This window comes from Amaricoccus solimangrovi (assembly GCF_006385685.1).
GTDB lineage: Bacteria > Pseudomonadota > Alphaproteobacteria > Rhodobacterales > Rhodobacteraceae > Amaricoccus > Amaricoccus solimangrovi.
Map to the genome: position 1 here is coordinate 1 of NZ_VFRP01000019.1, position 57,067 is coordinate 57,067.

The following is a 57,067-nucleotide window of genomic DNA, read 5'->3' on the forward strand; positions in this document are numbered from 1 at the left end:
TCGCCCATCGCCATGGAAGAGAAGCTCCGCTTCGCCATCCGCGAGGGCGGACGCACCGTCGGCGCCGGCGTCGTCTCCAAGATCATCGAGTAATCGGGCCTCTTCCCGATCACCGGAAAAGCGAACCGCGGGCGCCCGGCGCCCGCGGTTTCTTGTTGCCGAACCGCCGCGGCCCGCCGCCAAATCCGCGCGCGGGCTGGACAGCGGCCGAAGGATTGGCGAAACCCGCCGATGCGCCGGGACGCGCCGCCCCGGAGCGTCGACTTCCGAGCCCTTCCTTCCCAGTCCCTCCAAGGACGGCGATCCCATGAGCGATCTGACAGCGGGCCACCGGATCTACGCGATCGGTGACATCCACGGCCATCTCTCCCTGCTCGACGCGATGATCGCGCGCATCCGCGCCGACCTCGACCGACGCCCGCATCCGGCGCCGGTCGTGATCTTCCTCGGCGACTTCTGCGACCGCGGCCCCGACACGCGGGGCGTCTACCGCCGGCTGATCGAACTCCAGCGCACGGGCTTTCCGTTCCGTTTCCTGCTCGGCAACCACGATTCCTACATCCCCGCCTATCTGCGCGATCCCGAGTGGTACGACCGCACCTACCACTGGCTCAATCCGGCCATGGGCGGGGACAAGACGCTCGCCTCCTACGGGGTGACGGATGCGAGCGACCTCGATCCCGCCGCGACCCGCGCCGCCTTCGCCCGCGCCCTGCCCGCCGCGCATCTGCGGTTCATCGAGACCTGCGAGCTCTGGATCCGGATCGGCGGCTATGTCTTCGCCCACGCCGGCATCCGCCCCGGGGTGCCGATGGCGCGGCAGGACCGCGACGACCTGATCTGGATCCGCCAGGGCTTCCTCGACTATCGCAAGCCCTTCGGCTTCAAGGTCGTGCACGGCCATACCATCGTGCCCCAGGTGGAGCACCACCCGAACCGGATCGCCGTCGACACCGGCGCCTTCCGGACCGGGAACCTGTCCTGCGTCGTGCTCGAAGGCGCGGACGTCTCGCTGCTCCGCGCCGACGGCCCGTTCCCCTGGCCGGAAGGCTCCGGACTGCCCGCGCCGAGCGGCCTCGCGGCGCTCCGCAACAACCTCCGGACCTTCTGGCCCTCCCGCTGAGACGGCAAATTGCTCTTCGCGGTGGGTGCGACAGAATGTCGCACCCACCGATTCTCCGTGTCCTTTCCGCGCCCGCGGGCGCACAAATCGCTCCACATAACGCCCTCGCCATACGCAACTAAACGTTTTCGTTTAAGTTGCACATGCAAGAAGAGAGGGCGATCGGGGAGCATTTATACTATGAATTCTCATTCCCTCTTCGTCGGGGATGGCGACCTCGCCGCCGCCCCCGAAACGGCCGCGCGCGCGCCGGCCGCGAGCGGCCCGGACGCTCCGGCCGGGCAGCGCCAGACCGCGCCGGCGGATGCCCGCGGCTCCCGGGATCGGGATCCGAGGCTCTACCGTTTCGGCTTCGTGGCGCTTCACCGGGAGGATTTTCCGCCGGAAGGAGAGGCTCAGTCGCTGCCGCGACACCTGGGCTGGCGCCGTCGCCTCATGGGGCCGATAGCGCTCTGGACCCATCCCGAGACAACGCTCAGGGTGGTCGGGACCGGCGGCGTCCGCTTCGTCTTCCTCGGCGAGGTGATCCCGGAGACCGATCCCGCGCTCGGCGACCCGTTCTCGCCCGAGCGCCTCGCCGCGGTCGTCGAGGGCGGAGACCCGGCGCTGTACGACTTCCTCGACACGCTCGCGGGCCGTTTCGCCCTGATGGTGGTCGAGGAGGAGCGGGTCCGGGTCTTTCACGATCCGATGGGCGCGCGGAGTGTCTTCTACTGGAGCGAAGGCCCCTTCGCCGTCGCCTCCCATGCCAGGCTGCTCGCCCGCTGCGTCGGCGCGCCGCCCGATCCCGTGATCCACGCCCTGCGGCGCGACCCCCGGTTCCGGCGGCGCAAGACCAAATGCCTGCCCGGCGACCTGACCCTGGCGCTCGGCGTCCAGGCGCTGACACCGAACAACGGCTTCGATTCCGCGACGCGGAGCACCGCCCGGTACTGGCCGCGCCAGCCGCGCCGGCCGGGGACGCTGGAAGATTTCCATCGCGCGCTCGAGCACTCGATGGCCGCCCTGGGCCGCTATGCCGGGGCGGGTCACAGGCCGCTCATCGGAGCGACCGACGGAGTGGATTCCCGGCTGCTGATCGCGGCCTTCCTCAAGCTCGGCATACGCTTCGAGACCGCCACCTGGCAGATGTCCAAGCTCGCGGAACCCAAGCGCCGCATCATCCGCGCCCTGGCTCGTCAAGCGGGGGAGCCGCATCTGGAGACGCGGGCCACGCAGGCGGATGACCGGACGCGTGCCGTGGCGCGCTCCAACGGCGGCGGCTACAAGCCCGTCTATCAGTCGACATTCGACATGCGCGGCGCCTACGGCGACCGGCCGGAAATGCTCTTCATCCGCGGACATGGCGCCGAGGTCATGCGCGGCTTCTTCAACATCTGGCCCACGCGCATGAAGGCGCCCACGGCGGCGGAGATGGCGCGGCTCTACTGGAGTCCGGCGGGGAACGAAGTCCCGCCGGATCTGCCGGAGATGTTCGAGGGATACATCCGGCGGGCGAACTGGGCCGCGGTCGCCGAGATGGGCTTCGATCCGAACGATATCTTTTACTGGGAGCACCGGATGGGAATGTGGAGCGCGGGGCTCAACAACGAGTTCGACGTCGCCATGCGATCGGTGCCCGGGTTCAACAGCCGGCAACTCTTCGCCGCCGCGCTCGGATTGCCGCCGGAGACAAGGCTGACAAAGAAACTGTTCCTCGACGCGGTCGAAAGGTTCGAGCCGCGGCTGAGCGGCATTCCGCTCGGCAAGATGGTCGCCGCGCCCGAGGCGCGGCAGGCAGCCGCGGCCTCGTCCGGGCGCGAGGGCGTGCTCGCGTCGATCCGGCGGGCAACGGCGGGGGCGCGGAAGGCGGCGCGGCGCGGCGCGCGAACGGGGCGGCGCGTCCCGACCTAGCGGGCGCGTCGAAACCTCTTGCGGATCCCGCGCAATCCCCATATCAGAGCCTCCGCGTACCGGCCCTTAGGGGTGTAGCTCAGTTGGTAGAGCATCGGTCTCCAAAACCGAGGGTCGTAGGTTCGAGTCCTATCGCCCCTGCCAGTACGCCAGACGCTTTCCCGTCGGCACGATCACATCCGCCGCGCCCGGCTCGCGGCGGCGGCGGCGAGCGCGAAGCCCGTCGCGATCGCGAGGCTGATCCGCTCGGCCCCGTCCGGCGCGGCGTGGAACACGATCGCCGTCAGCGCCGCGCCGAAGGTCATGCCGAGCAGGCGGGCCATCGCGAGCATGCCTCCCGCCGCGCCCGCCCGAGTCCGGGGCGCCGAGGCGAGCAGCGTCCGGTTGTTCGGCGCCTGGAAGAAGCCGAAACCGAAGCCGCAGAGCGCCATGCGCCAGGCGATGTCGAAGGCGGTCGCCTCCGCCGGCAGCAACGCGATGAGCCCGAGCCCGAGCGCGACCAGCAGCATCCCGCCGAGACCGAGATTGCCCGCCGAGACCCGGTCGGACAGGTGTCCCGCGATCGGCGCGGAGAGGCCGAGCGCGACCGGCCAGGGGGTCATCAGCAGTCCGGTCCGCACCTGGTCGAAGCCGAGCGCGTCCTCGAAATGGAAGGGGAGCGCCACGAAGGCGATGATGAAGGCGACGAAGGCGCAGACCGAGGCGGTGACGGAGAGCGCGAAGACCGGGATCCGCAGCAGGTCGAGCGGGATCATCGGGGCCTCCGCCGCGCGGCTCCACCGCGAGAGCAGGACGCCGGAGCCGAGCGCGGCCGCGAGCGCGGCCCAGCCGAGCGGCCCGCCATCGCGTGCGAGCGCGTCCGCGCCGATGAAGAAGAGGCCGAACATCGCCGCGCCGAGCAGCGCGCCCGGCAGGTCGAGCGGCCGGTCCCCGGTCTCCGCGCGCGGCAGGGCGCGGAGGCCGAGCCAGAGGTTGACGAGCCCCGCCGGGACGTTGACCGCGAAGAGCCAGGGCCAGGAGCCCACCGCGAGGATCGCCGCCGCGAGCGAGGGCGCCACGGCGGCGGCCACCGCGACGACCAGCCCGTTCAGCCCCACGCCGCGCCCGAGTTGCGCGTGCGGATAGGTGTGGCGCACGAGGGCGCCGTTCATGCTCATGATCGCCGAGCCGCCGAGCCCCTGCAGCACGCGGGCGGCCACCAGCGTCTCGAGGCTGCCCGAGAGCGCGCAGCAGAGCGAGCCGAGCGTGAAGACGACCACCCCCCAGAGATAGACCCGCCGGTAGCCGAGCCTTTCGCCGAGGGCGGCGAGCGGCAGCAGCGTGACGACGATGGCAAGTTGATAGGCGTTGACGATCCAGACGGCGGCCGAGGGCGTGGCGCCGAGTTCGCGCGTGATGCTCGGCAGCGCCACGTTCACCACCGTGCCGTCGAGCACGGCCATCGTGATGCCGATCGCGATGGCGAGCATCGCGAAATAGCGGCGCGGGACGGGCAGGCCGTCCGGATGGATCGGGGAAGTCGGCGCGGTGGACATGGGCGCGATGCTTGGCCGGGCCCCGGGCCGAAGGCAAGGACTTGCAAATGACGACCGGCTGACTTAGGTGCGGGCAACCGAGAAAGAGACCGCCATGGCCCGGACCAACCCCCTCCAGTTCATCCAGCAGGTGCGCGCCGAGACGGCGAAGATCACCTGGCCGACGCGCCGCGAGACGATGCTCACCACGGTGATGGTGATGATCATGGCCGGCCTCTTCGCGGCGTTCTTCTTCCTGGTCGATCTGATCATCCGCTTCGGGCTCGAGGCGGTGCTCCAGATGGCCTCTTGAATTCCGCGCCCCCCGGCGGTATGGGGGCGCCCTCTCGAGACTGACGGGGCGCACGTCGATTCGGTCGTGCGCCGTTTCGTTTTGTCCGGGAGATGTCCGAAGGGTCCGATACCCGGCGGGCGAATGTGCGAGCGGCGCTGTCCGCTCCCTGATTGAGGTGACGGACGACATGGCCCAGCGCTGGTATTCGGTGAGCGTGCTCTCGAATTTCGAAAAGAAGGTCGCCGAGGCGATCCGCGAAGCCGTGGAGCAGCAGAATCTCGGCGAGGAGATCACCGAGGTCATGGTGCCGACCGAGGAAGTGATCGAGATCCGGCGCGGCAAGAAGGTGCAGACCGAGAAGCGCTTCATGCCCGGCTACGTGCTCGTGCGCATGGAACTCAACGACCGCTCCTATCACCTGATCAACTCGATCAACCGCGTGACCGGCTTCCTCGGCCCGCAGGGCAAGCCCTCGCCGATGAAGGACGAGGAAGTGGCCCGGATCCTGAACCAGGTCGTCGAGGGCCAGGAGCGTCCGCGCTCGATCATCACCTTCCAGACCGGCGAGCAGGTCAACGTGACCGACGGCCCGTTCGAGGGCTTCGCCGGCCTCGTCGAGGAAGTGGACCAGTCGAACAACCGGCTCAAGGTCTCCGTCTCGATCTTCGGCCGGGCCACCCCGGTCGAGCTTGAATTCACGCAGGTCTCGAAAGCGTCCTGACGTGCATCCCAGGTGGGAGGCGAGACCGGCGCGCCGGTCGGACCGCACCACCCCTAGAAACGCCCGAGGGTCGCGACCCGGAGGCATGGCAAGGAGGCCATCATGGCCAAGAAGGTAGCTGGCAGCCTGAAGCTGCAGGTGCCCGCCGGCAAGGCGAACCCGTCCCCGCCCGTGGGTCCGGCGCTCGGTCAGCGCGGCATCAACATCATGGAATTCTGCAAGGCGTTCAACGCGCGCACGCAGGAGATGGAAGTCGGCGTCCCGACCCCGGTGATCATCACCTACTACACCGACAAGTCCTTCACGATGGAGATCAAGACGGCGCCGGCGTCGTACTATCTCAAGAAGGCCGCCGGTCTGAAGTCCGCGTCCAAGACGCCGGGCAAGGCGACCGCGGGCACGGTGACGGTGGCCCAGCTGCGCGAGATCGCCGAGGCCAAGATGAAGGACCTCAACGCGAACGACGTCGAATCCGCGATGAACATCATCGCCGGTTCCGCGCGCTCGATGGGCATCGAGGTGAAGGGCTGAGTCATGGCAAAGATCGCTAAGCGCACCAAGGCCGCCCGCGAAGCCTTCGCCGGCAAGGAGAACCTCGCCGTCGCCGAGGCCGTCGCCCTCGTCAAGGCGAACGCGACCGCGAAGTTCGACGAGACGCTCGAGATCGCGCTGAACCTCGGCGTCGATCCCCGCCACGCCGACCAGATGGTCCGGGGCGTCGTCAACCTGCCCAACGGCACCGGCAAGACCGTGCGAGTCGCCGTCTTCGCCCGCGGCGCCAAGGCCGACGAGGCGCGGGAAGCCGGGGCCGACGTCGTCGGCGCCGAGGACCTGATGGAAACGATCCAGGGCGGCACGATCGAGTTCGACCGCTGCGTCGCGACCCCGGACATGATGCCGATCGTCGGCCGGCTCGGAAAGATCCTCGGCCCGCGCAACCTGATGCCGAACCCGAAGGTCGGCACGGTGACGATGGACGTGGCCCAGGCGGTGAAGAACGCCAAGGGCGGCGAGGTGCAGTTCCGCGTCGAGAAGGCGGGCGTCGTGCATGGCGGCGTCGGCAAGGCCTCGTTCGACGAGGCGAAGCTCGTCGAGAACGTGAAGGCCTTCGTGGCGGCGGTGAACCGGGCGAAGCCCGCGGGCGCCAAGGGCACCTACCTCAAGAAGATCTCGCTCTCCTCGACCATGGGTCCGGGCGTGAGCGTCGACGTCGCGAACGCGGTCGCCGAGTAACCTTGAATGCGCCGGGGATCGCCCGGCGACGAATTTCCGCCCGGGGGAAACCCCGGCGGAATACGGGGCGGCCCGGGATCGGTCCGCTCTTCTGTCCGAGACGGTGGGCTGCCCCCGGATGCGAATCCAGTGGCGCTAAGTCCTGCCCGAGATGGGAAACGATCAGGATCGAAGCGGGGCCGATGGGCCCCGGGGCGGTTTTGGCGGGACCCTGACACGGACCCGAGACGCCGGGGCTCCCGCCTCGGCGAAACTGAGCCGGCGGGGGACTCCCTCGCCATGAACTTGGAGCAACACTGTGGATAGAGCCCAGAAAGAAGCTGTGGTCGGTGAACTCGGCCAGATCTTCGCGGACTCTGGTGTCGTCGTGGTCGCGCACTACGAAGGCCTCACGGTTGCCGAGATGACCGATTTCCGCCTGCGCATGAAGAGCGCCGGCGGAGCGGTCCGTGTCGCCAAGAACAAGCTCGCCAAGATCGCCCTGAAAGGGACCCCCGCCGAGAAGATGGGGGATCTTCTGAAGGGCATGACGGTGCTCGCCTATTCCGAGGACCCGGTCGCCGCCGCGAAAGTGGTGGAGGCCTATACCAAGGACAACAAGAAGCTTGTTGTCCTTGGGGGTGCCATGGGGGCGACGCCGCTCGACGAGGCCGGTGTGAAAGCCGTGGCCCAGATGCCGTCGCGCGAGGAGCTCATCGCTTCCGTCGTGGCCTGCATCGGTGCCCCGGCCGGCAACCTGGTCGCGGCCATTGGCGCGCCCGCGAGCGACATCGCAGGAATCCTCAAGACGCTCGAAGAGCGTGAGGCGGCCTGAGCGAAGCAACCCTGGGGCCGGAGAGGCGCGAAACCGCCGATACCGGACAGAACGAACCTGATTGGAAACGGATAAAATGGCTGATCTGAAGAAACTCGCCGAAGAGATCGTGGGCCTGACCCTTCTCGAGGCCGCCGAGCTGAAGAACATCCTCAAGGACGAATACGGCATCGAGCCCGCCGCCGGTGGCGCGGTCATGATGGCCGGCCCGGCCGCCGGTGGCGAAGCCGCCGCCGCCGCCGAGGAGCAGACCGAGTTCGACGTCATCCTGAAGTCGGCCGGCGCGCAGAAGATCAACGTGATCAAGGAAGTCCGCGCGATCACCGGTCTCGGCCTGAAGGAAGCCAAGGACCTCGTCGAGGCCGGCGGCAAGGCCGTGAAGGAAGGCGTGTCCAAGGCGGAGGCCGAGGACATCAAGAAGAAGCTGACCGACGCCGGCGCCGAAGTCGAGTTGAAGTAATCCCGCTTCGCGCCTATATGGTGCGAGCGAGATCATGAAAATGGGGGCTGGACCCGCGGGGACGCGGGCCCGGTCCCCTATCGGTTTCAAAACGAGGTCAATGACTTAACCCCCTTCAGCGACCGATGCCTCTTTCCGGTGGCCCGATTCGCGGGCCCCCTGACAGATGCATCCACATCCGGGTGCGCGGCTTTGGGACTCCGCGCAAGCATGGGATTGGATCGTCGGGCAGAGCGAGCGCCCCGTTCCCCGCCGGGACCGCTCGCGGCAGAGGGTACGAGAGAGCATGGCTCAGACGCATTCCGGTCACAAGCGCATTCGGAAATTCTACGGGCACATCCGCGAAGTCGCGCAGATGCCCAATCTGATCGAGATCCAGAAGTCGAGCTACGACCTGTTCCTGCAGTCGGGTGACCAGGACATTCCCCAGGATGGCGAGGGCCTGAAGGGCGTGTTCCAGTCGGTCTTCCCGATCCGCGACTTCAACGACACCGCCGTCCTCGAATTCGTGAAATACGAGCTCGAGGCCCCGAAATACGACGTGCAGGAATGCATGCAGCGCGACATGACCTACGCCGCGCCGCTGAAGGTCACGCTGCGCCTCATCGTCTTCGAGGTGGACGAGGAAACCGGCGCGCGCTCCGTGAAGGACATCAAGGAGCAGGACGTCTACATGGGCGACATGCCGCTCATGACCCAGACCGGCACCTTCGTGGTGAACGGCACCGAGCGCGTCATCGTCTCCCAGATGCACCGCTCCCCGGGCGTGTTCTTCGACCACGACCGCGGCAAGACCCATTCCTCGGGCAAGCTGCTCTTCACCAGCCGCATCATCCCCTACCGCGGCTCCTGGCTCGACTTCGAGTTCGACGCGAAGGACATCGTCTTCGCGCGCATCGACCGCCGCCGGAAGCTGCCGGTGACGACGCTGCTCTACGCGCTCGGCCTCGACCAGGAAGGCATCTGCGACGCCTATTACGACACGGTCACCTACCGCCGCGAAGGCGACATGTGGGCGACCCGCTTCTTCCCGGAGCGGCTGCGCGGCACCAAGCCGACGCATGATCTGATCGACGCGGCGACCGGCGAGACCGTCGCCCCGGCCGGCAAGAAGATCACGCCGCGCATGGTCAAGGAATGGCAGGAATCGGGCGAGATCAGCGAGATCCTCGTCCCGTTCGAGACCGTGATCGGCCGCTTCTCCGCCAAGGACATCATTGACGAGTCCAACGGCCGGATCTGGGCCGAGGCCGGGGACGAGCTGACCTGGGACATCGATGCGAAGACCGGCGACCTCGTCGGCGGTACGCTCAAGACGCTGCTCGACAACGGCGTGACGGAGATCCCCACGCTCGACATCGATAACGTCAGCGTCGGCGCCTACATCCGCAACACGATGGCGGTCGACAAGAACATGAACCGCGACCAGGCGCTGATGGACATCTATCGCGTCATGCGTCCGGGCGAGCCGCCGACCGTGGAGGCGGCGAGCGTGCTCTTCGACGGCCTCTTCTTCGACGCGGAGCGCTACGACCTCTCGGCCGTCGGCCGGGTGAAGATGAACATGCGCCTCGACCTCGACGCGGCCGACACCGTGCGCACGCTGCGCAACGAGGACATCATCGCCGTCATCAAGGCGCTGGTGGAACTGCGCGACGGCAAGGGCGAGATCGACGACATCGACCATCTCGGCAACCGCCGGGTGCGCTCGGTCGGCGAACTGATGGAGAACCAGTACCGCGTCGGCCTGCTCCGCATGGAGCGCGCGATCCGCGAGCGCATGTCCTCCGTCGAGATCGACACGGTCATGCCGCAGGATCTGATCAACGCCAAGCCGGCGGCGGCCGCGGTGCGCGAGTTCTTCGGCTCGTCGCAGCTCAGCCAGTTCATGGACCAGACCAACCCGCTCTCCGAGGTCACGCACAAGCGGCGCCTCTCGGCGCTCGGGCCGGGCGGCCTGACGCGCGAGCGCGCGGGCTTCGAGGTCCGCGACGTGCACCCGACCCACTACGGCCGGATGTGCCCGATCGAGACGCCGGAAGGTCCGAACATCGGCCTCATCAACTCGCTCGCCTCGTTCGCGCGGGTGAACAAGTACGGCTTCATCGAGACCCCGTACCGCCGCGTGGTGGACGGCCAGGTCACCGACGAGGTCCAGTACATGTCCGCGACCGAGGAGATGCGGCACACGGTGGCCCAGGCCAACGCCGATCTCGACGGCGAGGGCCGCTTCGTCAACGACCTCGTCTCGACCCGCAAGGCCGGCGACTTCATGCTGAACCCGCCGGCGAACGTCGACCTGATCGACGTCTCGCCGAAGCAGCTCGTCTCGGTCGCGGCCTCGCTGATCCCGTTCCTCGAGAACGACGACGCGAACCGCGCGCTGATGGGCTCGAACATGCAGCGTCAGGCGGTGCCGCTCCTGCGCGCCGAGGCGCCCTATGTCGGCACCGGCATCGAGGAGATCGTGGCGCGCGACTCGGGCGCGGCGATCACCGCGCGGCGCGGCGGCGTGATCGACCAGGTCGATGCGATGCGCATCGTGGTGCGCGTCACCGACGACCTGCAGCCGGGCGACCCGGGCGTGGACATCTACAAGCTGCGCAAGTTCCAGCGCTCGAACCAGAACACCTGCATCAACCAGCGCCCGCTGGTGAAGGTCGGTGATCAGGTCCGCAAGGGCGAATTCATCGCGGACGGTCCCTCGACCGACCTCGGCGAACTCGCGCTCGGCAAGAACGTCCTCGTCGCCTTCATGCCGTGGAACGGCTACAACTACGAGGACTCGATCCTGATCTCCGAGCGGATCGTGAAGGAGGACGTCTTCACCTCGATCCACATCGAGGAGTTCGAGGTCTCCGCGCGCGACACCAAGCTCGGGCCGGAGGAGATCACCCGCGACATCCCGAACGTCGGCGAGGAGGCGCTGCGCAACCTCGACGAGGCGGGCATCGTCTACATCGGCGCCGAAGTCGGCCCGGGCGACATCCTCGTCGGAAAGATCACGCCGAAGGGCGAGAGCCCGATGACGCCGGAGGAAAAGCTCCTCCGCGCCATCTTCGGCGAGAAGGCCTCGGACGTGCGCGACACCTCGCTCCGGCTGCCGCCGGGCAACTACGGCACGATCGTCGAGGTCCGCGTCTTCAACCGCCACGGCGTCGACAAGGACGAGCGTGCGCTGCAGATCGAGCGTGAACTCGTCGAGCGCCTCTCGCGCGACCGCGACGACGAGCTCGCGATCCTCGAGCGCAACATCTACGCGCGCCTCAAGACCCTCATCCTCGGCAAAACCGCGGTGAAGGGTCCGAAGGGGATCAAGGCCGGCACCGAGATCACCGAGGAACTGCTCGGCACGCTCTCGCGCGGCCAGTGGTGGCAGCTCGCCCTCGGCGACGATCTGGACGCGCAGAGCCAGGAGGCGCTGCACGGCCAGTTCGACATCCAGCGCAAGGCGCTCGAGCGGCGGTTCGAGGACAAGGTCGAGAAGGTCCGCCGCGGCGACGACCTGCCCCCGGGCGTGATGAAGATGGTCAAGGTCTTCATCGCGGTGAAGCGCAAGCTTCAGCCGGGCGACAAGATGGCCGGCCGTCACGGCAACAAGGGCGTCATCTCCCGCGTCGTCCCCGAGGCGGACATGCCCTTCCTCGCGGACGGCACCCCGGTCGATTTCGTGCTGAACCCGCTCGGCGTGCCGAGCCGCATGAACGTCGGCCAGATCCTCGAGACGCACATGGGCTGGGCCGCGCGCGGTCTGGGCCGGGCGATCGACCAGGGTCTGGAGGAGTACCGCCGCACTGGTGACATGACGCCCACGCGCGAGGCGATGAAAGTCGCCTATGGCGAGCAGCTCTACAACGAGGTGCTGTCGGAGATGCCCGAGGACGACTTCCTCGAGGCGGCCGGCAACGTCACCCGCGGCGTGCCGATCGCGACCCCGGTCTTCGACGGCGCCAAGGAGAAGGACGTGAACGACGCGCTGGAACGCGCGGGCTTCGACACCTCGGGCCAGTCGATCGTCTTCGACGGCCGCACCGGCGAGCAGTTCGCGCGTCCCGTCACAGTGGGCGTGAAGTATCTCCTGAAGCTGCACCACCTCGTGGACGACAAGATCCACGCGCGTTCGACCGGCCCGTACTCGCTCGTCACCCAGCAGCCGCTGGGCGGCAAGGCGCAGTTCGGCGGCCAGCGTTTCGGCGAGATGGAGGTCTGGGCCCTTGAAGCCTACGGCGCGGCCTATACCTTGCAGGAGATGCTGACCGTGAAATCGGACGACGTCGCCGGCCGGACCAAGGTCTACGAGTCGATCGTCAAGGGCGAGGACAACTTCGAGGCCGGCGTGCCGGAATCGTTCAACGTTCTCGTCAAGGAGATCCGCTCGCTCGGCCTCAACATCGAGCTCCTGGACTCGGAGGCCGGCGAATGAACCATGCCTTCCTCCCCAGGGGGCTGGCACGGCGCGCGCTTCGCTTCATCTCCCCGGACCGCCCGCGCGCGGTCCGGACCGAGAGCGATCCGGAAACCGAGCGTGCGCGGCCCGCGTATGAGGGGGCGCGCACCTACGCCTTCCTCACCGGGTGCAGCCGCAGCGGCACGACGGCGCTGACGCAGCTCGTCAACCGTCATCCCGACGTCGCGATCGGCTACGAGCGCTACCGCCTCCTGGCCCAGGCCGGGGGGCTGAGGCCGGAGCTCTTCGAGCCGGATCGCTTTCGCGACTTCCGCGAGGGCGACGGGAGCTGGAAGTCCTACGCCGGGATGGAGAAGCGCGCGCATGTGCTGAACAAGGCGCACGCGGCCAGGGTCGTCGGCGACAAGATTCCTCATCTCGTCGACGCGCTCGACCAGCTCGACGTCTTTCCGGACGCGCGCGTGATCTTCATCGTCCGCGAGCCCTTCGGCGTGGCGAAGAGCTTCGACGCGCGGGCGCGGAGCCAGCAGGGTGGCTGGCCCGCGGATCGCGACTTCCAGGCGGCGGTGCAGGACTTCAACCGTGCGATGGCGAACATCCTCGCCTACGCGCGACGGGGCAAGCCCTACCTGCTCCTGGAATACGATGGCCTTTTCCTGCGTCGCGAAGGCCTGAGGGAGATCTGGGAGTTCCTCGGGGTGGACCCCGCGGCGCTCCCCGATCTCGAAGACATCTTCGGCCGGGCATCGGGCATGGCCGAGGCGAACAGAAGCGCGTCCATCGCGCGGGAAGTATCGCTCAACGTGGACTTCGGAGCGTGGCGTCAGGTGCTGAGCCTCGACCGCATGCCGAACCGCGGCGAAATCATGGAAGAGACTGCGTCATGAATCAGGAACTCACCAATCCGTTCGCTCCGGTCGCCCCGATGCGGACCTTCGACGAGATCAAGATCTCGCTCGCCTCGCCGGAACGGATCCTTTCCTGGTCCTACGGCGAGATCAAGAAGCCGGAGACCATCAACTACCGCACCTTCAAGCCGGAGCGTGACGGGCTGTTCTGCGCCCGGATCTTCGGGCCGATCAAGGACTACGAGTGCCTCTGCGGCAAGTACAAGCGGATGAAGTATCGCGGCGTCGTCTGCGAGAAATGCGGCGTCGAAGTCACGCTGCAGAAGGTCCGCCGCGAGCGCATGGGCCATATCGAACTCGCCTCGCCCGTCGCGCACATCTGGTTCCTGAAGTCGCTGCCGAGCCGCATCGGCCTCATGCTCGACATGACGCTGCGTGACCTCGAGCGCATCCTCTATTTCGAACAGTACGTCGTCGTCGAGCCGGGTCTCACCGATCTCAAGCACGGCCAGCTGCTCGGCGAGGAGGAATATCTCGACGCGCAGGACCGCTTCGGCGAGGACGCCTTCCGCGCCGGCATCGGCGCCGAGGCGATCCGCGAGATGCTCGCCGCGATCGACCTCGACGCCGAGGCCGAGCAGCTGCGCGCCGATCTGGCGGAAGCCACCGGCGAACTGAAGCCGAAGAAGATCATCAAGCGGCTGAAGCTCGTCGAATCCTTCCGCGAGTCCGGCAACCGCCCGGAATGGATGGTCCTCACCGTCATTCCGGTGATCCCGCCCGAGCTGCGTCCGCTCGTGCCGCTCGACGGCGGCCGGTTCGCGACCTCGGACCTGAACGACCTCTACCGCCGCGTGATCAACCGCAACAACCGCCTGAAGCGGCTGATCGAGCTGCGCGCGCCGGACATCATCATCCGCAACGAGAAGCGGATGCTGCAGGAATCGGTCGACGCCCTCTTCGACAACGGCCGCCGGGGCCGCGTCATCACGGGCACCAACAAGCGCCCGCTGAAGTCGCTCTCCGACATGCTGAAGGGCAAGCAGGGCCGGTTCCGCCAGAACCTGCTCGGCAAGCGCGTCGACTTCTCCGGCCGTTCGGTGATCGTGACCGGTCCGGAGCTGAAGCTGCACCAGTGCGGCCTGCCGAAGAAGATGGCGCTCGAACTCTTCAAGCCGTTCATCTATTCGCGGCTCGACGCGAAGGGCCTCTCTTCGACCGTGAAGCAGGCGAAGAAGCTCGTCGAGAAGGAGCGCCCGGAGGTCTGGGACATCCTCGACGAGGTGATCCGCGAGCATCCGGTGCTCTTGAACCGCGCCCCGACGCTGCACCGCCTCGGCATCCAGGCCTTCGAGCCGGTGCTGATCGAGGGCAAGGCGATCCAGCTGCACCCGCTGGTCTGCTCGGCCTTCAACGCCGACTTCGACGGCGACCAGATGGCGGTCCATGTGCCTCTCTCGCTTGAGGCGCAGCTGGAAGCGCGCGTCCTGATGATGTCGACGAACAACGTGCTGAGCCCGGCGAACGGCAAGCCGATCATCGTGCCGTCGCAGGACATGATCCTCGGCCTCTACTACCTCTCGATCCTGCGCGAGGGGCAGCCGGGCGAGGGCATGGTCTTCTCCTCGATCGAGGAGGTCGACCACGCGCTGCAGAACGGCTTCGTGAACCTGCACACGAAGATCACCGCCCGGATCGAGCAGATCGACGAGAACGGCGAGACGATCACGAAGCGCTACGAGACCACGCCCGGCCGCCTGCGGCTCGGCGCGCTGCTCCCGAAGAACTTCAAGACGCCGTTCGACATCGTGAACCGGCTCCTGCGCAAGAAGGAGGTCGGCGAGGTCATCGACACCGTCTACCGCCACTGCGGCCAGAAGGAATCGGTGATCTTCTGCGACCAGATCATGTCGCTCGGCTTCACCGAGGCGTTCAAGGCCGGCATCTCCTTCGGCAAGGACGACATGGTGATCCCGGACGCCAAATGGCCGATCGTCGAGGAGACCCGGAACCAGGTCAAGGACTTCGAACAGCAGTACATGGACGGGCTGATCACCCAGGGTGAGAAGTACAACAAGGTCGTGGACGCCTGGTCGAAGTGCAACGACAAGGTCACCGAGGCGATGATGCAGACCATCTCGGCCAACCGCCGGGACGAGGACGGCGCCGAGATGGAGCCGAACTCGGTCTACATGATGGCCCATTCCGGCGCCCGCGGCTCGGTCACGCAGATGAAGCAGCTCGGCGGCATGCGCGGCCTGATGGCCAAGCCCTCGGGCGAGATCATCGAGACGCCGATCATCTCGAACTTTAAGGAAGGCCTGACGGTGCTCGAGTACTTCAACTCGACGCACGGCGCCCGCAAGGGCCTGTCGGACACCGCGCTCAAGACCGCGAACTCGGGTTACCTGACCCGTCGTCTCGTCGACGTGGCGCAGGACTGCATCGTCAAGATCGACGACTGCGGTACCGACCGCTCGATCACCGCGCGCGCGGCGATCGCGGATGGCGAGGTCGTGGCCTCGCTCTCCGAGCGGATCCTCGGCCGCGTCGCGGCGGAGGACGTGCTCGATCCGAAGACCCAGCAGGTGATCTTCCGCCAGGGCGACCTGATCGACGAGCGCGCCGCCGACATGATCGAGGCCGCCGGCGTGCTGGAGTTCCAGATCCGCTCGCCGCTGACCTGCGAGGCCGACGACGGGATCTGCGCCCAGTGCTACGGGCGTGACCTCGCGCGCGGCACCAAGGTGAACCCCGGCGAGGCCGTGGGCATCATCGCGGCGCAGTCGATCGGCGAGCCGGGCACGCAGCTGACGATGCGGACCTTCCACATCGGCGGCATCGCCCAGGGCGGCTCGCAGAGCTTCCTCGAGGCGAGCCAGGAGGGCGAGCTCCAGCTGCGCAACGCCAACATGATCGAGAACGCCGACGGCGAGCAGATCGTGATGGCGCGCAACATGGAGCTCCTCATCATCGACGAGAACGGCGTCGAGCGGGCGGTCCACAAGCTGACCTACGGCTCGAAGCTCCTCGCGAAGGAGGGGGCCCAGGTGAAGCGCGGCGACAAGCTCACCGAATGGGATCCCTACACGCTGCCGATCATCGCCGAGAAGACCGGCGTCGCGAAATTCGTCGACCTCATCGCGGGCTTCTCCGTCCGCGAGGAGACCGACGACGCGACCGGCATCAGCCAGAAGATCGTCTCCGACTGGCGCGCCGCCCCGCGCGGCAACGACCTGAAGCCGGAGATCATCGTCATGGACGCGCTCACCGGCGAGCCGGTTCGCCTCGCGAACGGCAACCCGGAGGTGCATGCCATGTCGGTGGATGCGATCCTCTCGGTCGAGGACGGCCAGGAAGTCCGTCCGGGCGACGTGCTCGCGCGTATCCCGCGCGAGGGCGCGAAGACCAAGGACATCACCGGCGGTCTGCCGCGTGTGGCCGAGCTCTTCGAGGCGCGCCGTCCGAAGGATCACGCGATCATCGCGGAGATCTCGGGCACCGTGCACTTCGGGAAGGACTTCAAGAACAAGCGCCGGATCGCCATCGTCCCCTCGGAAGAGGGCGCGGAGCCGGTCGAGTACATGGTCCCGAAGGGCAAGCACATCCCGGTGCAGGAAGGCGACTTCATCCAGAAGGGTGAGTACATCATGGACGGCAACCCCGCCCCCCATGACATCCTCGCCATCATGGGCATCGAGGCGCTGGCCGACTACCTGATCGAGGAGGTGCAGGAGGTCTACCGGCTGCAGGGCGTGAAGATCAACGACAAGCACATCGAGGTGATCGTCCGCCAGATGCTGCAGAAGTGGGAGATCCAGGAGTCCGGCGGCACGACCCTGCTGAAGGGCGAGCAGGTCGACAAGATCGAGTTCGACGAGGAGAACGAGAAGGCGATCGCCGCCGGTCGCGAGCCCGCCAAGGGCGCGCCGATCCTGCTCGGCATCACCAAGGCGTCGCTCCAGACGCGCTCGTTCATCTCGGCGGCCTCGTTCCAGGAGACGACCCGCGTGCTGACCGAGGCGGCGACGCAGGGCAAGCGCGACCGGCTCGTCGGGCTGAAGGAGAACGTGATCGTCGGCCGGCTGATCCCGGCGGGCACCGGCGGCGCCACGCACCAGATCAAGCGGGTCGCGATGGAACGCGACCACAAGATCATCGCCGAGCGCCGCGACGAGGCGGCCGAGGCGCTCTCGGTCGACGAACCCGCCGCCGCGGCGGTCTTCGACGCCGAGTGACCGCGTCCCGCGCGCGGCCGGTCCGCGCGCCGGAGCTGAAAAAAAAGGGGCGCCCCGCGAGGGGCGCCCTTCTTCGTTTCAGGAACGAGGGCGGCGCCACGGCGGGCGTCGCACCCGTCGGCTCTTCGCCGCGCCGAGAACTCGGCCCGAAGCTCGCTTCTCCCCCCGTTTCATACGGGCATCAAATCCATCGGGCAGTCCGCGCCCGCCCGACGGGCCGGAGCCAGGGGCCCCGCCAGCAGGCGGGGAGAAACGGACTCGCGGCCAAAGGGCCGCTCCGCCGCGTCCCTCACTCCCGCGCCAGCACCGTATCGAGCCAGTCGAGAACCCGCCGGTTCAGGAGCGAGCGGTTCATCATCTCGCAATGATCTCCCGCCCCCTCCGCCGCCGCGAAGCGCAGGATCCTTCCGCGTCCCCCCAGCGCCTCGCTGATCCGCTCGGCCGAGGCCGCGTGCGGATCCTTCTCCGCGCGTGTCAGCAGGACCGGGCACCGGATCGACCCGAGCCGCCCGTCGAGGGTGAAGGCGCTCGTCGCCGCGAGATAGGCGCCGACATCGGCCACCCCGTGCACGAAGAAGCCGCGCCGGACCACCAGCCAGCGCAGCCGGGGCGACTGGTCGATCAGCACCCGCGCCAGCCGGTCGAGCGGCCGCGACTCGCCCCGCAGCGCCTGGTCGACCATATGGGCGGGCAGGATGCGCGCGGCCATCTCGCGGAAGCCGCCGGTGAGGTCCCACATGCCCGGGTCCGCGATCACCGCCGCGAGCCGGTGCTCGCCCGTGGCGGCGCGGAGCGCGAGATGGCCGCCGAGACTCCAGCCCATCAGCGCGATCCGTCCGGGATCGACCAGCGGCGAGCCGAGCGCCGCGTCGACGGCGGCGGCGATCACCGCCTCCCAGTCCGGGCGGATCGGGATGCCCCGGCGGATCAGCATCTCCCCCTGCCCCGGCCCGTCGAAGAGAAGCACGTGATAGCCGCGCCGGACCGCCGCGACGGCCGAGGCGAAGTAGAGGTCGGTGACGGTCGCGTCGTAGCCGTCCGTCAGGATGAGGAGCGGGCCGGGCTTGGTTCCCGCCTCGCCCGCGGCCGGGATCAGATAGCCCGTCATCGGATGTTCGCCGAAGGGGATCGGCATCGGCGCCACCGGCGGATCCCCGAGCGCGAGCCCCTGTTCGAAGGCCGCGATCTGATGATCGAAGGCCGCGCGCAGCCGCGGGTCCACCGGCGCGCCGTAGAGCGGGCGATACGCGGTTCCATAGGCGACGGCGGCGCGCAGGAACTGATCCCGCGCGCTCGCGCGGTGCCCGGCCTCGAGCGCGGCGACGGCGCCGGAGACCATCCGTTCCCCTGCCGCGCGCCAGACGTCGTGAAAGACGTCGTCGCCGCCATGGCCGACGGCCTCGGCGATCGCCACCACCTCGCCATAGTCCGCGCCGCCCGCCGGCGCGTAGCCGAGCGCCCAGGTGCCGAGTTCCTCGTGCAGTTCGTTCCGGAAGATCCGCGCCATCCCTCGCCCCGCTCCCTCGCCGCGCCACCGGCGGCCCGCGCGACGTTCCCACAGGAGCGGGGCGCGAGATAGGGCTTTCCTTCGCGCGCTCCCCTGCCACCAATGTGCCATTGCGCCCGCCCCGCCCGCGCCGCCATTCTGCCCCCGCCCCCCGGGGCAAGCCGACGGAGACCTGGAACCGTGCCCGAAATGGAAATCGCCCCCGCGGATGTCGCCGGCTGGATCGGCCGGTCCGAGACGGCGGAGGACGACGCCACCCCGCTGCTCGCCCGGCGCATGGCCGGGCTGCTCGACCGCGACGCGCCCGAGGCGGGCGAGGTCTGGCCGCACTGCTGGATCTGGGCGCTGTTCTGGCCGGCGCTGCGCCACGACGCGACCGGGCCGGACGGCCACGCGGCCCGGGGCGGCTTCCTGCCCCCGATCGACCTGCCCCGGCGGATGTGGGGCGGATCGCGCATCCTCGTCGAGACGCCGATCCGGGTGGGCGAGCATGTCTCGCGCCGCTCGACCATCACCAAGGTCGCGGAGAAGTCGGGCCGCACCGGCCGGCTCTGCTTCGTCACCGTGGAGCACAGGCTGACCGCGGGCGGCGCGGCGCGGCTGACCGAGATCCAGACCATCGCCTATCGCGGGGCCGCGGGCGCCGCGGCCGCGCCGGCCGAGCCGGGGCCCGGCCCCGATTTCGAACCGATGTGGCGGCGGCGGATCACGCCCGACGCGGTGCTGCTCTACCAGTACTCGGCCGCGACCTTCAACACGCACCGGATCCACTACGACCACCCCTATGCGACGGGCGTCGAGGGCTATCCCGGCCTCGTCGTGCACGGTCCGCTGACCGCGACGATGCTGATGGAGCTTCTCGGCGCGAACCTGCCGGCGGCGATGCCGCGCGACTTCCAGGTCACCGCGCTCCGCCCGCTCTACGCGCCCGCGCCCTTCGACCTCGTCGGCCGCGTCGACGGCGACGCCTTCCGCCTGCTGGCGCTGACCGGGGACGGCCATCCCGCGATGCGGATCGAGGGGACGCTCGGCTGAGGAAACGGGGCGCGGCCGGCCCCCGCCTCACTCCTTCGGCGCGGCGTGGATCGGATCGACCCAGTAGACCGTCTCCGGCGCCTCCACCGGCTCGATATCGGTGATGTTCACCACCACCGCTTCGTTGTCGGACCGGACGAGCACGCATTCGAGCGGCTGCTCGGGATCGGCGTTGATCTCCTGATGCGGCACATAGGGCGGCACGAAGATGAAATCTCCCGGCCCCGCCTCGGCCACGAATTCCAGCCGTTCGCCCCAGCGCATCCGCGCTCGGCCGCGGACGACATAGATCACGCTCTCGAGCGCGCCGTGATGGTGCACGCCGGTCTTCGCATCGGGCTCGATCGCGACCGTGCCCGCCCAGATCTTGCGGGCGCCGACCCGGGCGTGGTTGATCGCCGCCTGCCGGAACATGCCGGGCGTTTGCGCGGTGTTCGGGTCGAGCTGGTCGCCCCGGATCACCCGGACCCCGTCGTGTTTCCAGCGCGGCGCGCCGTCGTCGTCATGGGGCATCTGGCTCCTCCCGCCGTTTCGAAGGAGCATGCCCCCCATCCCCCCGCTTGGCCAGCGGCGAAGCATCCCCATATGAGCGGTGTGAAACAGCAACGGACCGGCGGCGCCCCGCCGGAGAGGGAGAAGACGAAATGAGCCGTGCCTTCGTGCGCGAGGACGATGGATCACGCCCCGAGACGCTGCCCGAGATCCCGGTCAGCGCGGCGCCCAATCTGGTCACCCCGCGCGGGCTCGGCCTGATCGCCGCGGAGATCGACCGGCTGGGCGCCGCGCTGGCGGAGGCCGATCCCGAAAGCGACGCGGCCGCCCGCCTCCGCCGCGACCTGCGCTACTGGAACCTGCGCCATGCGACGGCCCGGCTGACGCATCCCGCGCCGGAGACGGAAGCCGTCCAGTTCGGCGCCCGCGTGACCTACGAGACCGACGAGGGCGAGCGGAAGACCGTGATCATCACCGGCGAGGACGAGGCGGATCCGGCCTCCGGACGCATCGCCTATACCGCCCCCGTCGCCCGCGCGCTGACCGGCGTCGAGCCGGGGGCGAGCGTCACGCTGAAACTCGGGCCGCGCGAAGTGGAGCTCGAGGTGATCGCGGTGGACATCCCCCCCGAGAACGGCGGGGCCGCCTGAGCGATGCGCGCGCCGCTCGCCGCCCTCGCCCTCCTCATCGCCCTCGCGCCGGCCCTGCCCGCCGGCGCGATCGAGATCTGCTCGGAGAACGCGCTCGGCCAGGTGGTCTGCCGGGGGCAGCCCACGCACGGGCTCGACCCGATCGACCCGTTCCCGCCCCGGACCCGGACCGCGCCGCCGCCCCAGGCCCGCATTCCCGAGGCGCGGACCAATTCCTTCGGCGACACCTATCCGACCGCGAAGGAGACGACGACCGGCCGGCCCCGCCCCCGGGTCTGCGAGCCCGACAGTTTCGGCAACCTGCGCTGCTGAGCCTCACTCCGCCCGCGTGATCCGGTCGGCGGGCGGCGGCGTGTAGCCCGGACGGGCGGCGAGGTAATCCGCGAGCACATCCTCGAGATTGGGCCCGTAGTCATAGGCGTTGTCGCCCTGGTCGCGGAGCACGGCATAGCCGTCGCCGCCGTTGCGCATGAAGTTGTTGGTCACGACGGTATAGACCTTCGCCCGATCGATCGGCGCCCAGCCGTCGCCCTCGGCGACCAGCACCTCCCGGATCCGCCCGCCGTTCGGCGCCCCCGCCGGATCCCAGGTGAAGCGGAGCCCGGCGACCTGCGGGAAGCGGCCGGCGCCTTCCTCGACCTCGCTCACGCCGTTCTCGAGCGCCGCGACGATGCCCGCGCCCGAGATGTTGAAGGTCGAGAGCGTGTTCTGGAAAGGCAGCACCGCCAGGACCTCGCCCATGCTGACCTCGCCCGCGCCGATCGAGGCGCGCAGGCCCCCGCCGTTCTGCAGCGCGATCGTCACCCCCTGGCCCTTCACCCGGTCGAGCATCGCATCGGCGACCAGATCGCCCATCGCGCATTCCCGCGCCCGGCAGCTCTCGCGCGATCCGTCGATATCGGCGCCGACCTCGCCGACGCGCTTCGCCTTCAGGGCCTCGATCGGCCCGGAATAGGTCTTGATGTCCTTCAGCACCCCCGGATCGGGCGTCACCGAGCGGTCGAGCAGGATCGTGTCCCCGCCCGCCGCCGTCACCGCGCCCTGGTCGTCGAAGGTGAGCGTCAGGTCGCCGAGATATTTGGAATAGGCCCCGGCCGAGACCACCGGCACCTTCGCGTTCCCCGGCCCGTCCACCATCAGCGGATAGGGATAGGGCGCGCCCTCCGAATTCGAGAAGAGCGTGTGGGTATGGCCGCCGATGACCGCGTCGATCCCCGCCACGCTCCCGGCGATCCGGATGTCCTCGGGCGCGCCGAGATGGCTCAGCAGGATGATCTTGTTCACCCCTTCGCCTTCGAGCGCGGCGACGTCGCGGGCGATCGTCACCGCCGGATCCTCGAAGCGCACGGTCGGTCCCGGCGTCGAGATCGTCGCGGTCTCGGGCGTGACGGCGCCGACGATCCCGATCTTCTCGCCTCCCGCCTCGAGCACGCGCGGCCCCTCGGCGAGCGGGCCCAGCATCGGATCCTCCGTGACGGTGGCGTTGCCGAAGAGCACCGGGAAATTCGCGCCCTTGATGAATTCCGCGAGCGGCCCGGGTCCGAGGTCGAATTCGTGATTGCCGACCACCATCGCGTCGAGCCCGAGCCGGTTCATGAAGTCGAGCTCGGCCTTGCCGGAATAGGTGGTGAAGAAGAGCGAGCCCTGGAAGACGTCGCCCGCGTTCAGCACGAGCACCGCCTCGTCCTTCGCCTTCGCCGCGTCGCGCCGCGCATCGATCTCGGTCAGCATCCGCGCCGCGCCGCCGAAACAGGCGCCCGCGGCCTCGTCCTCGCCCGAACAGGTCGAATCGTACTTGTTGATCGATTCGATCCGGCTGTGGAAATCGTTGAAATGCAGGATCTCGAGCGTATAGGCGCGCGCCGTGCCCGTTCCGAGAACGAGCAGCGCGAGAGCGATGAGCGGCGGACGAACCGGCATGTCTGTCTCCCATGGGCCCGCGCCACCGGGGCGCGCGCAAGCCGGCGCAGCATGAGGGCCCCGCCCCCGGCGCGCAACCCCGCCCCGCCTTGCGGCGCGGGACGGCGCGGGATAAGAGGGCGCGAATTTGCATCGAGGGGCCGGAAATGCCCAGACTGGTGATGAAGTTCGGCGGCACCTCCGTCGCCGATATCGACCGCATCCGCAACGCCGCCGCCAGGGTGAAGCAGGAAGTCGAGAACGGCTACGACGTCTGCGTCGTGGTCTCGGCGATGTCGGGCAAGACCAACGAGCTCGTCGGCTGGGTGCGCGACACCTCGCTGCTCTACGACGCGCGCGAATACGACGCCGTCGTCGCCTCCGGCGAGAACGTGACCGCGGGTCTGATGGCGCTCCAGCTTCAGGAGATGGGCGTCCCGGCGCGCAGCTGGCAGGGCTGGCAGGTGCCGCTCCGGACCAACTCGATGCACGGCGCCGCGCGGATCGAGTCGATCGAGACGACGAACCTCGACCGGAAGTTCGAGGAGGGGCTGCACGCGGTCATCGCGGGCTTCCAGGGCATCTCCCCCGAGGGCCGGATCACCACGCTGGGCCGGGGCGGCTCCGACACCTCCGCCGTCGCCTTCGCCGCCGCGCTCGGCGCGGAGCGCTGCGACATCTATACCGATGTCGACGGCGTCTACACGACCGATCCCCGGATCACGAAGAAGGCGCGCCGGCTCGGCAAGATCTCCTACGAGGAGATGCTCGAGCTTGCGAGCCTCGGGGCCAAGGTGCTCCAGACCCGCTCGGTCGAGCTCGCGATGCGCTACAAGGTGCGGCTCCGGGTGCTGAGCAGTTTTTCCGACGGGCCCGGCACGCTCGTCTGCGACGAGGAGGAAATCGTGGAAAGCAGAGTGGTGAGCGGCATCGCCCATTCCCGCGACGAGGCGAAGCTGACGCTGATCAGCGTCCAGGACCGCCCCGGCATCGCCGCCGCGATCTTCGGCCCGCTCGCCGAGGCCGGGGTCAACGTCGACATGATCGTGCAGAACATCGGCGCGGACGGCCGCACCGACATGACCTTCTCCTGCCCGGTCGACGAGGTGCCGCGCGCGAGGAAGGCGCTCGAACACGCGGTCGCGGGCGGCCAGATCGACCATCGCGGCCTCGACGTGGACGAGGAGGTGGCGAAGGTCTCCATCGTGGGCATCGGCATGCGCAGCCACGCCGGCGTCGCGCATCAGATGTTCGCGGCCCTCGCCGCCGAGGGCGTCAACATCAAGGTGATCACCACCTCCGAGATCAAAGTCTCGGTGCTCGTCGACCGCAAATATCTGGAACTGGCGGTGCAGGCGCTGCATGATGCCTTCGAGCTGGAAAAAGCCAGCTGAGAACTCCTTGACCCCTGGACGGCTCATGTCCTTTTCCGACGCGGTAGACAGCCGGGTTATCCTCACGCGTTTGCGCGCCACGCTGGCGGAACCCGGCGAGGGTCAGGAGCGGCTTGACCGCATCGTGAACCTGATCGCGGACGGGCTGGTGGCCGAGGTCTGCTCGGTCTACCTCAAGCGCGAGGACCTGATGCTGGAGCTCTGCGCGACCCGGGGGCTCAACCCGGCCGCGGTGCACCAGACCCGGATGCGAGTGGGCCAGGGCCTCGTCGGCCGCATCGCCGAGCAGGCGGAGCCGATCAACACCCCGAACGCGCCCGGCGCCAAGGGCTTCCGCTTCATGCCCGAGACCGGCGAGGAGGTGTTCTCGAGCTTCCTCGGTGTGCCGATCCAGCGGCTGGGCGAGGTGCTGGGCGTGCTCGTCGTGCAGAACCGCCAGGCGCGGGAATATACCGACGACGAGATCTACGCGCTCGAGGTGGTCGCGATGGTGATCGCCGAGATGGCCGAGCTCGGCGCCTTCGTCGGCCCCGGCGCGATGGAGATCGCCCGGCCGCACAAGATGCCCTTCTTCGTGCGCGGCCTCGTCGGGCAGGAGGGCGTCGCGGAGGGGGTCGTGCTGCTGCACGAGCCGCAGGTGCTGGTGAACAACCCGATCAGCGACGATCCGGCGCGCGAATGCGCGCGGCTGCGCGCGGCGATCGTCGGCCTGCGCGCCGAGGTCGACCAGATGCTCGAGGCCGACTACCTGACCGCGACGGGCGAGCATCGCGACGTGCTCCAGGCCTACCGGATGTTCGCCCATGACAAGGGCTGGGTACGGCGGATGGAGGATTCGATCGAGAGCGGCCTCGCCGCCGAGGTCGCGGTCGAGAAGGAGCAGTCCGCGACCCGCGCCCGGATGAGCCGCGTCGCCGATCCCTATCTGCGCGAGCGGCTGCACGATCTCGACGATCTCTCGAACCGGCTGCTCCGGATGCTCGCCGGCGTCGATGCGAACAACGGCCGCGAGATCCCGCCGAACGCGATCCTCGTCGCCCGCAACATCGGCCCGGGCGAGCTGCTCGACTATGGGCGCGGCCTCAGGGGCGTGGTGCTGGAGGAGGGCTCGGTCGGCAGCCACGCGGCCATCGTCGCCCGCGCGCTCGCCATCCCGCTGGTGATCCAGGCGGCGCGGATCACGCGCGAGGCGCTGAACGGCGACGTCATCATGGTCGACGGCGACCAGGGCGCGGTGCATCTGCGGCCCGAGGAGACCGTCGCCCGCGCCTTCCGCGAGAAGATCGAGATGCGGGCCGAGGCGCAGCACGCCTATGCCACGCTGCGCGACAAGCCCGCGACCTCGCGCGACGGGGTCACGCTCAGCCTGCACATGAACGCCGGGCTGATGGCCGACCTGCCGAGCCTGCCGAAATGCGGCGCGGTCGGCGTCGGGCTGTTCCGGACCGAACTGCAGTTCCTGATCCGCACCACGGTGCCGAAGCGCACCGATCTCGCGGCGCTCTACGCCCATATCCTCGATTCCGCGGGGACGAAGCCGGTCATCTTCCGCACGCTCGACATCGGCTCGGACAAGGTCCTGCCCTACATGAAGCGCGGCGAGGAACCGAACCCGGCGCTCGGCTGGCGCGCGATCCGGGTGGGGCTCGACCGCCCCGGCATCCTCCGGATGCAGGTGCAGGCGCTGCTGCGCGGCTCGAAGGGCCGGCCGCTCCACCTCATGTTCCCCTTCGTCGCCGAATATACCGAGTTCGAGGCGGCGCGCGAGCTTGTCCTGCGCGAGGCCGCGCGGGAGCGGGAGCTCGGCCATGTCCCGCCCGCGAGCCTCAGGATCGGCGCGATGCTCGAGACGCCGAGCCTCGCCTACGCGCCCGACAAGTTCTTCGAGCTCGCGGATTTCATCTCGATCGGCGGCAACGACCTGAAGCAGTTCTTCTTCGCCGCCGACCGCGAGAACGAGAAGGTCCGGCGCCGCTACGACACGCTCAGCGTCAGCTTCCTGACCTTCCTCGAGGAGATCGTCGCACGCTGCGCCGCCCATGGCACGCCGCTCTCCTTCTGCGGCGAGGACGCGGGGCGGCCGGTGGAGGCGCTCGCCTTCGCGATCGTCGGCTTCCGCAACCTCTCGATGCGCCCCGCCTCGATCGGGCCGGTCAAGGCGCTGCTGCGCCAGGTCGAGATCGCCGAACTGCGCGCGCTCTTCGACGAGACCCGCGCCGAGGGCCATCGCAGCTTCCGCCCCGCGCTCGAAGGCTGGCTGGAGGAGCGCGGCTTCCAGATCTAGCGGCGCTGGGCGCCTCCGGCCGCGGCCTCGCGCGCATGGCGCTCGTTCCAGTTGTGGACCATCCCCGACACGCCTCGGAACGCCCCCGGGACGAGGGCGCGGGCGAGCAGCCGGTCGGGATTGTAGGGCGGGGGATACTCGATGCCGCGGGCGAGATCGCGCCGGAAGCCGAACCGGCTGTAATAGGGCTCGTCCCCCATCAGCACGATCCGCGTCCACCCGAGTTCGAAGGCGCGCCGCAGGCTCTCGGTGATCAGGATCGCCCCGAGCCCCTCGCCCTGCCGCGTCGGATGCACCGCGACCGGGCCGAGCAGCAGCGCGGGATGATCGGCCGCGCCGATCCGGATCGGCCAGTAGCGGATCGCGCCCGACACCGCGTCGTAGTCGTCCCGCGCCATCAGGCAGAGATCCGCCAGCGGCTCCACGCCCTCGCGCAGGCGATAGGAGGAGAGCGCCGTCCGCCCGGGTGCGAAGGCGAGATCGTAGAGATACTCGACCTCGGGGAGGTCCAGGGGTGTTTCCTTGTATATGCGAAACATCAGTCGGGAGACGCGGATCCTCGAAACCGCGGGGCCCGGCCCGCTCGACTTCGCCGTACCACGCCCCTAGGAAGGGGGCAAAGGCAAATCGCCGCGAGGTCCCATGTTCTACCGCCCCGGTCTCGACCCCCACGGACTGCCGCACAACCCGTTCAAGGCCATCGTCTCGCCGCGGCCGATCGGCTGGATCTCGACGCTCGACGCCGCGGGCCTGCCCAATCTCGCGCCCTACAGCTTCTTCAACGCGATCGCGGACCAGCCGCCGATGGTCGCCTATTCGAGCACGGGCGGAAAGGGCGGCGGGAGCGAGGGCAAGGACACGGTCGCCAACATCCGCGCCACCGGCGAATTCGTCGTGAACATCGTCCCGATGGCGCTGCGCGACGCGATGAACGCCTGCTCCGCGGCGCTGGCGCACGGGGTCGACGAATTCGAGGTGGCCGGGCTCGAGAAGGCGCCCTGCGAGGTGGTCGCCCCGCCCCGGGTGCGCGCGGCGCCGGCCTCGCTCGAATGCCGGCTGTGGCGGACGATCGACCTGCCCGGCGAAGCGAACATCCTCGTGATCGGCGAGGTCGTCGGCGTGCATATCGATGAGGCGATGCTGCGCGACGGGATCTTCGACGTCACGCTCTACCAGCCGCTCTCGCGCCTCGGCTACCGCGACTACGCCGCCGTGTCGGAAATCTTCCCGCTGCGCCGCCCCGGCTGATCGCACAGGAAATCTCTACCAAAGGTTGAACAAAACTTTCCCCGTTAATCTTCCGGTAAGGATGACGGGCGAGATTGGGGGTGCCCAGGCAGTTGGGACGTTGCTTGCAAACCCGACAGACCCTCCAGTCTGGATCAGCCGCCCCCTTCCCTCCCCCCAGGAAGGGGGCGCATCCCCCTCCCACCGCCGCGGGGCGGACCTCGGTCCGCCACCACCCGCGCCGCGACTCCCCTCAGGGCAGCACCGCCCCCGGATTGAGGATCCCCAGCGGATCGAGCGCGCCCTTGATCGCGCGCATGGCGGCGAGGCGCCCGGGATCGGCGTAGCGGGTCATGTCGCCGGTCTTGAGCCGCCCGATCCCGTGCTCCGCGCTGACCGAGCCGCCGAGCGCGTGGGCGAGATCGTGCACCGCCCCCTTTACCCGGCCCCGGACCGCGTCGAAATCGGAACGCGCGCGGCCCTTCGGCGGAAAGACGTTGTAGTGCAGGTTGCCGTCGCCGAGATGGCCGAAGCAGTTGATCCGGAATTCCGGGTCGATCGCATGCACCGCCGGTCCGCCGCGTTCGATGAATTCGACCAGCCGGGACAGCGGCACCGAGATGTCGTGGCTCGACACCGAGCCGATCAGCCGGTTCGCCTCCGGGATGCGCTCGCGCACCGTCCAGAAGGCGTCGCGCTGCGCCGCGCTCTGCGCGATCAGCGCGTCCGTGACCAGACCGCGCCCGAGCGCCTCGGAGAGCAGCGCCTCGAACCGCGCCGCCACCTCCGAACCCGCGCCGTCGCCGACCTCGGCCAGCACGAACCAGGGCGAGGCCTCGGTGCGCGGAATCGCTACCTCCGGCTGCTTCTCGGCGAGGAAGTCGAGACCGGCGGCGCCGATGAGCTCGAAGGCCTGGATCGCCGTGCCGAGCCGGTCGCGCGCGAGCCCGAGCAGGTCGAGCGCCCGGGCGGGCGAGTCGACCGCGATCCAGCCCGTCGCCGTCTCCGCCGGCACCGGATAGAGCCGCAGGCTCGCCGCGCAGATGATGCCGAGTGTGCCCTCCGAGCCGATCAGCAGGTCGCGCAGGTCGTAGCCCATGTTGTTCTTGTGCAGCCGCGTCAGGTCGCTGACCAGGCTCCCGTCCGCCATCACCGCCTCGATCCCGAGGCAGAGCGCGCGGGCGTTGCCGTAGCGCACCACGTTCACCCCGCCCGCGTTGGTGCCGAGCAGCCCGCCGATCCGCGCCGACCCCTCGGAGGCGAGCGAGAGCGGGAAGAGCCGGTCGCGCTCCCGCGCCGCCGCCTGCGCCTCGGCGAGGATCACCCCCGCCTCCGCGACCAGCACGTCGTCGGTGAGATCGATGTCGCGGATCGCCCGCATCCGTTCGGAGGAGAGCAGCACCGGCAGCGGCCCCTCGGCCATCACCTGCCCGCCGACGAGGCCGGTGCCGCCGGAATAGGGCACGATCGCCACCCGCGCCTCGGCGCAGAGCCGGACGATCGTCCGGACCTCCGCCGTGCTCCCCGGTCGCAGCACCGCGGCCGCGCGGCCCTGGTAGCGCCCGCGCGGCTCCTCGAGATAGCGCGGCTCGGCGGCGGCGACCACGCCGGGGCCGAGCGCGGCCGAGATCCGTTCGAACAGGCCGCCGTCGGCGTCCCGCAATTCGCCAGGCATGCTCATGGTCGCTCCCCACTGTCGCGCCGATCGCCGCGCAGCGTCGCGTAGAGCACGTGATCGCGCCACCGCCCGTCGATCTGGAGATATTTCTCGGCCATGCCCTCGAGGCGGAAGCCCGCGCGCTCCAGGAGCCCCCGGGAGGCGTCGTTCTCCGGCAGGCAGGCCGCCTCGATCCGGCTGAGATCGAGGATCGCGAAGGCGTAGCGGATCGTGGCCTCCAGCGCCTCGGACATGTAGCCCTGGCGCGCGTGATCCGGCCCGATCCAGTAGCCGACCTGCGCGGTCTGCGCCGGTCCCCGCCGGATGTTGTCGAGCGTGATCGCGCCGACCAGCCGGTTGTCCTCGCGCCGGATCAGGAAGAAGGCCAGCGCGCGCCCGTCCTCGCGCGCGCGCTGCGCCCAGTAGACCCGGTTGCGGAAGGCGCGGCGGGTGAAGTGGTCGGCGGACCAGCTCGGCTCCCAGGGGCGCAGGAAATCCGCCCCCGCCTGCCGCACCCGCGCCCAGGCCGCGTGGTCGGACATTTCCGGCAGCCGCAGCGCCAGCCGCGGCGTCTCGAGCACCAGCGGGGCCGGTCGGCGGAACGGCAGCACCCCCGGACCTCTCAGGCGGCGAGCCGCCGCGCCAGTTCCGCGCGATCGGGCGCCCGGGAGACCGGTCCCAGCAGCGCCAGCGCCGGCTCGGCCCGGGCCGCGATTCCCTCCGCGAAGGCGCGGAGGCGGTCGAGATCCACGGCGTCGATCTTCGCCACCGTCTCCTCGACGCTCGGCACCCGGTCCCAGATCGAGATCATCCGCGCCAGCCGCTCGGCCCGCGCCGTCGGGCTTTCGAGCCCCATCAGCAGGCCCGCCTTCAGCTGCGCCCGCGCCCGGTCCAGCTCCGCGGCGCTGAACCCGTCCGCGGCGCGGCGCAGCTCGTCGACGATCAGCGTCGAGAGATTGCCGACCTCCTCCGCGCCCGTCCCGGAATAGAGGGTGATCATGCCGGTGTCGTCATAGGCGCCCGCCTGGGCGAAGATCGTGTAGCAGAGCCCCCGGCGCTCCCGGATCTCCTGGAAGAGCCGCGAGGACATGCCGCCGCCGAGCGCGGTGGCGTAGATCTGCGCGGCATAGGCGCCCTCGGAGCGCACGTTCGGCCCCTCGAAGGCGAGGGCGAGATGCGCCTGTTCGAGATCGCGCACCTCCCGGTGCTCGGTGCCCCGGAACCGCGCCGGCATCACCGCGAGGCCCGGCCGGGGTTTCAGATCGCCGAAGAGCCGCTCGGCGGCGCGCACCACCGCCTCGGGGTCGATCCCCCCGGCGGCGGCGACGATCATCTGGCTCGGCCCGTAATGCTCGCGCACGAAGCCGGCGAGATCCGCGCGCCCGAACCCCGCCACCCGTTCCGAGAGGCCGAGGATCGTGCGCCCGAAGGGCTGGTCCGGGAAGGCCGCCTCGTGCAGCCAGTCGAAGATGATGTCGTCGGGCGTGTCGAGCGCCTGGCCGATCTCCTGCAGGATCACGCCGCGCTCGACCTCGATGTCGTTCGCCGCGAAGACCGGACGCAGCACGATGTCGCTCAGCAGATCCATCGCGAGTTCGACGTCCTGGCTCAGCACCCGCGCGTAATAGGCGGTCATCTCCTTGCCGGTATAGGCGTTGATGTAGCCCCCGACATCCTCGATCTCCTCGGCGATCCGCAGCGCGGTGCGCGTCGGCGTGCCCTTGAAGGCCATGTGCTCGAGGAAATGCGCGATGCCGTTCTGCTCCACCCGCTCGTGCCGGCCGCCCGCGGTCACCCAGACGCCGATGGCGGCGGAATGCAGGCCCGGCATCAGCTCGGTCACGACGCGCAGCCCGTTCGGCAGGCGGTGGATCCCGACGCTCACGCGACCTTCTCCCGGGCGACGATGGCCTCGATCGCGGCGAGGTCGTTCGGCACCGGCGTCACCCGCTCCGGCCGGTCGAGGAGATCGGCCATGAAGGGGGGCAGCGCGGGCCGGACGCCGCAGGCTTCCTCCACCGCGTCGGGAAATTTCGCCGCGTGCGCGGTCGCGAGCACGACCATGGGCACGGCGGGATCGCCGCGCCGCGCCTTCGCGGCGTGGACGGCGACGGCGGTATGCGGGCAGATCACCTTGCCGGTTCCGGCCAGCGTCTCGCGGATCGCGGCCCTGGTCTCCTCCTCCGAGACCCGGGCGCTGTCGAATTCGGCGCGCAGCCGGTCCACCGCGCCCTGCGAGAGCGCGAACTGGCCGAGCGTGCCGAGCTCGCCCATCAGCTCCGTCACCGCCGGCCCCTCGCGGTCGTAGAGGTCGAAGAGCAGCCGCTCGAAATTGGAACTGACCTGGATGTCCATCGACGGGCTGATCGAGGGTTCCACCCGGCCCTTCACATAGGCGCCCGATTCGAGCGTACGATGCAGGATGTCATTCTGGTTCGTCGCGATCACCAGCCGGTCGATCGGCAGGCCCATCCGCTTGGCGACATAGCCCGCGAAGACATCGCCGAAATTCCCGGTCGGAACCGTGAAGCTCACCTTGCGATGGGGCGCGCCGAGCGCGACGGCGGCGGTGAAATAGTAGACGGCCTGCGCCAGCACCCGCGCCCAGTTGATCGAATTGACCCCGGCGAGCCCCACCGCGTCGCGGAAGGCATGGTCGTTGAACATGTCCTTCACGCGCGCCTGCGCGTCGTCGAAATCGCCGGCGATGGCGAGCGCGTGGACATTCGCATCCCCGGGCGTCGTCATCTGCCGCCGCTGCACCTCGGAGACCCGGCCGTCGGGGAAGAGGATGAAGACATCGACGCCCTCCCGCCCCCGGAACGCCTCGATCGCGGCGGAGCCGGTATCCCCGCTCGTCGCGCCGACGATGGTGATCCGTTTGCCGGAGCGTTTCAGGCTCGCCTCGAAGAGCTGGCCGATCAGCTGCATCGCCACGTCCTTGAAGGCGAGGGTCGGCCCGTGGAAGAGTTCGAGCAGCCAGTCGTTCGGCCCGATCTGGGAGAGCGGGCAGCGGGCGACATGGTCGAAACCGGCGTAGGCGCGGGCGATGATGTCGCGGAACTCGGCCTCGGAGAAGGCCTCGCCGACGAAGGGCCACATCACCCGGAAGGCGACCTCCTCGTAGGGCAGGCCGGCGAGCGCGGCGATCTCCGCCTCGGAGAAGCGGGGCCAGCTCGCCGGGACATAGAGCCCGCCGTCGCGCGCCAGCCCCGCCAGCATCGCATCCTCGAATCCGAGCTCAGGGGCCGCGCCGCGCGTCGAGATGTATCGCATCGTGGAATGGTATCCGTTCAATCGGTCCGCCGCTTGATACGCCAGAGCCAGTAAAGAGTCATCCCCGCCCAGGCGATCGCGAGCCCGAACCAGGTGACCGCGTATTGCAGGTGGTCATTTGGAATGTCGATGGTCACCGGCAAGGCCAGCGGCGCCGCCGCGTCGTCGCTCGCCTCGGTGACGAGCATCACCGGATCCGTGCCGAGCGCCGCGCTCATCCTGCCGACGTCGCGCGCGAACCAGATGTTCTTCGCGAGATCCGGCGGATCGGTGAAGCCGTCGGTCTCGTCGGGCCAGAGCAGCGAGCCCCGCACCCGGATCGGCCCCAGACGCCGCGGCGCGTCCTTCTCGGCGATCGGCACGAAGCCGCGGTCGAGCAGGATCAGCCGCCCGTCCGCGAGGCGGAACGGCACGATCACGCGGTAGCCGACGCCCTCCGACGGGACCGAGGTATAGACATGCAGCTCGCCCGGCTCGATCCGGCCGGCCTCCAGCACGCGCAGATAGGCGTCGCGCGCCGGATCGGGGTCGCGCGGCACCGTCACCGGCTCCGCCGCCAGCCGCGTCCCGATCCGGTCGAGGATCTCGGTCTTCCAGGCGAGGCGGTGCACCTGCCAGACACCGAGCCAGACCAGCACCGCGCAGCCGGCGAGGCCGATCACGAGCGCGGGGATCATGCGTCGGATCATCGGATCCTTCCAAGAGAAAGGCGCGGGCCCGAAGGCGCCGCGCCCGTCATGCCCGTGCCACCGGGCCAGGCCCGATCAATGCGCGGCGTAGTTGCCGCCGCCCCAGATGTAGACCGCGGCGAAGAGGAACAGCCACACCACGTCGACGAAGTGCCAGTACCAGGCCGCCGCCTCGAAGCCCACGTGCTGGTCCTGGGTGAACTGGCCCGCGTAGACCCGCGCGAGGCAGACCGCGAGGAAGATCGTGCCGACGAGCACATGGAAGCCGTGGAAGCCCGTCGCCATGAAGAAGTTCGCGCCGTAGATGTTGCCGGCGAAGGAGAATTCCGCGTGGCTGTACTCGTAGATCTGGAAGGTCGTGAACAGCACGCCGAGCAGGATCGCGAGCCAGAGCCCGTATTTCATCTGCTCGCGGTCGTTCTCCTCGGCGATCGCATGGTGCGCCCAGGTCGCCGCGCAGCCCGAACAGAGCAGGATCAGCGTGTTGATGAGCGGCAGGTGCCACGGATTGAAGGTCTCGATCCCCGCCGGCGGCCAGACCCCGGGCGTGACGCTCACGCCCTCGATCGTGCCCATCGGGTACATCGCATGCTTGAAGAAGGACCAGAACCAGGCCGAGAAGAACATGATCTCGGAGACGATGAAGAGCACCACGCCGTAGCGCAGGCCGATCCGGACCACCGGCGTGTGATCGCCGATCTCGCCCTCGGCGATCACGTCGGCCCACCAGGCATACATCGTGTAGAGCACCATCAGCAGCCCGATGAGCCCGATCCACGGCCCGTGGTCGTGGAAGTACAGCACCGCGCCGAGCAGCATGACGAAGGCGCCGACCGCGCCCATGAAGGGCCAGACGCTCGGTGGGAGGATATGGTAGTCGTGGTTCTTGTGGCCGGCCATCTCGGCGTCCTTCTACTGTTCGAGCGTCTGGTCGGAAGCCGCCCCTGGCCCGACGGCGAGGCGGGTGGCCGGCGACGCGCCGGCGGAATCCTGATCGGCGCCGACCGCGCGCTCCTCCTCCGGAACCTCGGTCGGGAACATCGTGTAGGAGAGGGTGATCGCCTTCAGCTGCGAGGCATCGGCGTCCTTCACGATCTCGGGATCGACGAAGAAGCTGACCGGCATGTCCACCCGCTCGCCCGGCTTCAGAACCTGGAGGTTGAAGCAGAAACAGGCGATCTTGTCGAAGAACTTGCCGGCGTTGTCCGGGGTGACATTATAGGCCGCCTGCCCGGCGGTGACGTGGTCGGTCGGGTTGTAGGCCTCGAAGAAGGCGAGTCCGGTCTCGCCGACGCGGACCTTCATCTCCATCTGCTTCGGCCGGAACTTCCACGGCATGTCCTTCGCCACGTTGGCGTCGAAACGCACGATGATCTCGCGGTCGAGCACGTCCTTCGGCGCCTGCGTCGCGACCGAGGTCGTGCCGCCGTAGCCGGTGGTCCGGCAGAACCAGCTGTAGAAGGGAACCGCCGCGAAGCTGAGGCTCACCATCACCGCGACCACGGCGAAGAGGCGGAGCGCGAGGCGGCTGTTCCTGTCGGCGCCGAATGCCATGGCTCAGTTCCCGCCTTCGGGCAGCAGCTGCGACCGGGGCGGCCCGGCCTCGGGATGGCCGATCGCCGCCCCCTCGCTGAGCTTGACCACCGTCACCGCGAAGACCAGCGCGACGAAGGCCGCGAGCACCAGCCCGACGCCGAGGTTGCGGCTGCGCCGCCGGCCGTAGATCTCGTGACTGTCGGGCCGCATCACCCCGCCCTCCTCAGAACAGAACCGGCCAGCCGAGATGCGCGAGAACGCCCCCGGCCCGCAGCCCGGCCTCGGCGAGGAACAGGCAGAAATGCAGGAACAGATAGACGATCGAGAGGCCGAAGAACCGCTTCTCGACGATGTGGTGGTCGGCCTCCGCCGCCGCCTCCTCCCGGCGCCAGATCCGCCAGGCCCCGCGCAGCAGCAGCGCGTTCAGCACCGCCGAGCCCGCGAGATAGACCGGACCGCCGATCGCGGTGAAGGCCGGCAGGATCGCCACGACGGCGAGGATCAGCGAATAGATCAGGATCTGGTCGCGCGTCGCGCGCGGCCCCGCGGTCACCGGCAGCATCGGCACGCCGGCCTTGGCGTAGTCGTCGTTGCGAAACAGCGCCAGCGCCCAGAAATGCGGCGGGGTCCAGAGGAAGATCAGCAGGAACATGAGCGCGCTCTCGAGCGAGGCGCCCCCGGTCGCCACCGCCCAGCCGATCATCGGCGGGAAGGCCCCGGCCGCGCCGCCGATGACGATGTTCTGCGGCGTCCAGCGCTTCAGCCACATCGAGTAGACGACCACGTAGAAGAAGATCGTGAAGGCGAGCAGCCCGGCCGCGAAATGGTTCGCGAAGAGGTCGAGCATCACCACAGAGAAGACGGAGAGCGTGAGCCCGATCGCCAGCGCCTCGTCCCGGCCGACGCGGCCCGAGGGGATCGGCCGCCCCTTGGTGCGGCGCATCACCGCGTCGATGTCCCAGTCCCACCACATGTTGAGCGCGCCCGAGGCCCCGGCCCCGACGGCGACGCAGATGATCGCGGCGAGCGCGACGACCGGATGGACCGGAACCGGCGCGCAGATGAGCCCGACGGCGGCGGTGAAGATCACCAGCCGCATCACCCGGGGCTTCAGCAGCTCGACATAGTCGCCGAACTGCGCCTCCCGGGGCGGAGCATTCTCGATCCAGCCCGTTTCGCTCATTCTCTCCCCGCTCGGCCCGAGGCCAGCGCCCCGCCCGGCCGCGTCAATTGGCCTGCGCCACCGGCGTCGGCGTGCCGCCATATTCGTTGATCGCCCAGTCGAGCCAGGACTTGTACTGCTCCGGCGTCACCACCTTGACCGTGATCGGCATGTAGCTGTGATCCTTGCCGCAGAGCTCCGAACACTGGCCGAAATAGACGCCGACCTTCTCCGCCCGGAACCAGGTCTCGTTGAGCCGGCCCGGCACCGCGTCCATCTTCACGCCGAAGGCCGGCATCGCCCAGGAATGGATCACGTCGGCGCCGGTCGTCAGCAGCCGCACGGTCGCATCGACCGGCACCACCACGGCGGTGTCGGTCGCGAGCAGGTAGAGATCGGGCGCGTAGCCGTAGGATTCGAGATCCTCCTTCGCGAGCAGCAGGCTGTCGAAGGAGAAGTCGTTCTCCGCGTAGGTGTAGTTCCAGTACCACTGGTTCCCGGTCGCCTTGATCGTCAGGTCCGGCGTCGGAACCTCGAGCTGCTTGAACAGGATCGGCAGCGAGAACGAGCCGATGATGATCAGGATCAGGACCGGTACGAGCGTCCAGGCGATCTCGATCTTGGTGTTGTGCGTGAAGGAGGCCGGCGTCGGATTGGCCTTGTGGTTGAACTTGACCACCACGATCGCGAGCAGCGCGACGACGAAGAGCACGATGAAGAGCATGATCCAGTGGAGCATGCCCGACAGCCAGTGCATGTCGTGGGCGACGGGCGTGACGGCCGGCTGATAGTTCACGCCGCCCGGCACCGGAGCGCCCACGACGGGCAGATCGGTGGGTTCCCCCGCGGTTTGCGCGAAGACCGCGCCTCCGGACATCAGCGTGGCAAGGCCGATCCAAAGGGCGATCCGTATCTGCTTCATGGCTTGTCCGTCCCCGTACGGCCGTTGCATCCGCGTCCCGGGACAGCTGCGAGCCGTGTTGTAACCGAATACGGATGAACCATATTAAGGCCGCGAGAACAAGACGCGCCTTTGGTCCTATTGCCTCCGGCGCGCGCCGCTCGCGAAGCCAGAGGAGGCAAGACCATGCCCGCGACCCCCCGTTTCAGGCCTTTCGAGACGCATCTGGACGAGGGTCTGGCGCTCGCCGAGCTGCGGCTGACGGTCGCGGGCGCCGATGACGGCGAGCTTTTCCTCGAGCGCCGCCGCGGCGAGGCGCTTCTCTTCGACGACGGGCGGCTCAGGACCGCGAGCTATGACGCGGCCGAGGGATTCGGCCTGCGCGCGGTGCGGGGCGAGACCGTCGGCTACGCCCATTCGACCGAGATCTCCGAGGCCGCCCTCGCCCGCGCCGGCGAAACGGCGCGGCTCGCCGTCGGCGCCGGGGGCGGGGTGCTCGCCGCGCCGCCGAAGGCGACCAACCAGCGCCTCTATACCGACCACGACCCGTTCGACGACGCGGCCTTCGCCGTGAAGGTCGAGATGCTGCGCGAGATCGACGCCTATGTGCGCGAACTCGACCCCGGCGTCGCGCAGGTGACCGCGAGCCTCGCCGCCTCGATGCAGGAGATCGAGATCCTGCGCCCCGAAGGCGGCCGGCTCGCCGAGGCGCGGCCGATGGTCCGGCTCAACATCTCCGTCATCGTCGAGGAGAACGGCCGGCGCGAATCGGGCAGCGCGGGCGGCGGCGGCCGCTACGGGCTCGCGCCGCTCATGGGCACCGACCACTGGAAGGCGGTGGCGCGCGAGGCGCTCAGGGTCGCGAAGGTGAACCTGCGCGCGGAACCCGCGCCCGCGGGCGTGATGGACGTGGTGCTCGGCCCCGGCTGGCCCGGCATCCTGCTCCACGAGGCGATCGGCCACGGGCTGGAGGGCGATTTCAACCGGAAGCGGACCTCGGCCTTCGCGGGCCTGATGGGCGAGCGGATCGCCGCGCCGGGCGTGACGGTGGTGGACGACGGCACGATTCCCGACCGCCGCGGCTCCATCTCCTTCGACGACGAGGGCACGCCCTCGGGCCGGACCGTGCTGATCGAGGACGGCATTCTCGTCGGCTACATGCAGGACCGGCAGAACGCCCGGCTGATGGGGGTGGCGGCGACCGGGAACGGCCGGCGGGAGAGCTTCGCCCACGCGCCGATGCCCCGGATGACCAACACGATCATGCTCGGCGGCGACACCGATCCGGCGGATCTGCTCGCCGGGCTCCGGGACGGGATCTACGCCGTCGGCTTCGGCGGCGGGCAGGTCGACATCACCAACGGCAAGTTCGTCTTCTCCTGCACCGAGGCCTATCGCGTGAAGGACGGCAAGGTCGGCGCCCCGGTCAAGGGCGCGACGCTGATCGGCGACGGCGCGACCGCGCTCCGCCACATCCGGGGGATCGGCAACGACATGGCGCTCGACCCCGGGATGGGCAACTGCGGCAAGAACGGGCAGTGGGTGCCGGTCGGCGTCGGCCAGCCCACGCTGCTCATCGGCGGGCTGACCGTGGGCGGCAGCGCCTGATCACTCGCCCGAGGCGACCTTCTTCGGCCGGGCGGCCGCCTTCGGGGCGGCCTTCTTCGCCGGCGCCTTCTTCGCGGCGGTCTTGCGCGCGGCGGTCTTCTTCGCCGGGCGCTTCGCGGCGATGAGTTCCAGCGCCTGGTCGAGCGTCACCGCCTCGGGCGCGGTCTCCTTCGGGACGGTCGCGTTGACCTTCTCCCATTTGACATAAGGCCCGTAGCGCCCCTCGTAGAGGCCGATCTCGCCGCCCTCGGGATGCTCGCCCAGCACCCGGATCGGCTTCACCGCCGCCCGGCCGCCGCCCCGCGCCGCCTTCTGCGCCAGAAGCTCCACCGCGCGGTTCATGCCGATGGTCAGGACCTCCTCGGGATCCTTGATGTTCGCATAGACCTTGCCGTGCTTCACATAGGGGCCGAAGCGGCCGATCGAGGCCTCGACCTTCTCGCCATCCTCCGGATGCATGCCGATCAGCCTCGGCAGCGACAGCATGTCGAGCGCGCGCCGAAGATCGACCGTGGAGGGATCCATCCCCTTCGGGATCGAGGCGCGCTTCGGCTTCGGCGTCTCCTCGGTCACCTCGCCGAGCTGGACATAAAGCCCGTAGGGGCCGACGCGCAGCGAGACCGGCGTCCCGTCGTCGTCATAGCCGAGCAGCTTGCCGTCCGGCCCCGCCGCGTCGCCGCCCTCGACCTCGCCCGCGAGCGGCCGGGTATAGCGGCATTCGGGATAGTTCGAGCAGCCGATGAAGGCCCCGCCCGAACGCGCGGTGCGCAAGGAGAGCCGGCCCGTGCCGCAGGCCTTGCAGCGCCGCGGCTCGGGATCCTCGGGCGTCACCGGGAAGAGATGCGGCTCCAGCACCTCGTTGATCTTCTCGAGCACGTCGGTGATGCGCAGTTCCGCCGTCTCGCCCAGCGCGGCGGAGAAATCCTTCCAGAACCGCGCCAGCAGCGCCTTCCAGTCCTCGGCGCCGGTGGTGACCTTGTCGAGATCCTCCTCGAGGTCGGCGGTGAAGTTGTAGTCGAGATAGCGGCCGAAATAGCTCTCGAGGAAGGCCGTCACCAGCCGCCCCTTGTCGCGGGGCAGCAGCCGGTTCTTGTCCTTCCAGACGTAGTCGCGCTCCTGGATCGTCGAGACGATCGAGGCATAGGTCGAGGGCCGGCCGATGCCGAGCTCCTCCATCCGCTTCACCAGCGTCGCCTCGGTATAGCGCGGCGGGGCCTGGGTGAAATGCTGTTCCGGCGTCACCCGGCGCTTGTCGGCGGGCTCGCCCGCGACGATCCGGGGCAGCCGGCCGCCGTCCTCGTCGTCGACGAGCTCGAAATCCTCGTCGTCGCGGCCTTCGGTATAGACCTTCAGGAAACCGTCGAAGGTGACCACCTGACCGGTCGCGCGGAGCCCCACGGCCTGATCGGCGGAGGTGACTTCGATCACGGTCCGCTCGAACCGCGCCGCCTCCATCTGGCTCGCGAGCGATCGCTTCCAGATCAGGTCGTAGAGCCGCGCCTGATCGGATTCGAGCCGGAGCTTCTCCGGGCTCGCGCCCATGTCGGTCGGCCGGATGCACTCATGCGCTTCCTGCGCGTTCTTGGCCTTGTTCTTGTACATGCGCGGGCTCTTCGGCACGTAATCCGCGCCGTAGCGCCGCCCGATCTCCTCGCGCGCGGCCATCACCGCCTCGGGCGCCATGTCGATGCCGTCGGTCCGCATGTAGGTGATGTGCCCGGCCTCGTAGAGCCTTTGCGCCGCGTTCATCGTCTGCCGCGCGCCGAAGCCGAACTTGCGGCTCGCCTCCTGCTGCAGCGTCGAGGTCATGAAGGGCGCGGCCGGGTTGCGGCTCGCGGGCTTCGATTCGACCGAGCCCACGGCGAGGTCGCGCCCGTTGATCTCGGCGACCGCGCGGCTCGCCGCCGCCTCGTCCCCGAGATCGAACTTGTCGAGCTTCTTGCCGTCGAGCGTGACGAGCCGCGCCTCGAACGCGTCGCCGCGCGGCGTGCCGAGCAGCGCCTTCACGCTCCAGTATTCGCGGGCCCTGAAGGCCTCGATCTCCATCTCGCGCTCCACGATGAGCCTGAGCGCGACCGACTGCACCCGGCCCGCCGATTTCGCGCCGGGGAGCTTGCGCCAGAGCACCGGCGAGAGGCGGAAGCCCACGAGATAATCGAGCGCGCGCCGCGCGAGATAGGCCTCGACCAGTTCCATGTCGATCTGGCGCGGATTTTCCATCGCCGTCGTCACCGCGTTCTTCGTGATCGCATTGAAGACGACGCGCTCGACCTCGGTATCCTTCCGGATCGCCTTGCGCTTGGTCAGCGCCTCCAGCAGGTGCCAGGAGATCGCCTCGCCCTCGCGGTCGGGGTCGGTGGCGAGGATGAGCTTGTCGTCGTCCTTCAATGCCTCCGCGATCGCGCGGACGTGCTTCTGGCTGTCGGAGGCGACTTCCCACTTCATCTCGAAGTCGTGGTCCGGATCGACCGACCCGTCCTTGGGCGGCAGATCGCGCACATGTCCGTAGGAGGCGAGGACGATATAGTCCTGCCCGAGATACTTGTTGATGGTCTTCGCCTTGGCGGGCGACTCGACGACGACTACGGCCATGCGCTACCCCTCGCGCGGGCCGTTGGGCCGGCGCCGCGACGGCGGCTTAAATGTGGCCCCGCCGCGGGCTTGTCAACATCGGCCCGCCGCCGCCCCGGGAGCGGGCGCCCCCGGAGGCGCCTTCCTCGCCCGCTCAGAGGATGAGATCCGCGGCCGTCGCGGAGCCCGCCGCGGTCGTGTCGTAGCTGATCTCGTAGGTTCCCGTGCCGCCCCAGTCCCGGGCCACGACATAATAGGTCCCGGTCGTCTCCGCCTCGTGCTCCAGGTGGGAATCGTAGGTCTCCCAGTCGTCGTTCTCGTCGATCAGGTTCCCCCCGGCGTCGCGGAGTTCCATGACGGGATCGTACAACGTGCCCGACCCGCTGTCCGCCCCACGCATGTCGAAGGCATAGGTCTCGCCCGCCGTGAGCGTCACGGCGAACCAGTCGGTGTCCTCCGGGGTGCCCAGAAATCCCGAGACGGTCTCGCCGGCCGCGAGCGGCGTCGCCGTCTCCGTCGTGTCGCCATGGTCGTCGACATAGACATCGGAGGTCATTGCCAGCGTGTATGTCCCGGTGGAGGTGGAATAGCTGGTGGCGGCCACGTAGTAGGTCGCGGTCTCCTGCGCGATGAAGACGAGATGCGCGTCGAGTCCCTCTCCGCCGTCGTCGTCGCCGTTGATCCAGTCCCCGTCCGCGTTGAGGAGATCCATATACGGATCGGCGTTCGTCCCGCCGCCACCGTCCACGCCGCTGAGGTCGATCGTGTAGAGCCGGCCCGCCTCGACATTGATCGCGAACCAGTCGGAGTCGGACGCGATTTCGATGTTGCCCTGAACCGGCGTGTCCTCCGCGAGGCTCCCGGCCCGGTCCGGGGAGGCGCCGTAATCATCGTCGTACCAGGTGATCTGGCTCATGATGTCGCCGGTGACGCCCACGAGCTTGATGTCATGGAAGCTCCCGCCGGCGTTCCACGTGATGTAGGTGTCGCCATTGGCCTGCCACACGGAGCCCTCGCCGCGCGACGGTTCCGCGCCGTAGCCTTCGTAGAGGCCGAGCAGGCCGAGCGGGCGCAGGTCGATCGTGTCCTCGGCGGAGAAGTCGAGAATCTCGTCCGCCTGCCCGATGGTGAAGTCGCCGGCATGCAGCGGGCCGAACCGGAAGACGTCGTGGCCGGAGCCGCCCTGGAGCAGGTCATGGCCCGTCCCGCCGACCAGCGTGTCGTCGCCCCGCCCCCCGCGCAGTACGTCGTCGCCCGCGCCGCCGCGCAGCACGTCGTTCCCGTCGCCGCCAAGCAGGGTGTCGTCGCCCGCGTTGCCGCGCAGCGTGTCATCACCGCCGCGCCCGCGCAGCCAGTCGTCACCTCCCCTTCCGGAAATGAAATTGTCGTCATGGTCGCCGATAATGCGCGCCATGGCCCCCTCCATGTCGTAAAGCGGCCGCGGCCGCGCCCCACTGAAAACAGAGAATGCGATTCCAGCCCGCGCACCTAACGGCGCGACCGGACAATTACTTTCGCCAATTCGAAGATTGGGTGGCATTGACCCGACCTTTTGGCGGACGGCTCAATCGATAATGGTAAAATTTTATCATTCGCCAAGAAGCAGTCAACGATTCGCGCCGCCGCGCTCGGCCCGCGCGAGGCTCGGGAGGAGACTCACGTTCCTCCGGGAGTGGCGGCGTCCGGCGCCCCCGGGGTAGGAGCGCGGCGGGTGCCCGCGGCCGCGACTCGACTCTCCGCCGGGCGCGCGCCCCTCATCCACCACGAAGGGATTCGACGGCGTGGGAAGACCCCGTTTCCGGCATTCGGGCCGCGATACCTGCGACATACTGTCGCGATTTCTCCCTCGACGGACGTGGATTCCAGCTTCCCGGCGTCCGGAACTGCGTCATTGTGTCGCAACTAGACTGGTATACTTGGTTTGGCATGCCAAATACGTTGACTCGCCGGAGGCTTTATTGTGTCCTTCGATCAAGCTGGTGGAACAACCGCTGGCTGACATACAACAGAGACGGCGCACCGGATCATTGGCACGAGACCGATGGACGGCGCCCTGGAGGAGACTTACCGATGGATAAACAACGCGCCGTCGCCCTCGGCGGCGGACAGGGAGGCTTTGCGACCAACCGCTGGGCCCAGCTCGCGCTCGGCGTGGCCTGCATGGTCGCCGCGTCCAACATCCAGTATTCCTGGACCCTGTTCGTCCCCGAGATCCAGGAGACCACGGGCTGGACCCGGGCCGCGATCCAGACCGCCTTCACGATCTTCGTCCTCGTCCAGACCTGGAGCACGCCGGTCGTCGGCCATTTCATCGACACGCGCGGCCCGCGCAACGTGGTGATGTTCGGCGGCGTCGCGATCTTCATCGCCTGGCTCATCAACTCCTACGCCGGCTCGCTCACCGGCTTCTACGTCGGCGGCGCGATCGGCGGCCTCGGCGTCGCCTGCGTCTACTCGACCTGCATCAACAACGCGCTGAAATGGTTCCCGGACCGGCGCGGCCTCGCGGTCGGCCTCACGGCGGGCGGCTACGGCTCCGGCACGATCCTGACGATCCTGCCGATCGCCCACATGCTCGAGACCTCGGGCTACCAGCACACCTTCTTCGTCTTCGCCTTCATCCAGGGCATCGTGATCTTCGCGGTCGCCACCTTCCTGCGCGCCCCGAAGGAAAGCGACACCGCCGGCTACGCCGCCAACGTCGCGCAGTCGCGGCGTGACTACACGCTGCAGGAGGCGCTGCGCACCCCGGTGTTCTGGGTCATGCTCGGCATGTTCACCGCGACCGTCACCGGCGGCCTGATGGCGGTGGCGCAGCTCGGCGTCATGGCGGAGGACCTCGGCGTCAAGGAAGCCCCGGTCAACTTCTACTTCTTCACCATGGCCGCGCTGCCGATGGCGCTGATGATCGACCGGCTGATGAACGGCATCTCGCGCCCGCTCTTCGGCTGGATCTCCGACCACATCGGCCGCGAATACACGATGTTCCTCGCCTTCGCGATCGAGGGTACCGGCATCTTCGCCCTCGCCCATCTCGGCGGCAATCCGGTCCTCTTCGTGCTGCTCTCCGGCGTGGTCTTCCTGGCCTGGGGCGAGGTCTACTCGCTCTTCTCCGCCACCGCGGGCGACGCCTTCGGCACCAAGCACATCGGCAAGATCTACGGCGCGCTCTATACCGCCAAGGGTATCGCCGCGCTGCTCGTCCCCTTCGGCAACATCCTGATGGAAGCCACCGGAAGCTGGTCGAGCGTGCTCTATACCATGTCGGTGCTCGACATCTCCGCCGCCATCTGCGCCGTCCTCGTGCTGCGGCCCCTGCTCCGGCGTCATCATCAGCTGTCGGAGACCGCCGGGCTTGACCCCGAGATCGCCGGCGCCCGCGCGCATCCCGCGGAATAGCGTTACTCCCGGCCACTAACGTGGCCAGCTGCCTCGGGCGGACCTCGTGTCCGCCCGCTTTTTTTTGCGCGCAAGCTCCGTGACGCCCCGTCAGCCGGCTCCGGGGGCGAGGCCGACGCCGCCGCCCGGGTGGCGCAGCACATGGCCCGCGAGTTCGAGATCGAGCAGCGCCGCCGCCACCTCCGCCGCGCGGCCGCCCAGATCCCGGATCAGCGCGTCCTCCGCGATCGGCGTCGGCCCCAGCAGCGCGAGCAGCCGCGAGCCGAGCTCGCCGCCCTCCGGCGGCGGCGCGGCGGGGGCGGGCCGGGGCACCCGAATCACCCCGCGCCGCGCCGCCGCCGGCGCGAGCGCCTCGAGAACGTCCCCGGCGTCGCGCACGAGCAGCGCCCCGTCCCGAATCAGCGCGTTGCAGCCCGCCGCCCGGGCATCGAGCGGATTGCCCGGCACCGCCATCACCTCCCGCCCCTGATCGAGCGCGGCGCGCGCCGTGATCAGGCTGCCGGAGCGAAGCGCGCCCTCGACCACGACGACGCCGAGCGCGAGGCCGGAGATGATCCGGTTGCGGCGCGGGAAATCCCGGGTCCGGGGCGGATGCCCCATGGGCATTTCCGAGAGCCGGAGCCCGCCCGCGCCGATCGCCGCCGCGAGCTCGGCGTTCTCGGGCGGATAGACCTCGTCCACCCCGCCCGCCTGGATCGCCACCGTCCCGCCGTCGAGCGCGGCGCGATGCGCGGCCGCGTCGATCCCGCGCGCCAGCCCCGAGACGACGACGAACCCCGCCGCGCCGAGATCGCGCGCGAGCCGCGCCGCCATCCGGCAGCCCAGCGCGGAGGCGTTGCGCGCGCCCACCAACGCCACGGCGGGCCGCGCCGCCAGCGCCGGATCGCCCAGCGCCCAGACGAGCGGCGGCGGGTCCGGAATGCGCGCGAGCCGGGGCGGATAATCCGCCGCGCCGAGCGCGAGCGGCCGCGCGCCCAGCGCCGCGCCCGCGCGGAGTTCCGCCTCGGCCGCCTCCCGCGGGAAGGGCGCGTAGTCGCGCAGCCCCGCCTCGGAGGCGAGGCCCGGCAGCGCGCGCAGCGCCCGGGCGGCGGAGCCGTGCTCCCGCGTCAGCCGCAGGAACGTCACGGGACCGACGCGGCGGGACCGCGCCAGCCGCAGCCAGTCGATCAGCTCCTCCCGCGACGCGGGCGGTTCGGGCCCCGCGGGGCCCTCCGGATCCTCGGTCATGCGCGCACCTCCTGGCCTCCGGGGATAGTCGCCTGGCGGTTAACCCCGCGCTAAGCCCCCCGCGGCGTCGCGCCCCTGTCAACTTCCGCGCGCCGCGCTAAGCTCTCCCCCGGCAACGCATGAGAGGGAGCCGAGCGATGTCCTATTCCCGACGGAAGGCCCTGGGCTTCGCGGCGCTCGCGGGGGCCACGCTGGCCGGCCTGCGCGCCGCCTGGGCGATGGAGGGCGACAGCTATGACACGGAAGCGGGCGAGATCATGATCCACCCGGTACGCCACGCCTCCTTCGTGATGACGACGCCCGGGCTCGTCGTTTACAGCGATCCGGTCTGGGGCGCGGAGCTCTACGACGGGCTGCCCCGGCCCGGGCTCATCCTGATCACCCACGAGCACAAGGACCATTTCGACCCCGAGACGCTCTCCGCGCTCGTGGGCGAGGATACCCGCCTCGTCACCAACCCTTCCGTCCACGACAAGCTGCCCGAGGCGCTCCGGATGAAGGCGACGCCGCTCGCCAACGGCGAAAGCGCGACCGCGGGCGACATCGGGATCGAGGCGGTGCCCGCGTACAACACGACCCCGGACCGGCTCCAGTATCACCCCAAGGGCCGCGACAACGGCTATGTGCTCACGATCGGCGGCCAGCGGATCTACATCGCGGGCGACACGGAGGACATTCCGGAACTGCGCGCGCAAGAGGACATCGACATCGCCTTCGTGCCGATGAACCTGCCCTATACGATGGATGTGGAGCAGGCGGCCTCCGGCGTCGCCGCCTTCGCGCCGAAGGTGGTCTATCCCTATCACTACGGCGAAAGCGATCTCGACGCCTTCGAGAAGGCGCTGGAAGCCTCCGGCGCGCCGACGAAGGTGGTGCGCGGCGCCTGGTATCCGACAAGCTGAGGGACCGGGGGGCGGTCCCCCTCGGAGCGCCCCCCGATTTCCCGCGACGCGCGCCGCGGCCCGTGCTAACGCGATCCCATGAGAGACCTTCCCTCCGAGGCGCAACTGCTCGACTGGCTGCGCGACAATCCCTCCACCACGACGAAGCGCGACATCTCGCGCGCCTTCGGCCTCAAGGGCGCGGCCAAGGTCGAGCTCAAGCGGATGCTCGCCCGGCTCGCTCGCGAGGGGAAGATCGAGAAGAAGGGCCGGCGCGCGCGCCCCGCCGGCGAACTGCCGCCCGTCCTGGTGCTCCGCGTCGCCGAGGTGGACGCCGAGGGCGAGCTCTGGGGCGAGCCGGAGGAATGGGAGATCGACGGCCCCCGGCCGCGCTTCCTGATCCAGACCCGCCGCGACGATCCCGCGCTCGGCCAGGGCGACCGGCTGCTCGGCCGGCGGATCGCGCTCGACACGCCCGAGGCGCCGCCCGCCGCCCGGGTGATCCGGCGCATCGGCATGGGGCCGAGCCGCGTCATCGGCATCTATCACGAGAGCGAATCCGGCGGCCGCGTCGCCGCGATCGACAAGAAGACCGACCGCGACTGGCGCGTCGAGCCCGGCGACCGCGCCGGCGCGCGCGAGGGCGAGCTCGTGGAGGCCGAGCAGATCGGCGCGCCGCGTGGCCACGGACTGCCGCGGGCGCGGATCGTCGCCCGGCTCGGCGATCCCTCGGCACCGAAATCGGTCTCGCTGATCGCGATCCACGAGCACGGCATCCCCGACGATTTCCCCGACGCGGCGCTGGCGGAAGCCGAGGCGGCGAAGCCGGTCCGCGCGGGCAAGGCGCGCGAGGACCTGCGCGAGCTTCCGCTCGTCACCATCGACCCGGTGGATGCGCGCGACCACGACGACGCGGTCTGCGCGCATGCCGACACCGACCCGACCAACCCGGGCGGCCATGTCGTCTGGGTCGCCATCGCCGATGTCGCCCATTACGTCACCCCCGGCTCCGCGCTCGACCGCGAGGCGAAGCGGCGTGGCAATTCCACCTATTTCCCCGACCGCGTCGTGCCGATGCTGCCCGAGGCGCTCTCGGCCGACCTCTGCTCGCTCGTCGCGGGCAAGAACCGGCCCTGCCTCGCCGTGCGCATGGTGCTGAGCGCCGAGGGCGAGAAGCTCTCGCACCGCTTCACCCGCGGCCTGATGCGCTCGCCCGCCTCGCTCTCCTACGAACAGGCGCAGCGCGCGGCCGAGGGCGCGCCCGACGCCGAGACCGCGCCGCTGGTCGAGACCGTCATCGCGCCGCTCTGGGCCGCCTGGCGCGCCGCGCACAAGGCGCGGGACCGGCGCGCGCCGCTGAACCTCGACCTTCCGGAGCGGCGGATCGTGCTCTCGGACGAGGGCAAGGTCGTCTCGGTCAATTTCCGCGACCGGTTCGACGCGCACAAGGTGATCGAGGATTTCATGATCCTCGCCAATGTCTGCGCCGCTGAAACGCTGGAGGCGAAGAAGACCCGCCTGCTCTACCGCGTCCACGAGGAACCCTCCCCCGAGAAGCTCGACGCGCTCCGGGAGACGGCCGAGAGCGTCGGCCAGGTGCTCGCCAAGGGGCAGGTGCTGAAAACCGCGCATCTCAACCGCCTGCTCGACGGCGTGGCGGGGACCGAGCATGCCGAGATGATCAACATCTCCGTGCTGCGCTCGATGACGCAGGCCTATTACGCGCCGGAGAACTTCGGCCATTTCGGCCTCAACCTGCCGCGCTACGGCCATTTCACCTCGCCGATCCGCCGCTACGCCGACCTGATCGTGCATCGCGCGCTGATCCGGGCGCATGGCTGGGGTCCCAACCCCAGGGTGGACGGGCTGACCGGCCAGGAGGAGATCGACCTGCCCGAGATCGGCGAGCATATCTCGATGACGGAGCGGCGCTCGATGATGGCGGAGCGCGACACGATCGACCGCTACCTCGCCGCCTATCTCGCCGACCGCGTCGGCACCGAATTCGAGGGCCGCGTCTCGGGCGTCGCGCGCTTCGGCCTCTTCGTGAAGCTCGACGAGACCGGGGCGGACGGGCTCATCCCGATCTCGATGCTGGGGCGGGAATATTTCACCTACGATCCCGACAGCCAGACCCTGACCGGCGAGAAGAGCCGCCGCCGGATCGGCCTCGCCGACCGCGTCGTGGTGCGCCTCGCCGAGGCCGCGCCGGTGACGGGCGGCCTCCTCTTCGAACTGCTCTCGATCGAGGGCCGCGCGATGCCGCGAAGCGGCCGGAGCCCGACGAGCCGGACCCCGCGCCCGAAACTCGCGAAGAGCCGGAGCTTCGCCCGCAAACGCGGCCGCGCGTAGGGCGGACATCTGTCCGCCACCCCCGCCGTAGGGCGGACCTCGGTCCGCCACCCGCCCCCCACCCCCTCAGAACCGCACCGACCACCGCCCGTCCCGCCGGCTCAGCGCCACCCGCGCGAGCGGCGGCGCGTCGATGCGCCAGAAGCTCGCGGGCGGCGCGCCGAGAAGGCTCACCACCGCCGCGCGGAAGATCGCCTGCGGCACGACCGCGACGCCCCGCCGCGCCTCCGGCACCGCCGCGAGCCAGGCCGCGGTCCGCGCCACGACCATCGCCACGCTCTCGCCGCCGGGCGCCGCCGCCTCGGGATCGCTCAGCCAGGCGAGCAGTGCCTCGGGCGCGTCGCGCTGGACCTGCCCGAGGCTCCGCCCGGCCCAGGCGCCGACCGCGATGTCGCGCAGCGCCGGCTCCGCCTCCGGCGCGGCTCCGAGCCCGAGCGCCGACGCCGTCTCGACCGCGCGCCGCTCCGGCCCGTGCCAGAGCCGTTCGACCCGGCCGAGCCCGGCGCCGAGCTTCGCGGCGCGCGCCAGCGAATCCGCTTCCGGCGGCTCGTCCTCCGGGAAGGCGGCCACACGCGTCGCGGAGGTGGGGCAATGGCAGACGAGGAAGAGGCGCATGGTCCTTCCCTTGGCGCGGGGCTGATTGACGCGGGCTCGGCGGCGCCCTACCGTGATCGTGAACGGACGGGAAGCCAGTGCGAGTCTGGCACGGTCGCGCCGCTGTGACCATCCGCGACGGTTGGAAGTCAGACCCCGCCGGTTCGAGACAGAGACATCCGGGCGCGCATTCCCGAGGAGACACCGCATGGCCGAGACCGCCGCCTTCCCCGCCGCTTCTCTTCCGGGGCCCATCCCGGTCGGGGAGATCCTGCCCTGGGCGGTCTTCGCCGGGCTGCTCGCGTTGATCGCGCTCTATTTCATCGGCGCGGAGCAGGGGGCGACCGCGGTCTTCTCCGGCATGGGCGTGCACGAATTCGTCCACGACGGGCGCCACCTGCTCGGTTTCCCCTGCCACTGACATGATGGGACAGCTGCTGCTGCGCGGGATGCTGGTCGGCATCCTGGCGGGCCTGCTCGCCTTCGGCTTCGCCCGCGTGTTCGGCGAACCGCAGGTCGCGCGCGCCGTCGCGCTCGAGGGCGAGGGCGGGCACCATCACGGCGAGGCGGAGGCCGGGGAGCATGACCACGACGCCGCGCACGATCCCGGCGCGGGCATTTCGCGGGGCACGCAGGCCGGTATCGGCCTGCTGACCGGAACGACGGTCTACGGGGTGGCGCTCGGCGGCGTCCTCGCGCTCGTCTTCGCCGGGGTTCAGGGCCGCCTCAGCGCGCTGCGCCCGCGGGCGACCGTCGCGTTGCTGGCGCTCGGCGGCTTCGTCGCGCTGGTGCTGGTGCCGGGGCTCAAGTATCCGGCCAATCCGCCCGCGGTCGGCAGTCCGGAGACGATCGGGATCCGCACCGCCACCTTCTTCATGATGCTGCTCTTCTCGGTCGGCGCCATGATCCTCGGCGTGATGATCGCCCGGCACCTGACGGCGGCCCATGGCGCCTGGACCGCGTGGCTCGTTGGGATCGGGGCCTATGTGGTCCTGGTGGCCCTTGTCATGCTGATGATGCCCACGCTCGACGAGGTTTCCGGTTCGGGCTTCCCGGCCGGGACGCTGTGGGAGTTCCGCCTCGCCTCGCTCGCGATCCGCGCCGTGGTCTGGGCCGTGCTCGGCATCGGCTTCGGCATCGCGGCGGAACGCGTGCTCGCGCGGGGGAACCACCAGGCCCGGGCCTGAAACCCGGGGGCGCTCAGCCCGTCCTCAGCGGATGGGCGGGCACCCCCGTCGCCTCGAAGGCGTCGAGGTTCCTTACCGTCGTCTCGGCGATCGCGGCCAGCGCCTCGGCGGTGAAGAAGCCCTGATGCGCGGTGATGAGCACGTTCGGGAAGGTCATGAGCCGCGCCAGCACGTCGTCCTGCAGGATCCGTCCGGAGAGATCCTCGAAGAAGATCCCCGCTTCCTCCTCGTAGACATCGAGACACAATCCGCCGATGACGCCGCGCTTCAGGCCCCGGATCGCGGCGCGGGCGTCGATGATGGCGCCCCGGCTGGTGTTGACGATCATCACCCCCGGCTTCATCCGCGCGATCGCCGCGTCGTCGACCAGATGATGCGTCCCGGGCGTCAGCGGGCATTGCAGCGAGATGACGTCGCTTTCCGCGAACAGCGTCCCGACCGGGACGTAGCGCACGCCGAGCGCCAGGCATTCGGGATTCTCGACCGGGTCGGCGGCCAGCACGCGGCAGCCGAATCCGGTCAGGATCCGCGTCAGCACGGCGCCGATGAGCCCGGTGCCGACCACGCCGACCGTCTTGCCGGCGAGATCGAAGCCGAGCAGCCCGTCGAGCGCGAAATTCCCGTCCCGCACCCGGTTGTAGGCGCGATGGGTCTTGCGGTTCAGCGTCATGATCAGCGCCACCGCGTGCTCGGCGACCGCGTGCGGCGAATAGGCGGGCACGCGGCCCACGGCGACGCCCGCCGCCTCGGCCGCGGCCAGGTCGACGTTGTTATAGCCCGCGCAGCGCAGCGCGATCAGCCGGACGCCGCGCGCCGCCAGCCCCTCGATCACCGGCGCCGAGAGGTCGTCGTTCACGAAGGCGCAGACCGCGTCCCGGCCCTCGGCGAGACGGAGGCTCGCGGGCGAGAGCTTCTCGCCCCAGAAATGCCAGTCGTGCCGCCCGGCGCCCGGCGCGTTCGGGAGCGACGCCTCGTCATAGGGTTTGCCGCTGAAGACCGCGACGCGCATGTCCCACCTCCCGCCTCGTTGCCCGGATCGCCGAGCCTCGCCCGGCGGCCGGGCCCGGTCAATGCGCCGCGGTCGGCGGAAATTCGCCAGAATCGCTTTCGCAGGCGCGGCCTCCCGCGGTAGCCTCGGAGGAAAACGAACATCGAGCCGGAGGCAGGCCCTTGAGACATCTATCCTTGGCCGCGCTCGTCGTCGTTCTCGGCGCGGCGGGCTGCGGTGGCGGAGCGACCTCGCAACTGGGACCGGGCCCGGAGGCGTCCCGGAGCCAGCCCAGTCCGCAACCTTCCGATTTCATCGCCTGGCGCGACCAGTTCCGCCGCCAGGCCATCGCGCAGGGCATCGAGCCCGGCGTGTTCGACGCCGCCTTCGCCGGCGTCGGCGTCAATCCGACCGTGGTGCGCCTCGACGGCAAACAGGCCGAATTCACCAAGCCGATCTGGGACTATCTCGACAGCGCCGCCTCGCCGACGCGGGTGGAGACCGGCCGCGCCAACGCCGCCCGGCTCGGCGCCACGCTCGATGCGATCGAGGCGCGCTACGGCGTCGACGGGCAGGCCGTGCTCGCGATCTGGGGGATGGAGACGAATTACGGCAGGAACCGGGGCGACATCCCGGTGATCGAGGGGCTCGCCACCCTCGCCTATGACGGCCGCCGCCGCGCCTTCGCCGAGGAGCAGCTCGTCGACGCGCTCCGGATCCTGCAATCGGGCGACACGACGCCCGCGCGGATGGTCGGCTCCTGGGCCGGGGCGATGGGCCATACCCAGTTCATGCCGTCGAGCTATCTCGCCTACGCGGTCGATTTCAACGGCGACGGGCGGCGCGACGTCTGGTCCGACGATCCGACCGACGCGCTGGCCTCCGCCGCGAACTATCTCGCGCATTCGGGCTGGGAACCGGGCCAGCCCTGGGGGCTCGAGGTGCACATGCCGCCGGGCTTCGACTACGCGCGGGCGGACCAGAAGAACCGCCAGCCGGTCTCCTACTGGCGCGCGCGAGGCGTGACGCTGATGGACGGCCGGCCGCTGCCCGATCATGGCGAGGGGGCGATCATCGCCCCGGCGGGGGCGCGCGGGCCGACCTTCATCGTGTTCCGCAACTTCTACGTCATCAAGCGCTACAACAACGCCACATCCTACGCGATGGGCGTCGGCCATCTCGGCGACCGGATCGCGGGCGCGTCCGATTTCGTCGCCGCCTGGCCGCGCGACGAGCGCGAACTCAGCCGGACCGAGAAGGTCGAGCTGCAGGAGCGGCTGATGGCGGCGGGTTATCACCCCGGCTCGACCGACGGGGTGATCGGCCCCGACACCACCAATGCGATCCGGGGCTACCAGAGCGCGCGCGGCATGACGCCCGACGGCTTCGCCACCGCCTCCCTGCTCGAGCGGCTGCGGTAGCGGCGCGGCGGGGGAATATGTCTATGCATATTTCCCCGACCGATCCCGGCGGATGCCTCGCCCGGCCAATATGCATATGCATATGCATATCCGCGGGCCGACGGCCTCAGTGGAGCCAGTCGGAGCCGCGCATTTCCTGGAGGCGGGAGGCGGTGCGTTCGAATTCGAAGGCGCCCGCGCCCTCGGCGTAGAGCCGCTCCGGCTCGGCGGCCGCGGAGATGACGAGCCGGGTCCGCGCCTCGTAGAGCGCGTCGATCAGCGTGACGAAGCGTTTCGCCTCGTTGTTCTTCGCGGGCGAGAGCACCGGCACGTCCTCGAGCAGCAGCCAATCGAGCGTGTCGGCGATCGCGAGATAATCCGCGGGGCCCAGCGGCTTCGCGCAGAGATCGGCGAAGCCCGCGCGCGCGACCCGGCCCTCGTGCGCGGGGAGCCGGACCTCGCGGCCCTGCACGTCGAGCACGAGCGGCATGCCGGGACCCGTGGTCAGCCGCCGCCAGACCTCCTCGACCCCCTCCGCCGCCTCGGGCCCCAGCGGCGCGAAATAGACCTTCGCCCCGGTCACCCGGTCCTGGCGGTGGTCGACATGGCTCGCGAGTTCGTGGAGCTCCAGCTTCTCCTTGATGAGCGCGATGAAGGGCAGGAAGAGCTGGCGGTTCAGCCCGTCCTTGTAGAGCTCGTCCGGCGCGCGGTTCGAGGTGGTGACGATGACCACGCCGCGTTCGAAGAGGCGTTCGAAGAGCCGGCCCACCAGCATCGCGTCGGTGATGTCGGTGATCTGCATCTCGTCGAAACAGAGCAGCGTCGCGCCATCCGCCACCCGGTCGGCGACAACGCGCAGCGGATCCTTCACGCCCCTCCCGCGCTCGACATGGATCGCGGCGTGGATCTCCTGCATGAAGGCGTGGAAATGCACCCGCCGCTTCGGGCGGAGCGGCGCGGAGTCGAAGAAGATGTCCATCAGCATCGACTTCCCCCGCCCCACGCCGCCGTAGAGATAGAGGCCGGGCACCGCCTTTTCCTCGAGTCGCTCGCGGCCCCAGCCGAAGAAGCCGAGGCCGACCCGCTTCGGCCGGGCCGGGTTGTAGTCGACGAGGCGCATGTGCAGGAGCTGGAGCTTCTCCACCGCGAGGCGCTGGGCGGGATCGTTGTCGAGCTTCCCCTCCGCGACGCGGGCGCGGTAGACGGCCATCGGCCCCTTCGTCTCCGCCATGCCTCAGGCTTTCCGGGAGCGGGCGCGCGCGGCGCGATGGGGGCGGAGAAGGCGGTCGGTCATGGGGGCTCCGGAGACGGGAATGCCGGCGGCATCCTCCCTATCATCTCCGCCGGTCAGGTCAACGGCGGGCCGCCCGCGCGGCTTTTCCCGCGCTGCGAACCGGGCTAGTGTCGGTATCGCGCCGGGGTTCGGCGTCTGGAGCGGGGGTTTCTCGATGTCGGATCGCAGCTGGACGATCTCAGGCCTCAATGGCGGCGACGCGTTCTTCCAACAGGTCGTCCCGGTCGACCAGATCGCGGAGAGCGAGGTGAAGGAACTGCTGCGGCGGCTCGCCTCGCGCCATCTCGGCGAGGCCGACGTGGTGGCCTGTTCGCTCGGCTCCGACTTCCGCGCCGCGGCGCTGGACCTCGCGGAACTGACGGAAGGCCCCTACGGTTTCACGACCGACACCGGCTTTCCGATCCGCTACACCGCCGTCCTCGGCGAGGTTCCGGAGGCGGAGGAGACGCCCGGGGAGGACGCGCCGGCCGAGGAGTGAGCGCCTCGGTTCAGAATCGGTGATGGGCGCCATCACATAAAGTGCTTTGACCCCGCGGCCCGCGCGGGGGAGAGTGGCCGCCGCTTCACCGCAGCGGAGTCCCTGCCATGGCCGCGCCAGCCCAGCCCGAGGCCCTGTCCTCGTCGCGAATCGTCACGCCGATCCTCGTCGCGAGCTGCCTGATCCTGCTCGTGAGCTTCGGCATCCGGGCCAGCTTCGGGCTGTTCCAGATCCCGATCGCCAGCGAATTCGGCTGGCCGCGCGCCGAGTTCTCGCTCGCCATCGCGATCCAGAACCTCGCCTGGGGCATCGGCCAGCCGGTCTTCGGCGCGATCGCGGAACGCTTCGGCGACCGCCGCGCGATCATCCTCGGCGCGTTGCTCTACGCGGCGGGGCTCCTGCTCTCGGCGCAGGCGGTGACGCCGGTCGGGCACCAGATGCTGAACGTGCTGATCGGCTTCGGCATCGCGGGCACCGGCTTCGGCGTCATCCTCGCCATCGTCGGCCGCGCCGCCTCGGCCGAGAACCGCTCGCTCCTGCTCGGCATCACCACCGCCGCGGGCTCGGCCGGGCAGGTGCTGGGCCCCCCGGTCGCGGAACTCCTGCTCGGACAGATGGCCTGGCCCTCGGTCTTCGTCGTCTTCGCGGTCGCGATCCTCGCCGTGCTGCTCGCGCTGCCCTTCCTCGGGAGCGGCGAGCGCGCCGCGCCGGCGGCGGGGGACGCGGGCATGGCCGCCATCGTCGGCCAGGCGCTGCGCGATCCGAGCTTCGCGCTCATCTTCATCGGCTTCTTCTCCTGCGGCTACCAGCTCGGCTTCATCACCGCGCATTTCCCGGCCTTCATCACCGAGGTCTGCGCGCCGATCCCCTCGGGCAGCCTGCTCGCGAGCCTCGGGATCAGCACCACCTCGGCGCTCGGCGCCTTCTCGATCGCGGTGATCGGCCTCGCCAATATCGGCGGCACGCTGCTCGCCGGCGCGCTGGGGCGGCATTTCCGCAAGAAGTACCTGCTCGCGCAGATCTACGCCGCGCGCACCATCGTCTCCGCCGCCTTCATCCTGACGCCGATGACGCCGGCGACCGTCCTGCTCTTCTCGCTGATCATGGGCGCGCTCTGGCTCGCGACCGTGCCGCTGACGAGCGGTCTCGTCGCGCAGATCTGGGGGCTGCGCTACATGGGCACGCTCTACGGCATCGTCTTTCTCAGCCACCAGATCGGCGCCTTCCTCGGCGTCTGGCTCGGCGGGCGGCTCTACGACGCCTATGGCAGCTACACCGCGGTCTGGTGGATCGGCGTGGGCGTCGGCGCCTTCTCGGCGCTGGTGCATCTGCCGATCCGCGAACGGCCGGCGGCGCTCCCCGCCTGAGGCGGGCGCCCCCGACCTTGGTGGCGGCGGGCTTGCCATCGGGGGCGGCGCGGCGCCATTCTGCGGGAAAAGCGGGGCGATCGGGAGGGCCCGTCGGATGTGCAGCATCTTCTCCGGACAGGATCCGTCCGAATACACGCCCGAGACGCGACGGCTGCGCCTCAACGGCCAGAGCACGAGCCTGCGCCTCGAAGCCGCCTTCTGGCACATCCTCGACGCGATGGCGGCGGACCAGGGGATGAGCACCCCCGCCTTCATCTCGAAACTGCACGACGAGGTGCTGCGGCAGCGGGGCGAGGCGGCCAATTTCAGCTCGCTCCTGCGCTGCTCCTGCCTGCTGCACGTGGCGGGCGCGGGAACGCCGGCCTACGCCGCCGCGCTGGCCGCGGAATAGGCCGGAACGTAGTATCGGGATACTACCCGGCCCCCCGTTCCGGGAGGCTAGTCTCCTTCCTCGACTGACAT

Annotated in this window: 49 protein-coding genes and 1 tRNA gene; 29 read left to right on the top strand and 21 right to left on the bottom strand. The window is 69.6% G+C overall.

Annotated features, from left to right (window positions below):
- From FJM51_RS16355 to FJM51_RS16370, 4 genes are all read left to right on the top strand, one after another.
- A partial coding sequence (locus tag FJM51_RS16355; protein WP_140454258.1) for an EF-Tu C-terminal domain-related protein occupies nt 1-93 on the top strand: 93 nt, incomplete at its 5' end.
- A 214-nt stretch (nt 94-307) separates the two neighbouring features.
- Nucleotides 308-1,123, top strand: coding sequence for a metallophosphoesterase (locus FJM51_RS16360; RefSeq protein WP_140455218.1), 816 nt, complete (start codon nt 308-310; stop codon nt 1,121-1,123).
- Between the two features lie 180 nt (nt 1,124-1,303).
- Nucleotides 1,304-3,016, top strand: coding sequence for a hypothetical protein (locus tag FJM51_RS16365; protein WP_140455219.1), 1,713 nt, complete (start codon nt 1,304-1,306; stop codon nt 3,014-3,016).
- A 68-nt stretch (nt 3,017-3,084) separates the two neighbouring features.
- A tRNA-Trp gene (locus FJM51_RS16370) sits at nt 3,085-3,160 on the top strand.
- Between the two features lie 29 nt (nt 3,161-3,189).
- Here FJM51_RS16370 and FJM51_RS16375 read toward each other — a convergent pair.
- Nucleotides 3,190-4,551, bottom strand: coding sequence for an MFS transporter (locus tag FJM51_RS16375; protein ID WP_210240311.1), 1,362 nt, complete (start codon nt 4,549-4,551; stop codon nt 3,190-3,192).
- A 94-nt stretch (nt 4,552-4,645) separates the two neighbouring features.
- On the opposite strand from FJM51_RS16375, the gene secE reads away from it, so the two are divergent.
- The 9 genes from secE (at nt 4,646) to rpoC (ending at nt 17,547) form a co-directional block, all read left to right on the top strand.
- Nucleotides 4,646-4,843: a preprotein translocase subunit SecE gene (gene secE / locus FJM51_RS16380; RefSeq protein ID WP_140455220.1), complete on the top strand. Its 198-nt coding sequence runs from the start codon at nt 4,646-4,648 to the stop codon at nt 4,841-4,843.
- Between the two features lie 169 nt (nt 4,844-5,012).
- Complete coding sequence (nusG, locus tag FJM51_RS16385) at nt 5,013-5,546, top strand: transcription termination/antitermination protein NusG (protein WP_140455221.1); 534 nt, start codon at nt 5,013-5,015, stop codon at nt 5,544-5,546.
- A gap of 102 nt (nt 5,547-5,648) precedes the next feature.
- A complete protein-coding gene (gene rplK / locus FJM51_RS16390; protein ID WP_140455222.1) occupies nt 5,649-6,077 on the top strand; it encodes a 50S ribosomal protein L11 in 429 nt (142 codons plus the stop codon).
- Between the two features lie 3 nt (nt 6,078-6,080).
- Nucleotides 6,081-6,779 (top strand): 50S ribosomal protein L1, encoded by a 699-nt coding sequence (gene rplA, locus FJM51_RS16395; RefSeq protein ID WP_140455223.1) that lies wholly within the window; start codon nt 6,081-6,083, stop codon nt 6,777-6,779.
- A gap of 298 nt (nt 6,780-7,077) precedes the next feature.
- On the top strand, nt 7,078-7,593 hold the full coding sequence (rplJ, locus tag FJM51_RS16400) for a 50S ribosomal protein L10 (protein ID WP_140455224.1): 516 nt from the start codon (nt 7,078-7,080) through the stop codon (nt 7,591-7,593).
- 76 nt (nt 7,594-7,669) lie between these two features.
- Nucleotides 7,670-8,053 carry a 50S ribosomal protein L7/L12 gene (gene rplL, locus FJM51_RS16405; protein WP_140455225.1) on the top strand — a complete coding sequence of 128 codons (384 nt, stop codon included), beginning with the start codon at nt 7,670-7,672 and terminating at the stop codon, nt 8,051-8,053.
- A gap of 286 nt (nt 8,054-8,339) precedes the next feature.
- A complete protein-coding gene (gene rpoB / locus FJM51_RS16410; RefSeq protein WP_140455226.1) occupies nt 8,340-12,476 on the top strand; it encodes a DNA-directed RNA polymerase subunit beta in 4,137 nt (1,378 codons plus the stop codon).
- A complete protein-coding gene (locus FJM51_RS16415) occupies nt 12,473-13,348 on the top strand; it encodes a sulfotransferase family protein (protein WP_140455227.1) in 876 nt (291 codons plus the stop codon). The genes rpoB and FJM51_RS16415 overlap by 4 nt, the downstream gene beginning before the upstream one ends.
- Nucleotides 13,345-17,547 (top strand): DNA-directed RNA polymerase subunit beta', encoded by a 4,203-nt coding sequence (gene rpoC / locus FJM51_RS16420; protein ID WP_140455228.1) that lies wholly within the window; start codon nt 13,345-13,347, stop codon nt 17,545-17,547. The genes FJM51_RS16415 and rpoC overlap by 4 nt, the downstream gene beginning before the upstream one ends.
- 289 nt (nt 17,548-17,836) lie before the next feature.
- On the opposite strand, the gene FJM51_RS16425 is transcribed toward rpoC, so the two are convergent.
- Nucleotides 17,837-19,054 (bottom strand): alpha/beta hydrolase family protein, encoded by a 1,218-nt coding sequence (locus FJM51_RS16425; RefSeq protein WP_140455229.1) that lies wholly within the window; start codon nt 19,052-19,054, stop codon nt 17,837-17,839.
- Nucleotides 19,055-19,243: 189 nt separating this feature from the next.
- Between FJM51_RS16425 and FJM51_RS16430 the strand changes: the two genes are divergently transcribed.
- Nucleotides 19,244-20,089 carry an HTD2 family dehydratase gene (locus FJM51_RS16430; protein WP_233713161.1) on the top strand — a complete coding sequence of 282 codons (846 nt, stop codon included), beginning with the start codon at nt 19,244-19,246 and terminating at the stop codon, nt 20,087-20,089.
- A 27-nt stretch (nt 20,090-20,116) separates the two neighbouring features.
- Here FJM51_RS16430 and FJM51_RS16435 read toward each other — a convergent pair whose 3' ends face one another.
- On the bottom strand, nt 20,117-20,602 hold the full coding sequence (locus tag FJM51_RS16435) for a cupin domain-containing protein (protein WP_140455231.1): 486 nt from the start codon (nt 20,600-20,602) through the stop codon (nt 20,117-20,119).
- Nucleotides 20,603-20,733: 131 nt separating this feature from the next.
- Here FJM51_RS16435 and FJM51_RS16440 point away from each other — a divergent pair, with 131 nt between their 5' ends.
- Nucleotides 20,734-21,231 (top strand): GreA/GreB family elongation factor, encoded by a 498-nt coding sequence (locus FJM51_RS16440; protein WP_140455232.1) that lies wholly within the window; start codon nt 20,734-20,736, stop codon nt 21,229-21,231.
- A 3-nt stretch (nt 21,232-21,234) separates the two neighbouring features.
- Nucleotides 21,235-21,543, top strand: coding sequence for a hypothetical protein (locus FJM51_RS16445; protein WP_140455233.1), 309 nt, complete (start codon nt 21,235-21,237; stop codon nt 21,541-21,543).
- A gap of 3 nt (nt 21,544-21,546) precedes the next feature.
- On the opposite strand, the gene FJM51_RS16450 is transcribed toward FJM51_RS16445, so the two are convergent.
- Entirely contained in the window at nt 21,547-23,151 is a 1,605-nt protein-coding gene (locus tag FJM51_RS16450; protein WP_140455234.1) for a bifunctional metallophosphatase/5'-nucleotidase, read from the bottom strand.
- Between the two features lie 146 nt (nt 23,152-23,297).
- On the opposite strand from FJM51_RS16450, the gene FJM51_RS16455 reads away from it, so the two are divergent.
- Nucleotides 23,298-24,524, top strand: a complete 1,227-nt coding sequence (locus FJM51_RS16455; protein ID WP_140455235.1) for an aspartate kinase — start codon at nt 23,298-23,300, stop codon at nt 24,522-24,524.
- Nucleotides 24,525-24,549: 25 nt separating this feature from the next.
- The gene (ptsP, locus tag FJM51_RS16460) at nt 24,550-26,808 is read left to right on the top strand and encodes a phosphoenolpyruvate--protein phosphotransferase (protein WP_140455236.1); all 2,259 of its coding nucleotides are present in this window, start codon (nt 24,550-24,552) and stop codon (nt 26,806-26,808) included.
- Here ptsP and FJM51_RS16465 read toward each other — a convergent pair.
- A complete protein-coding gene (locus tag FJM51_RS16465) occupies nt 26,805-27,347 on the bottom strand; it encodes a GNAT family N-acetyltransferase (RefSeq protein ID WP_140455237.1) in 543 nt (180 codons plus the stop codon). The two genes, ptsP and FJM51_RS16465, sit on opposite strands and share 4 nt — an antisense overlap.
- Before the next feature lie 103 nt (nt 27,348-27,450).
- Here FJM51_RS16465 and FJM51_RS16470 point away from each other — a divergent pair, with 103 nt between their 5' ends.
- The gene (locus tag FJM51_RS16470) at nt 27,451-28,056 is read left to right on the top strand and encodes a flavin reductase family protein (protein ID WP_140455238.1); all 606 of its coding nucleotides are present in this window, start codon (nt 27,451-27,453) and stop codon (nt 28,054-28,056) included.
- A gap of 232 nt (nt 28,057-28,288) precedes the next feature.
- Here the strand turns inward: FJM51_RS16470 and FJM51_RS16475 are convergent, their stop codons facing one another.
- From FJM51_RS16475 to coxB, 10 genes are all read right to left on the bottom strand, one after another.
- A complete protein-coding gene (locus FJM51_RS16475; protein WP_233713158.1) occupies nt 28,289-29,716 on the bottom strand; it encodes an FAD-binding oxidoreductase in 1,428 nt (475 codons plus the stop codon).
- Nucleotides 29,713-30,300 (bottom strand): GNAT family N-acetyltransferase, encoded by a 588-nt coding sequence (locus FJM51_RS16480; protein WP_233713162.1) that lies wholly within the window; start codon nt 30,298-30,300, stop codon nt 29,713-29,715. Before FJM51_RS16480 ends, FJM51_RS16475 begins: the two co-directional genes overlap by 4 nt.
- A 14-nt stretch (nt 30,301-30,314) precedes the next feature.
- Nucleotides 30,315-31,577: a M16 family metallopeptidase gene (locus FJM51_RS16485; RefSeq protein WP_140455239.1), complete on the bottom strand. Its 1,263-nt coding sequence runs from the start codon at nt 31,575-31,577 to the stop codon at nt 30,315-30,317.
- On the bottom strand, nt 31,574-32,968 hold the full coding sequence (thrC, locus tag FJM51_RS16490) for a threonine synthase (RefSeq protein ID WP_140455240.1): 1,395 nt from the start codon (nt 32,966-32,968) through the stop codon (nt 31,574-31,576). The genes FJM51_RS16485 and thrC overlap by 4 nt, the downstream gene beginning before the upstream one ends.
- 17 nt (nt 32,969-32,985) lie before the next feature.
- Entirely contained in the window at nt 32,986-33,657 is a 672-nt protein-coding gene (locus FJM51_RS16495; RefSeq protein WP_306419443.1) for an SURF1 family protein, read from the bottom strand.
- Between the two features lie 75 nt (nt 33,658-33,732).
- Nucleotides 33,733-34,557 carry a cytochrome c oxidase subunit 3 gene (locus FJM51_RS16500; RefSeq protein ID WP_140455241.1) on the bottom strand — a complete coding sequence of 275 codons (825 nt, stop codon included), beginning with the start codon at nt 34,555-34,557 and terminating at the stop codon, nt 33,733-33,735.
- A 12-nt stretch (nt 34,558-34,569) separates the two neighbouring features.
- Nucleotides 34,570-35,211 carry a cytochrome c oxidase assembly protein gene (locus tag FJM51_RS16505; RefSeq protein ID WP_140455242.1) on the bottom strand — a complete coding sequence of 214 codons (642 nt, stop codon included), beginning with the start codon at nt 35,209-35,211 and terminating at the stop codon, nt 34,570-34,572.
- Nucleotides 35,212-35,214: 3 nt separating this feature from the next.
- The gene (locus tag FJM51_RS16510; RefSeq protein WP_140455243.1) at nt 35,215-35,403 is read right to left on the bottom strand and encodes a cytochrome c oxidase system small membrane protein; all 189 of its coding nucleotides are present in this window, start codon (nt 35,401-35,403) and stop codon (nt 35,215-35,217) included.
- A gap of 13 nt (nt 35,404-35,416) precedes the next feature.
- The gene (gene cyoE / locus FJM51_RS16515) at nt 35,417-36,376 is read right to left on the bottom strand and encodes a heme o synthase (protein ID WP_140455244.1); all 960 of its coding nucleotides are present in this window, start codon (nt 36,374-36,376) and stop codon (nt 35,417-35,419) included.
- 43 nt (nt 36,377-36,419) lie between these two features.
- Entirely contained in the window at nt 36,420-37,277 is an 858-nt protein-coding gene (gene coxB, locus FJM51_RS16520; RefSeq protein ID WP_140455245.1) for a cytochrome c oxidase subunit II, read from the bottom strand.
- A 165-nt stretch (nt 37,278-37,442) separates the two neighbouring features.
- On the opposite strand from coxB, the gene FJM51_RS16525 reads away from it, so the two are divergent.
- The gene (locus FJM51_RS16525) at nt 37,443-38,864 is read left to right on the top strand and encodes a TldD/PmbA family protein (protein WP_140455246.1); all 1,422 of its coding nucleotides are present in this window, start codon (nt 37,443-37,445) and stop codon (nt 38,862-38,864) included.
- Here the strand turns inward: FJM51_RS16525 and topA are convergent, their stop codons facing one another.
- Nucleotides 38,865-41,456: a type I DNA topoisomerase gene (topA, locus tag FJM51_RS16530; RefSeq protein WP_140455247.1), complete on the bottom strand. Its 2,592-nt coding sequence runs from the start codon at nt 41,454-41,456 to the stop codon at nt 38,865-38,867.
- A gap of 133 nt (nt 41,457-41,589) precedes the next feature.
- Nucleotides 41,590-42,849, bottom strand: coding sequence for a calcium-binding protein (locus FJM51_RS24825; protein ID WP_306419444.1), 1,260 nt, complete (start codon nt 42,847-42,849; stop codon nt 41,590-41,592).
- A gap of 656 nt (nt 42,850-43,505) precedes the next feature.
- On the opposite strand from FJM51_RS24825, the gene oxlT reads away from it, so the two are divergent.
- A complete protein-coding gene (gene oxlT, locus FJM51_RS16540; RefSeq protein ID WP_140455249.1) occupies nt 43,506-44,834 on the top strand; it encodes an oxalate/formate MFS antiporter in 1,329 nt (442 codons plus the stop codon).
- 90 nt (nt 44,835-44,924) lie between these two features.
- On the opposite strand, the gene dprA is transcribed toward oxlT, so the two are convergent.
- A complete protein-coding gene (dprA, locus tag FJM51_RS16545; RefSeq protein ID WP_140455250.1) occupies nt 44,925-46,061 on the bottom strand; it encodes a DNA-processing protein DprA in 1,137 nt (378 codons plus the stop codon).
- A gap of 137 nt (nt 46,062-46,198) precedes the next feature.
- Between dprA and FJM51_RS16550 the strand changes: the two genes are divergently transcribed.
- Complete coding sequence (locus FJM51_RS16550; protein WP_140455251.1) at nt 46,199-46,963, top strand: MBL fold metallo-hydrolase; 765 nt, start codon at nt 46,199-46,201, stop codon at nt 46,961-46,963.
- Between the two features lie 78 nt (nt 46,964-47,041).
- Nucleotides 47,042-49,294 carry a ribonuclease R gene (gene rnr / locus FJM51_RS16555; protein WP_140455252.1) on the top strand — a complete coding sequence of 751 codons (2,253 nt, stop codon included), beginning with the start codon at nt 47,042-47,044 and terminating at the stop codon, nt 49,292-49,294.
- A 66-nt stretch (nt 49,295-49,360) separates the two neighbouring features.
- Here the strand turns inward: rnr and FJM51_RS16560 are convergent, their stop codons facing one another.
- Nucleotides 49,361-49,909, bottom strand: coding sequence for a histidine phosphatase family protein (locus FJM51_RS16560; protein ID WP_140455253.1), 549 nt, complete (start codon nt 49,907-49,909; stop codon nt 49,361-49,363).
- A 187-nt stretch (nt 49,910-50,096) separates the two neighbouring features.
- On the opposite strand from FJM51_RS16560, the gene FJM51_RS16565 reads away from it, so the two are divergent.
- On the top strand, nt 50,097-50,309 hold the full coding sequence (locus FJM51_RS16565; RefSeq protein ID WP_140455254.1) for a CbtB domain-containing protein: 213 nt from the start codon (nt 50,097-50,099) through the stop codon (nt 50,307-50,309).
- A 4-nt stretch (nt 50,310-50,313) separates the two neighbouring features.
- Nucleotides 50,314-51,075, top strand: a complete 762-nt coding sequence (locus FJM51_RS16570) for a CbtA family protein (protein WP_210240313.1) — start codon at nt 50,314-50,316, stop codon at nt 51,073-51,075.
- Nucleotides 51,076-51,088: 13 nt separating this feature from the next.
- Here FJM51_RS16570 and FJM51_RS16575 read toward each other — a convergent pair whose 3' ends face one another.
- Nucleotides 51,089-52,084, bottom strand: coding sequence for a 2-hydroxyacid dehydrogenase (locus tag FJM51_RS16575; RefSeq protein ID WP_140455256.1), 996 nt, complete (start codon nt 52,082-52,084; stop codon nt 51,089-51,091).
- 161 nt (nt 52,085-52,245) lie between these two features.
- Here FJM51_RS16575 and FJM51_RS16580 point away from each other — a divergent pair, with 161 nt between their 5' ends.
- Nucleotides 52,246-53,484, top strand: a complete 1,239-nt coding sequence (locus tag FJM51_RS16580; RefSeq protein ID WP_140455257.1) for a lytic murein transglycosylase — start codon at nt 52,246-52,248, stop codon at nt 53,482-53,484.
- A gap of 106 nt (nt 53,485-53,590) precedes the next feature.
- Here the strand turns inward: FJM51_RS16580 and zapE are convergent, their stop codons facing one another.
- Nucleotides 53,591-54,694 (bottom strand): cell division protein ZapE, encoded by a 1,104-nt coding sequence (gene zapE / locus FJM51_RS16585; RefSeq protein ID WP_233713159.1) that lies wholly within the window; start codon nt 54,692-54,694, stop codon nt 53,591-53,593.
- Between the two features lie 217 nt (nt 54,695-54,911).
- Here zapE and FJM51_RS16590 point away from each other — a divergent pair, with 217 nt between their 5' ends.
- The 3 genes from FJM51_RS16590 to FJM51_RS16600 all read left to right on the top strand — a co-directional run bounded on the left by FJM51_RS16590 (nt 54,912) and on the right by FJM51_RS16600 (nt 56,996).
- Entirely contained in the window at nt 54,912-55,235 is a 324-nt protein-coding gene (locus tag FJM51_RS16590) for a hypothetical protein (protein WP_140455258.1), read from the top strand.
- Between the two features lie 107 nt (nt 55,236-55,342).
- The gene (locus FJM51_RS16595; protein ID WP_140455259.1) at nt 55,343-56,602 is read left to right on the top strand and encodes an MFS transporter; all 1,260 of its coding nucleotides are present in this window, start codon (nt 55,343-55,345) and stop codon (nt 56,600-56,602) included.
- A gap of 97 nt (nt 56,603-56,699) precedes the next feature.
- On the top strand, nt 56,700-56,996 hold the full coding sequence (locus tag FJM51_RS16600; RefSeq protein WP_140455260.1) for a ribbon-helix-helix domain-containing protein: 297 nt from the start codon (nt 56,700-56,702) through the stop codon (nt 56,994-56,996).
- Nucleotides 56,997-57,067 lie beyond the last annotated feature (71 nt).

Coding starts and splice junctions, on each gene's coding strand:
- FJM51_RS16360 (WP_140455218.1), top strand. CDS start 308: ATGAGCGATCTGACAGCGGGCCACCGGATCTACGCGATCGGTGACATC.
- FJM51_RS16365 (WP_140455219.1), top strand. CDS start 1,304: ATGAATTCTCATTCCCTCTTCGTCGGGGATGGCGACCTCGCCGCCGCC.
- FJM51_RS16375 (WP_210240311.1), bottom strand. CDS start 4,551: ATGTCCACCGCGCCGACTTCCCCGATCCATCCGGACGGCCTGCCCGTC.
- secE (WP_140455220.1), top strand. CDS start 4,646: ATGGCCCGGACCAACCCCCTCCAGTTCATCCAGCAGGTGCGCGCCGAG.
- nusG (WP_140455221.1), top strand. CDS start 5,013: ATGGCCCAGCGCTGGTATTCGGTGAGCGTGCTCTCGAATTTCGAAAAG.
- rplK (WP_140455222.1), top strand. CDS start 5,649: ATGGCCAAGAAGGTAGCTGGCAGCCTGAAGCTGCAGGTGCCCGCCGGC.
- rplA (WP_140455223.1), top strand. CDS start 6,081: ATGGCAAAGATCGCTAAGCGCACCAAGGCCGCCCGCGAAGCCTTCGCC.
- rplL (WP_140455225.1), top strand. CDS start 7,670: ATGGCTGATCTGAAGAAACTCGCCGAAGAGATCGTGGGCCTGACCCTT.
- rpoB (WP_140455226.1), top strand. CDS start 8,340: ATGGCTCAGACGCATTCCGGTCACAAGCGCATTCGGAAATTCTACGGG.
- FJM51_RS16415 (WP_140455227.1), top strand. CDS start 12,473: ATGAACCATGCCTTCCTCCCCAGGGGGCTGGCACGGCGCGCGCTTCGC.
- rpoC (WP_140455228.1), top strand. CDS start 13,345: ATGAATCAGGAACTCACCAATCCGTTCGCTCCGGTCGCCCCGATGCGG.
- FJM51_RS16425 (WP_140455229.1), bottom strand. CDS start 19,054: ATGGCGCGGATCTTCCGGAACGAACTGCACGAGGAACTCGGCACCTGG.
- FJM51_RS16430 (WP_233713161.1), top strand. CDS start 19,244: ATGGAAATCGCCCCCGCGGATGTCGCCGGCTGGATCGGCCGGTCCGAG.
- FJM51_RS16435 (WP_140455231.1), bottom strand. CDS start 20,602: ATGCCCCATGACGACGACGGCGCGCCGCGCTGGAAACACGACGGGGTC.
- FJM51_RS16440 (WP_140455232.1), top strand. CDS start 20,734: ATGAGCCGTGCCTTCGTGCGCGAGGACGATGGATCACGCCCCGAGACG.
- FJM51_RS16445 (WP_140455233.1), top strand. CDS start 21,235: ATGCGCGCGCCGCTCGCCGCCCTCGCCCTCCTCATCGCCCTCGCGCCG.
- FJM51_RS16450 (WP_140455234.1), bottom strand. CDS start 23,151: ATGCCGGTTCGTCCGCCGCTCATCGCTCTCGCGCTGCTCGTTCTCGGA.
- FJM51_RS16455 (WP_140455235.1), top strand. CDS start 23,298: ATGCCCAGACTGGTGATGAAGTTCGGCGGCACCTCCGTCGCCGATATC.
- ptsP (WP_140455236.1), top strand. CDS start 24,550: ATGTCCTTTTCCGACGCGGTAGACAGCCGGGTTATCCTCACGCGTTTG.
- FJM51_RS16465 (WP_140455237.1), bottom strand. CDS start 27,347: ATGTTTCGCATATACAAGGAAACACCCCTGGACCTCCCCGAGGTCGAG.
- FJM51_RS16470 (WP_140455238.1), top strand. CDS start 27,451: ATGTTCTACCGCCCCGGTCTCGACCCCCACGGACTGCCGCACAACCCG.
- FJM51_RS16475 (WP_233713158.1), bottom strand. CDS start 29,716: ATGAGCATGCCTGGCGAATTGCGGGACGCCGACGGCGGCCTGTTCGAA.
- thrC (WP_140455240.1), bottom strand. CDS start 32,968: ATGCGATACATCTCGACGCGCGGCGCGGCCCCTGAGCTCGGATTCGAG.
- FJM51_RS16495 (WP_306419443.1), bottom strand. CDS start 33,657: ATGATCCGACGCATGATCCCCGCGCTCGTGATCGGCCTCGCCGGCTGC.
- FJM51_RS16500 (WP_140455241.1), bottom strand. CDS start 34,557: ATGGCCGGCCACAAGAACCACGACTACCATATCCTCCCACCGAGCGTC.
- FJM51_RS16505 (WP_140455242.1), bottom strand. CDS start 35,211: ATGGCATTCGGCGCCGACAGGAACAGCCGCCTCGCGCTCCGCCTCTTC.
- FJM51_RS16510 (WP_140455243.1), bottom strand. CDS start 35,403: ATGCGGCCCGACAGTCACGAGATCTACGGCCGGCGGCGCAGCCGCAAC.
- cyoE (WP_140455244.1), bottom strand. CDS start 36,376: ATGAGCGAAACGGGCTGGATCGAGAATGCTCCGCCCCGGGAGGCGCAG.
- coxB (WP_140455245.1), bottom strand. CDS start 37,277: ATGAAGCAGATACGGATCGCCCTTTGGATCGGCCTTGCCACGCTGATG.
- FJM51_RS16525 (WP_140455246.1), top strand. CDS start 37,443: ATGCCCGCGACCCCCCGTTTCAGGCCTTTCGAGACGCATCTGGACGAG.
- topA (WP_140455247.1), bottom strand. CDS start 41,456: ATGGCCGTAGTCGTCGTCGAGTCGCCCGCCAAGGCGAAGACCATCAAC.
- FJM51_RS24825 (WP_306419444.1), bottom strand. CDS start 42,849: ATGGCGCGCATTATCGGCGACCATGACGACAATTTCATTTCCGGAAGG.
- oxlT (WP_140455249.1), top strand. CDS start 43,506: ATGGATAAACAACGCGCCGTCGCCCTCGGCGGCGGACAGGGAGGCTTT.
- dprA (WP_140455250.1), bottom strand. CDS start 46,061: ATGACCGAGGATCCGGAGGGCCCCGCGGGGCCCGAACCGCCCGCGTCG.
- FJM51_RS16550 (WP_140455251.1), top strand. CDS start 46,199: ATGTCCTATTCCCGACGGAAGGCCCTGGGCTTCGCGGCGCTCGCGGGG.
- rnr (WP_140455252.1), top strand. CDS start 47,042: ATGAGAGACCTTCCCTCCGAGGCGCAACTGCTCGACTGGCTGCGCGAC.
- FJM51_RS16560 (WP_140455253.1), bottom strand. CDS start 49,909: ATGCGCCTCTTCCTCGTCTGCCATTGCCCCACCTCCGCGACGCGTGTG.
- FJM51_RS16565 (WP_140455254.1), top strand. CDS start 50,097: ATGGCCGAGACCGCCGCCTTCCCCGCCGCTTCTCTTCCGGGGCCCATC.
- FJM51_RS16570 (WP_210240313.1), top strand. CDS start 50,314: ATGGGACAGCTGCTGCTGCGCGGGATGCTGGTCGGCATCCTGGCGGGC.
- FJM51_RS16575 (WP_140455256.1), bottom strand. CDS start 52,084: ATGCGCGTCGCGGTCTTCAGCGGCAAACCCTATGACGAGGCGTCGCTC.
- zapE (WP_233713159.1), bottom strand. CDS start 54,694: ATGGCGGAGACGAAGGGGCCGATGGCCGTCTACCGCGCCCGCGTCGCG.
- FJM51_RS16590 (WP_140455258.1), top strand. CDS start 54,912: ATGTCGGATCGCAGCTGGACGATCTCAGGCCTCAATGGCGGCGACGCG.
- FJM51_RS16595 (WP_140455259.1), top strand. CDS start 55,343: ATGGCCGCGCCAGCCCAGCCCGAGGCCCTGTCCTCGTCGCGAATCGTC.
- FJM51_RS16600 (WP_140455260.1), top strand. CDS start 56,700: ATGTGCAGCATCTTCTCCGGACAGGATCCGTCCGAATACACGCCCGAG.